Here is a 57408-nt window from a genome sequence, read left to right on the forward strand (position 1 = left end):
ACGGCCGGCAACGGCCCCGGACCTGGGCCGCTCAAGGTGGCGAGCGATCAGCTTCCGAGGATGCTTGGCGTGACCAGCATCAAGATCGTGCGCCACCCGCTGAAGGCGACACTTACCGACGCGACACTCGTTTGAATTGCCGCACCGTGCTATAAACCAGGAGCCATGTCATGCCAGCCACTACCCTTCGCCGCGCCATTGTGGTCTCCGCCGGAGTCGCGATGTTCATGGCCGCATCGGCTGACTTCTCCGCTGTGCAGGCGCAGGAGTCCAATGTCGTCGTGATAAAGAACTTCATGTTTTCGCCGATGTCGCTCACGGTCAATGCTGGGTCGACCGTGACCTGGAAAAATCTCGATGGCGAACCGCATACGGTTGTCAACGATGCCGGCCTGTTCCGCTCCGGCGCGCTCGATCAGAACGACACCTTTCAGTTCAAGTTCGATAAACCGGGTGTCTACAAGGTGTTCTGCGCCATACACCCATATATGAAGCAGACGATTACCATCAAGTAGGTGCGCTCTCGCTTGTTTGGCTGTGACAGCGTAGCCGAGCGCATGTTGCCTGCGCTCGGCGTGTCAGGCAAGCTCAATGCCGACTGGGACTACCTCTGCTTTCTTCACGAGAAGGGCAGGGCGGAGGCGGGCGCCTGGCTCGCAACAAACTACAACACGATTGAGCAACGCTCAGGCATCGAGATTCACTACGGGGCTCTCTAGCGGGTCGCCTGTTGTTGCCATATTCGTGCGGCCAGACGTAGTTACCATCCTCTCAGGACATCGGTATCCTAAGCATCAAGAGTCGTTAATGCGCTTCCGTTTGGCGCCCGCTCGCTGTCGACACTACCCCTTTTTCGCGGCGTGTGCTGAGTGCCACACAATATCGCGAAGTGCTGTCAGGTCTGAGGCATCTGGGATGCCTTCGACAGCACACGGACAGGAACCGGGTCATGGCGGCCTTTCAGGTGTGCATCAAGCTGCGGCAGGTCTGCCGCCGAAACGCCGGCATGCTGGAATACCTGTTCGGACACGATAGCATCGCAAGCGATTTCTTTTGTCAGTTCCTCAAGTCTCGAGGCCACGTTCAGTGGGTCACCAATTGCCGTGAATGTCACATGGTCGCGAAAGCCAATCTCACCCATTACAGCCCGGCCGCAATGCAATCCAATACCAAACCGGATGGGCGTTTGCAGCTGCTGCTCGAGCGCAGCGTTGAGTTGATCGATGTTGGCTGCCACCAACGGCACCGCGCAGAGCGCCTGATGGCAGGCAATGGCCGGCTCGCTGCGTAAGCCAAAGATCGCGAGCACAGCGTCGCCCATGAACTGGTTTGGTATCCCCCCCGCCTGGACCACCGCGGCACAGACAGCGCTAAGGAAGCGACTGACTACGAATATGCTGTCGAACGGTAGTTGCGCCGCCGCAAGCTGTGTGGAACCCCGCATGTCCACGAACATGAACGCCGCGAATCGCTCTTGCGGCATCACGTCCCGCTGACGCGGTTGCAGGAAGGCCATGGATGCGGCCGGCGGCACCAGTGGCCACACGGAGAGATCATGGATTGGCCGCAACTGGCACGCAAGACGCACTGTCTGCGAGTCAACTCCCAGTCGCTCCAGGACACGCCGCTCCGCCTCGGCTGGCGTGGGCAGCGGCACATCGCTGAGCACGCGCACCCGGCACAATGTGCATCGGGCACGGCCACCGCACGTGCTGGCGTGGGGGACGCCGGCCATCCGGCTGGCTTCCAGCACCGAAAATCCAAGCGGCGCGAATACCTTGTGCCCGTCTGGATACAAGATGCAGAGCCGTCCGTGCCGACGCTCCCGGATGGTGCGCAGCAGCCGCGCTCCAAGTACCAACAGCAGCGCACCACCATCGAAGAGCAAAAAGTCGTTGCGCAGATCGGCGAGCCAGAGATTTTGCAATTCTGTCCCGAGGACCGCTGGCCGAGTCGCCGTGGCGCGCCAGACGGGATCCTGCGCAAGCGCGATCACTTCCCGCCCGCCTTGCAGGAAGCCTAGCAGCGCGAGCACCGGGAGCAGCACGGCGACGCTCAGCAGCACGCTCCGCCACACCCCAAACCATGGCTTTAACCGCAACCAGAACCAGACGCCACAACACCCATGCGACCATGCGACCACCAACAGGATTAGCTGCGCCCAGCCGAAGAACGGCGAAGCGATCCAGAACGAGTACAACAACTGCGCGTAACCCTTGTTCAGGCCAAACGCGGCAAATGCGACCCGCGTATTGGCGAGATGGTTGGCTAGCAGCGGCGGAATGCACAAGCCGAGGACGAGTTGCGTCGCCTCACCCCAATTCCAATGCACCGAGCGTCGCTCGTACAGAGCCCACAGACCGAGGAAGAAATGCGTCAGTAGCGCGCTGTACAGCACGCCTGTTCCAAGCCATCCCTGCCAGATGAACTTCTGTACAAGCAGACCACGCTCCAGCCACGCGAGCGAGATATTCCCCAGCGAATGATTGAGGAGATGTGTCGCTACATAGGTGAACAGCACCAGTCCGGTGGTCAGCCGAACCGATCGCACTCCCGCCGGCCGCCATCTTTGAAAACTGGGAAAGTGCGACATGATCTGCGCTCCACCCTCTCGATCAGAGGCATCTCGTTGGGACACCGACCGGCGGGGCCCGGTTCGAGGTTGTTGCAATGCGTGTTTGGTCATGCATCCATCGTCTTGCCGGCAAGGTCGTGGAGCCTTTTGAGAAACGCCAGCCCGGACCTCAGTTGCTTGCGACGCCAAGCCCGGCGACCACGTGCCTTGACACATCACTGTGGAGCTGGATCTTTCGAAGCGTGCCTGCAGGAATATTACTATTGTCGATCAAGCGACTGACGAAATCGAGCGCACGCGACTCACGCATCAGCGATGAGTTGAACAGCTTCTAGTTTATGGGGTTCAGGATTTCCGCCGAGGATCGCGTCGGTCCGCGGCGCTCGATGGGATTGAGGTGCGCGATCAGCAGTATTTCTTGCGCCGAACAGCATACTCCGTCGCGCGTCTAGCCAGTTTTCTCTTCTTCGCCGGCGATTGCGGTGTCCCTGCGTTTTCCGTACACGAAGTGACGGCAGCAGATCGGTGCACTGGTGTGGGATCCCGACCGAAAGCGCGTGAATAGCATGTGATTTCTGTCTACCCGCTGGACCTCCGGAAACCGCATGTCTACTTGCCTTCCTCGCAGGGGACAAGCTTGCAACGAGCGCGCAACGGCGCGGGTTCCCGGAAGCTTCGTCAGCACGGACGCCCCGACTTGCCAAGCTTTCATGTTGCGGCGTTTCGAAGGCTTCGTACCCTTGCTCTTCTGCAAGTTTTTCTCGTTGTGCCATGCCAGGCAAGTTAACACGGCACACGAGAAGTTAACACGGGGCGTTTATGAAATCACTTCTAGCGAAGCACGATGGCGTGTGGCTCAAGAGCCGAAATAAAGATTGCAGAAGCTGACAGGTCCGACGCAGGTCGACGGATTTGAGGGAGGCGTATCTTGCTTTTTGTGGCCGGAGTCGCTCGTGCCTTTCATTTCGGCGCCCATGCCACTGTCGCTTTTCTGCTGCTGGGGCGTGGCGGCTTGCTGCCCAGCGTCCTGGGCGGCTACTTTCGCCTCCGCAGCCTGGATATCGGCAGGATAGGTCACGTCGTTGACAGCCGACGGATTGTATCCGGCCTGTTCGAGCCTGATGAGATCGGCGCGGACCTGTGCTCGGGTGAGCGGGACGGACGCGGACTGTGCAAAAGTCACTGTGGAGCTGACGACCGCACTGAGCGTCAACGCCAGCAGGGCAAGCTTTTTCATGATCTTGACTCCTTCAAACAAGGGACCCGGTTTGCCGGGGGACTAGTGAAGCACGTCGACGTGTGGCTCAAGAGCCGGAATAAATCGTGCAGAAGCTGACAGGTCCAACGCAGGCTGACGGATCTGAAGGAGGCGTCTCCCGTTTGATGTGGCCGGCATCGCTTGTGCCTGTCGTTGCAACACCCATCCCACTGTCGCTGTTTTGCTGCTTGAGCCGCGCGACCTGCTGTTCAAAGATTGGCGCAACGTCGGGGTACGACGTGTCACTCACGAAATTCAGACCGTTGCGTTCGGCCTCAATCAGCTCCTGCCGCACCTGCGCCCGGGTCTTTTCTTGAGCCTGCGCGTTGATCGCAATGCCCGCTCCGGCGACGAGAATCAGGGCGAGAATCATGGTTGGTCTATTCACTTTGGACTCCAGTTTAAATGACAGGAAGTTGCTGATTCTGCATCATGAAGCGCCCGAAAGACTCAACCGGGTTCGATCGGATCACATGCGTCGTAGAAGCTTTGCCTGTCGAAAAGAGGCTCGACGCAAAGCCACCATTCGCTGCTATAGGATTCGTTGATCGATGGCGCAAACACATACTCGTCGTATGCATCGCAACCGACCAGAATCCAGTGGGCGAGAAGGTTGGACGCCGCGGTCTCCTTTTCTCTGCTCGTTTCAATGTGAGAGGATCGAAACGCTGCAGTCTTCATCAGGCGCGCTCACACTACGGAATACCGGGAATGGGCGCTGCTTATTCCCAAAGCTATCAAGGTTGCAGGCAAAACATGATGCATTGGCGATCGCGTCACCCACTCCGATCAGTGAACCCGAATCAAATCGCAAGTACGGGCGATTTATTCCCGGTTGGTCGCCAACACGCCAGTTCTTCGGGAATAACCTCACTCGGGTTGCGGTATGGACAAGACACCTTCCCGATGCTTCGGGACTGGTGAACCACCGTTCGGGAGAAGGACATGAGACGTATCTATTTTCTATTGCCGAATGTGCATAGTGCACAGATGATCATCAACGAACTTCTGTTATTGCGGGTCGAGTGGCGACATATCCACGTGATCGCCAATCACAATCTGCCGCTCAAGGATTTACCGGAAGCAACCCTGGCGCAACGAAGCGATCTGTTGCCCGCCCTCGCGAGAGGGGCGGCGATGGGCGGCCTCACGGGGACGCTGGTCGGACTGGTCGCACTGGCGTTCCCGCCGGCGGGCCTGACGATCGCAGGCGGCGCGGTCGTGGCAATCACGCTCTGTGGCGCCGGCTTTGGTGCATGGACGGCGACGATGATTGGCGTCGATGTACCGAATACGCGGCTCAAGCGCTTTAAACAGGCTATAGAAAAAGGCGAACTGCTGATGATGGTCGACGTCGCGAAAGATCGCGTCGAAGAAATCGAGGAGGTGATCAAGCTGCATCACGCCGAGGCCGACATCCAGGGAACGGACCCGACGATTCCGGCGTTTCCGTGACGCCGCGCAATGCCATCTGGTTCCATCGCAATGACGCGCTCCGCCACTCCGGTCGGCGATTCGAACGTGCAGGCGGCTTGCGACCGGTTACGTCAATGCCGAGAGCTACCCCGCGAGGCGCGCCGACTTGATCCGCGACTTCTACGTTCAGTTAAGTGACGAGTATAGCGAGGCGAAACCTCCTGACAGAAACTGACAGTGAGCGATGCTACATTGTCGATGGACGGCGTAATGAGGCCAGTAGAAACGGGAGTAAAACGCGGATTCGAACGGTTTCGAGATTGCGGTTTTTGCCGGTTTTGGCAACCGGATTTTCGGGCGGTTCGGGCATCGGTTTCGGGTCTCGCCGACTAGTGCCTTCGAACACCAGGCGGTAGGCGCCGTGGCGTAGCGGGTCGAGCGTCGCGACGCCGAGCACCCGGTTATCGGAGAAGGCGGCGCCCCATTCCTCGAGGTCGAGGTTTGACGTCAGGATGGTCAAGGAGCGCGGAGCGGGCCGCGATAAGAACGTGCAAGTCCTCGTCGAGGGGCACACGCAGTGGCTGAGGGCGAAGTCGATGACGATCAGCAGCGGCACCCAGGCCAACTGCTGGAATTTTCTGTCGTAGCAGCCCGTGGCGCGCGCGGCGTTCAGTCGCTTGAACAGTTCGGTCTGCGAGATGAACAGGACGTTGTGCCCCTGGCGGGCAGCACAATGACCGAAGGCCTGCGCCATGTGGCTCTTGCCGGTGCCGGTCTGCCCGGCCAGCGTGGCCTCGTTACGCCGCCTACGGATTGCCTCCATGACGCCGCCTTTTGAAACGATATACGCTGCGCACGCCCAAAGCGGACCTGGGCATCAACGAAGAGAGGAGGTGCACACCATGTCTAATTATCTTGTTTACATCTGCCAGGCGGTGAGAAACCGGGCGGGACTTGAGCGCTACTGGCGGGACGCGCCGGCGGTCTACCCCAGGAATAATGTCGATGTGCTCGCAGGGTATGGCCCCTGCGAGGTGCTCGACGCGGATCAGGATGAGCGCGTCGAGGGAGTTGTCATAGCTGAGTTCCCTCCCTTTGAGCAGACGGTCGAGTGGTTCAACGGTGACGCATACGTAGAGGCCCGCAAAGACCGAACGAATGGCAACGACTATCTCGGCATGGTCGTGGAGAGTGGGGTCGCTCCTGTCAGTCAACGCAGCGCCGACAAGCCTGTCTACGTCGTCGCCATTTGCCGTGAAATTGTCGACCAGGGGGCGCTCAATACGTATTGGCAGCGCGTGAATGAAACGCTGACGGGTTACAAGGCCCGGGTTCTAATGGATCATGGCCGGTTCCTGATCCTGGAAGGACAGGGTCCCGTGCAGGGAGTAACGGTCTATGAGTTCCCCTCAAGGGATGCCGCAAAAAGTTGGCATGAAAGCGCGGCTTATCGGGAGGCCCGGCAACATCGGAAAACAAGCGCAAAGTATCTGGTCGTCCTGACAGAAAGCGGAGTGCCGCCCGTCGAGCAACGGATGCCGCACACCAGACTGGCTGGCTCAACAACGCCCCGGTAAATTCTAAATCTGGCTGCATAGATGCGCGTCACCCACGGCGGCGGCACCACCAACGCGGCCAAAAAGGGCGGCGACAATCTGGGCTTCGGCGGCCACCAGCGCGTCAAGGGCTGCAAGGTCGTCGCCTTCTGGGACTGTAACTGCCGCGTACGATGGGAGTGCAAGTCGAGGAAGTTACCTCTACGTCAACGGCCAGACTGCAAGAAATCCAACTTGCCTGCGCCTCGTCAACTCGTCGACCACACTCGCCTGGGAGTTGACGGATGGGAAGACGACGCATTCGATTCAGCCTGCGGGGCCGCTGGTCGGCGATTATCCAGAAGTGGTTCGGCGCTCGGCTTGCAGCGGACCAGGCATTGCGCTGTTGCCGGGATTTGCTGTGCTGGATGAGTTGCGCAGAGGCGACCTCGTGCATGTCTTGCCTCAGTGGCGCTCGCCTGATGTCGGTGTTTATGTACTGATGCCCTCGAGGAAGTTTCTCGAAGCGAAGACGCGGGCGTGGATCGAGCTTTTGAAGGCAGAGCTGCCGCTCGCGCTGGAACGCGACGCGATTTCTATCAAAACGCTCGTCAAGCCGGATGGGAAGCCGAATAGGCGCCGTTCGGGTGCGGGAGTTCGTCGCTGACCCTGTGCCACAGGAGGGAGATCAGCGCCGCGATAGCAGCCAGACGACTCGACAATCGGGAAACCGAACCGCTCGGGCAACGGCCTTGCAAAACTCCAGCGTTCTGCAAGTGCACGCCCCTGGTGTGATTTCATCGCTCGAAAGCCTTTGATGCCGTGGTGGTCTACGCTCGGCGCGAATGTCTACGTGACGGTTTTCCGCGTTGCGCATCCGCGGCGGCGAGGAGATGCTCGCGACCCTCGTCAAGAATTTCATCCGCGAGAGCCGGGTCAACGTCTGCAACAGCACGCGAAAGCAGCAACGTACCGACCATCTGGCTGAACAAAGCGATCGCCTTCCGGCGGCTGCCTTCGTTGATCCCCTCAGTCTCTTCGATGACCTTGGCGAATTGTTTGAGGTTCGCCGCGAGACCTTCCACGTAAGAGCCGCGCGCCACGTCGCCGAGCCGTCGGGCGTCGCCCACAAAACCCGACAAGGGGCACCCCGCATCGATATTCGCGCGATGCTCGGGCGAGAGGTACCACTCGATCCGTTGCCTGACCGGATCGGCGTCAGCCGACCTGGCGTTTTCGAGTATGGAGGCAAAAGTCTCTCCACCATCTTCCATCGCCTTTTCCATGACTGCGGCGACCAACGCGTCTTTTGATTCGAAGTGGTTGTAGAAACCGCCCTGCGTAAAGCCCGCCGCCTTCATCAGCTCGGCGAGCCCGACCGCATCGACGCCGCGCTCGCGAAACAGCTTCTCGGCGGCTGCCACGATCGCGCGCCGGTTTTCAATCGCCTGCTGCCTGGAAACACCCACTTCCCCTCCCTTCGGCCGATAGCGACCCAATAAGATCCATCGAAAAATACAATGTCGATCACCATTGACATTGACAGCGCGGCCGCTCACACTCCACCTCAATGACAATGTCATTCACCATTGTCTTAAGTATAACCCTCTTTACCTGAATGTTCAGGCAGCAGGGGGCACAACGGTTATCTGACGCCTGAGCGCGTCGTCATCTGAACCTTCAAAGAGGACTGTGACATGACGAAGACAACCCCTGAACAGAACAAGGCGCTTGTGCTGGAAGCGTTCGACACCCTGTTCAACAAGCGCGACTACATGGCAGCTGAGCGCTTCTGGTCCGACCGCTACATTCAGCATAGCGCCCATATTGCGCCGGGACGCGACGGCCTGTTCGACCTGGTTCGCACGCTGCCTGACACCGCGCGCTACGAGAACCATCTGATAGTGGCCGACGGTGATTATGTCATCGCGCATGGCCGCTTCAGTGGGATCGGCAGGCCCGCAGCGTGGATTGCAGCCGACATCGTTCGCTTCGAAGACGGCAAGCTCGCCGAACACTGGGACGTCCTTCAGGACGAAGCGAGCCGGGGCGAATCCGTGAGCGGCTTGCCGATGTTCGGCGACCAGTTCCCCGCCTGACCGCGCAACCCCCATCTACAGCAACTTCAACAGGAAACGATCATGAAACTCACCGGAAACACGATCTTCATCACGGGCGGCGGTTCGGGCATTGGCCGCGGGCTGGCCGAGGCGCTCCACAAGCGCGGCAACAAGGTCATCATCAGCGGGCGCCGGCGCAGCCATCTCGACGAGGTGGTGGCGGCGAATCCCGGTATGGCTGCAATCGAGCTCGACATTGCCGACCCGGCCAGCATCGGCAAGGTGGCGGCACAACTGATCGCGGACTATCCCGATCTCAACGTGCTGATCAACAACGCGGGGATCATGCAGCCTGACGAGGCGGGTGGCCACATCGACGACGCGCTGATGGTGTCCACCATCACGACCAACCTCATGGGGCCGATCCGCATGACGTCCGCGCTGATCGATCACCTCAAGACCAGGAACGACGCTGTCGTCGCCTATACCAGCTCGGTCCTGGCTTTCGTTCCGCTGGCCGTGACGGCGGTGTACTCGTCGACCAAGGCGGCGCTGCATTCGTACATCCTCTCGCAACGCTTCATGCTGCAGAACACGAAGGTTCGCGTACTCGAGATCGCACCGCCCTGGGTGCGCACGGACCTCATGAACAGCCGCGAGGCCGAACAGGCGATGCCGCTTGACACCTTCATCGACGAAACGATCGCTGTCCTCGGAACGGATGTGGATGAGGTTCTGGTTGAAGGTGCGAAGCAGTTCCGCGAGAACCCGGGACCCGGCGAGCATGCTTTCGTCAATGGCTTGAATGCGCAAATGCTGGAAGTGCTGGGCGGCTGAACGGACGCCTGCCGGACACGTGCTACCGGCGATCTCTGCGCAGAAGACGGCGTTCGTGCTGGAGGCGTTCGATACCCGTATCCCACGAGAGGGGACCTACGGTGCGGGCGAGCGGCTCTCGTCGTCTGGTGACGGCGGGCTGACACGAGTCGCTCCACCATCCCGGCGCGCATCACCGCAGTTCAGGAACCTGCATCGGACAGGCGATAGGCCACCGGAGCAGACCCGCCCTACAGGAAACGACATGACAAATGATCTTTTGAAGCTGGCTATTGAGGCCCATGGAGGCCTTGCGCGTTGGAATGCGTTCAGAACGCTCGAAGCCGAAATGTCAATCACAGGGGCCATCTGGCATATCAAACAGAAGCCAGATATGTTCAGGCACATTGTCGCCGCAATAGATATGCACGCCCAGCGTGTCGAAATCCGCTCTTTCACAGCGCCCGATCGACACTCCTCCTTTACCCCGGGCCGCATCGCCGTCGAATCGACCGATGGGCGCGTACTCGAGAGTCGCGACAATCCGCGTTCATCCTTCGCCGGTCATAGCCAGCAGACGCCCTGGGACGATCTTCATGCGGCATATTTCTGCAGTTATGCGCTGTGGACCTATTTCAGCACGCCGTTTCTCTATACGTATCCCGGTGTCGCGACCGAGGAGTTGTCGCCGTGGCATGAAGACGGTGAGCAATGGCGGCGCTTGAAAGTGACGTTCCCAGGTTCCATCGAAACGCATTCACGCGAGCAGATTTCGTACTTCGGTCCGGATGGTCTGCTGCGGCGCCATGATTACACCGTGGACGTCATGGGTGGCGCTACCGGCGCAAACTATGCGTCGAACTATCAGGACTTTGACGGCATCCTGGTGCCGACGGCCCGGCGCGTGTTCGCTCGTGACGCTGATGGCCAGAAGATTGACGAGCCGCTGCTGGTTGCCATCGACATTGCCTCGATCTCCTTTCGCTAAGGCCAGTTGAACGTATATGTCGATGCATCGGCCAACTTTGCCGTGTCGCCGTGCCGGAAAGTTCGCGGCCGCTCATGTCGTAACCGGGCCCCGGTTTCCCGCTGGGGAGATGGACGCCGAGCCTCGTCCGCTGCCACCGCGCAAGACTGGTCCAAAGCGGCCGGCGATGAACAACAAGCTCCATTGAGTGTCTATCAACGTGCCAGGTCGGCGACAGGTCGGCCCGCAAGGTGATGGCGCTGCCGATGTGGGGAGGGATTGATGTGCCCAGTTCGTGCCCACATCTATACAATACAGGGCGAAAAGGGCCGAAAAGCCTATAAACAGGCAACGCCTCAAAGCTGACTGGCGCGAGACTTTCCTGTTCAAAATCAATTGCTTGCTGTCTTAACCCCAAACCGTTCCTTGTCGTGTCCCTCCTGAAGAAATGTCTCATCGCCGGCGTAATCCTGGTCACGCTGGTGGCAGCCGCCGTTGCCGGCGTGTATCACTGGGCCACGAGTCCAATTGACCTGACCCCTGCACAGCTCGACGTGACGATCAAGCCGCACAGCAGCCTGCGCAGTGTGACCGCGCAATTGAACCGTGGCGGCGTGCCGGTCGAACCTGAACTCTTTGTGCTGATGACCCGTTTGCTTGGCCTGCAAAGTCAGCTGAAATCCGGCAACTATGAATTCAAGGCCGGCATCACGCCTTATGAGGTGCTGCAAAAGCTGGCGCGCGGCGACGTCAACGAATACGTTGCGACCATCATCGAGGGCTGGACTTTCCGTCATATGCGCGCCGAACTGGACGCCAACCCCGCGCTGAAGCACGACACGGCCGGCATGAGCGACGCCGACCTGCTGGCGGCGATCGGCGCGCCGGAAGCCCCGATCGGTAACGGCGAGGGTCTCTTTTTCCCCGATACCTACCTGTTCGACAAGGACACGAGCGACCTCGACATTTACCGGCGCGCCTACCGGTTGATGAAGCTGCGCCTTGACGAAGCCTGGGCCGCGCGCGCCCCCGGCCTGCCGTACAAGACGCCGTACGACGCGCTGACGATGGCGTCGATCATCGAAAAGGAGACCGGCAAGGCCTCCGACCGGCCGATGGTGTCGGCGGTTTTCGCGAACCGGCTGCGGGTCGGCATGCCCCTGCAGACCGATCCGACCGTGATCTACGGCCTCGGCGACAGTTACGAGGGGCGCCTGAAGAAGCGCGACCTGCAGACGGACACTCCCTACAATACCTACACCCGCATGGGCCTGCCGCCGACACCGATCGCGCTGCCCGGCGTCGCGTCGCTGCAGGCCGCGCTGAACCCGGCGCAGACCACGGCGCTGTACTTCGTGTCGCGCGGCGACGGCAGCAGTATCTTTTCTGACACACTCGACGATCACAACAAGGCCGTCGACAAATACATCCGAGGACAATGATGGCGCGGGGCAAATTCATCACGTTCGAAGGCATCGATGGCGCCGGCAAGACGACCCATCTGGGCTGGTTCCGCGACCGTCTGGCCGAAAAGGTCGCGGCGACCGGACATGCCGTCGTCATGACGCGCGAGCCGGGGGGCACGAAACTTGGCGAAGCGCTGCGTGAGATCCTGCTGCATCAGCCGATGGACCTCGAGACGGAGGCGCTGCTGATGTTCGCGGCGCGCCGCCAGCATCTGGCCGAGGTGATCGAGCCGGCTCTGGCGCGGGGCGATTGGGTGCTGTCCGACCGTTTTACCGACGCGACCTTTGCGTACCAGGGCGGTGGGCGTGGCCTGCCGCGCGACAAGCTCGAGGCGCTGGAGCGGTGGGTGCAGGGCGGTTTTCAGCCGGACCTGACGATACTGTTCGACCTGTCGCCGGAGACGGCCAGCGAACGGCGGGGTGCCGTGCGCGAGCCGGACCGTTTCGAGAGCGAATCCGACGCGTTCTTTACAAGGACACGCGACGAATATCTGCGGCGCGTCGAAGAGGCGCCGTACCGGTTTGCCGTCATCGATTCGACGCACACCATTGCCCAGATCCAGAAACAGCTTCATGAAATCATCGCAAGTATTTGATTTTGTAAAAATATAAGCAGATTTTATGGGCGCGTCTTTATTTCGCCCAACAAATGAAAAACCACGTCTAACCGATTGAATCAAAAGATAAACGATGATCTATCCGTGGCAAACCGATGACTGGGACCGCCTGCAACAGTTGCGAGCGCACTGGCCGCACGCGCTGCTGCTCCATGGACAGGGCGGCATCGGCAAGCTGCGCTTTGCGCAACACCTGGCGCAAGGGTTGCTGTGCGAAGCGCCGCTCGCGAACGGCGAACCGTGCGAAAAATGCGTCGCCTGCAACTGGTTCACGCAGGGCAATCACCCGGACTACCGGATCGTGCTGCCCGAAGCGCTCGCGGCCGAATCCGGCTTTGCTGCCGCGGAAGACGCCAAGGCCGAAAAGGCCGACGCCGACGACGGCAACGGCAAGAAAGCCCGCGCGCCCAGCAAGGAAATCAGGATCGAGCAGGTGCGGGCGCTGCTGGACTTCGTCGGCGTCGGTTCGCATCGCGGCGGCGCGCGCGTGGTCGTTCTTTATCCCGCCGAGGCGCTGAACGTCGCGGCGGCGAACGCGCTCCTGAAAACGCTCGAAGAACCGCCGGCCGGCGTGGTGTTCCTGATGGTATCGGCACGCATCGACCGGTTGCTGCCGACGATCATCAGCCGTTGCCGCCAGTGGCCGATGCCGACGCCCGCACCGGAGGCCGCTACCGCGTGGCTGGCGGCGCAAGGCATCGACGCTGCACCCGCGCTGCTCGCCGAAGCCGGCGGCGCGCCGCTCACAGCGCTCGCGCTCGCCAGCGACGAAAGCCGCGCGCTGCGCGACTGGACGCTCAGGCAACTGGCTGCCGGCCCGAACTGCGATGCGTTCGCCTGTGGCGAGACGCTGCAGAAACTGCCCGTACCGCTTGTCCTCGGCTGGCTGCAGCGCTGGCTCTACGACCTGCTGGCGCAGCGCGCGGCAGGCGCGCCACGCTATTTTCCGGACGCCTCCGCGGCATTGGCGCGCTGCGCCGCTCAGGTGGACGCGAGCGCCTTTGCCCGCTTCATGAGGACCGTGACACGCCAGCGGGCCGTCGAGAACCATCCGCTGAACGCGCGCCTCGTGTTCGAAGAACTGTTTATCGGTTACCGCGATCTGTTTGCGTAGTCAAATTCACCCGGTCAATCGGACTGCTTTATCGTCGTCTTTTTCACATCGAAACCATGAGTCTTAAATACCGCGACGCCACGCTCGACGACCTGCCCGCCATCGTTGCCATCTATAACTCGACTGTGCCGTCGCGCCAGGTCACGGCGGATCTGGAGCCGGTGAGCGTCGAAAGCCGCGAGGCGTGGTTTCACGCGCATGGGCCGAAGACGCGTCCGCTGTGGGTGGTCGAAGAAGGCGGCCGGGTGATCGCGTGGCTCAGCTTTTCGGATTTCTACGGCCGCCCGGCCTATTCGCGGACTGCCGAAGTGAGCATCTATCTTGACGAAGCCGCCCGTGGCAAGGGGCTCGGCAAAATGTTGCTGGCCGCCGCGCTGGAGGCGGCGCCCGGTCTCGAGATCGATAGCGTGCTCGGTTTCGTCTTCGGCCACAATGAGCCCAGCCTGCGCCTCTTCCACAGCTTTGGCTTTACCGATTGGGGCACGCTGCCGCGTGTGGCGGTGCTGGATGGCGTCGAGCGCGATCTCGTGATCCTCGGGCTGCGGCTCGACAGCGCTGCCTGAAGAGCCGCCCGAAGCGCCACCCGCAGCGCCACCACAGGCTCACCGCAGACCCGCCACACTTGCAGGACACCACCATGTTTGTCGACTCACACTGCCATATCAATTTCGAAGGACTCGCGGACCGCCTGCCGCAGGTGCTGGAAAACATGCGCTCGCACTCGGTCACGCACGCGCTGTGCGTCTCGGTCGATCTCGAAACGCTGCCATCGGTGCTGGAAATCGCCCGCTCCTACGACAACGTGTACGCGTCGGTCGGCGTGCATCCGGACCATGAGGACGTGCAGGAGCCGTCGGTGGCGGAGCTGGTCGAGCTTGCGGCACACCCGAAGGTGGTCGCAATCGGCGAAACGGGCCTTGACTACTACCGCCTTGAAGGCCGTACGATCGCCGACATGGAATGGCAGCGGGAGCGCTTTCGCACGCATATCCGCGCCGCGCACGCGACGAACAAGCCGCTCATCGTCCATACGCGTTCGTCGTGGGAAGACACGCTGCGCCTGATGGAAGAAGAGCGCGCGGGCGTGCCGGGCGGCGTGATGCACTGTTTCACCGAGCCCTGGCATGTCGCGGAAAAGGCGCTTGCACAGAATTTTTACATCTCGCTGTCGGGCATCGTCACATTCAAGAGCGCGACCGACGTACAGGACGTTGCTCGCCGGGTGCCGCTCGAGCGTCTCCTGATCGAAACCGATTCGCCGTACCTCGCGCCGGTCCCGTATCGCGGCAAGCCTAATGAACCTGCGTACGTAAGTTATGTCGGACGCTTCATCGCGCAGCAGCGTGAGATGGCCGAAGCCGATCTCGCCAGCGCGACGACACAGAATTTTTTCCGCCTGTTCAGGATTCCGGAGCCTGTCTCCGCCTGACGAAAAAATTCATAACGATCAAATGGATAGGGAAGTTTCCTAAAGTAATCTATGAAAAATATTGCGACTCAGACACGTGGAAATGGAAACGCCTCGACCGGTTATCGCGGCCCACGCGAATCCGGCGCGCATTCGGCGGCGCGGCGCGGGCTGACCCGTCTCGCCCGTCTGGCGATCACGGGCGGCATGGCGTTCGCGGTGCTCGGCGCGCTGCCCGCTCAGGCCACCCCGGCCGACACGATGATCAAGGCGGTGAAGTTCGACGACGTCAAGGAAGTCAACAAGCAGCTTGCGCAGGGCATGGACCCGAACCTGACCGACAACCAGGGCATGCCGCTTCTCGTGATCGCCGCGCGTGAAAAGTCGGACAAGGTCGTCGCCGCACTGATCGCGAACTCGAAGACCGACATCGAAATCACCGACAAGGTGGGCGAGAACGCCATGATGATGGCCGCGCTGAACGACGACGTCACCATCGTGAAGATCCTGATCGAGAAGGGTGCCGAGGTGAACAAGAAAGGCTGGGCGCCGCTGCACTACGCGGCCGCGAACGGCAACGACGAGATCGTGAAGCTTCTGCTCGACCATTCGGCCTATGTCGACGCCGGTTCGCCGAACGGCACGACACCGCTGATGATGGCGGCCCGCGGCGGGCACGTCTCGACGGTCAAGCTGCTGCTCGACAACGGTGCAGACATGAACGTGAAAAACCAGATCGGCATGACGGCGCTCGATTTCGCGAAACAGTACAAGGAGCCGGACGTCATCGAAGGACTGACGGCGCGCATGCAGCAGACCCAGAAGCAGATGCCTGCGAGCACCCCAGCCGCGCAGTAAAAGTGCAAAATAGCAGCCTTGGCGCGGCGACCGGTGCCGCGCCGATCAGATGCGGCGTCAGACCGCTCGACACTGCTCCTCATACCGCTCACATAAAAGGGAAACTATGCTGCGGGTTTTGATTTGCGCCAGCGCGCTCGCCGTACCGCTTTCGGCAGCCGCGTTCACGGGAGGCGACCTCAACAAGCTGTGTACAAAAACCGACGTGGCGTCGCGTAGCGCGTGCGGCGCGTATATCGAGGGAGTGGCGGACGGCGTCTTCAACACAATCGACGCGATCGGCGGCACGACGGGCCCGCGTGTCGGGCAGTATTTCTGCCTGCCGCCCGATGCGCACTCGCAGCAGTTGACCGACGCGGTCCGCAAATACATCGCGGAGAATCCGATGGTGGCGGGCTACAACGCGAGCACGGCAATTTCGCTCGGGCTCGGCAAGGCATTTCCTTGCAAGACGGGCAGCTGAACGGGCGGCCGGGTCGCGTCTGACCGGGTTCGAGTTTTAGCGGGCCGCGCGCAGACAGCGCCGCCCGCCCGCCTGCGTCTTCGGCGTTTCCTGTCGCCGCGGTGTGGTGTGCCTGTCGCGCGCTGTCGTCATCAGGCGACCCGGTCTGCGCCGCAGGCAGGCGGATCCGTTTCCCCGCAACCCAACGAGGAAGACGCCCCTCATGCTCAAGATCGAAGACCTGCCCAACCTCGGTGATGCGCCGTTGCACGGCTGGTTCGGCACCTCCATCGTGACGGCGCTCGCGGTGCTGTTTGCGATCGGTGTGCACCGGATCGGCGGGCGCGTGCTCAAGCGGATTGCGGGACCGTATCCGGTCATCAGCGTGATCCTGCGCTATATCGACAAGCCCGCGCTGTTCGTCCTTGCGATCCTTCTGGTCGAACTCGTCTGGGCGGAAGCCCCCGACACCCTGCGCTTCATCCTGCCACTGCGCGATGGCGCGGCTTTCGCGCTGATCGGCGCGCTCACGTGGCTCTCCGTGCGTTCGGCGGCGGCCATTGGTGAAGCGATCATTCAGGCTCATCCGCTCGATTCCGCCGATAACCTTCAGGCGCGCCGCATTCATACGCAGGCCCGCGTGCTGGCGCGCTCGGTGATGTTTGTGATCGTGATCGTCGGCATCGGCGGGGCGTTGATGACCTTTCCGGACGTGCGGCAGATCGGCGCGAGCCTGCTGGCTTCGGCGGGGGTGGCCGGTCTCGTCGCCGGTATCGCGGCGCGGCCAGTGCTCGGCAACCTGATTGCCGGCCTGCAGATTGCGCTGTCACAACCGCTGCGGCTCGACGACGTCGTTGTCATCCAGGGCGAGTGGGGGCGCATCGAGGAAATCACCAGCACCTATGTGTCGGTGCGGCTGTGGGATCAGCGCCGGCTGATCGTGCCGTTGCAATGGTTCATCGAAAACCCGTTCGCCAACTGGACAAAGAGCAGCTCGCAGATCATCGGCACCGTGTTTCTGCATGTCGACTACCGGATGCCGCTTGCGCCGTTGCGCGAGGAGCTTGGCCGCATCGTCGAGCAGGCGCCCGAGTGGGACAGGCGCGTGCAGGTGCTGCAGGTCACCGACGCGACCGACCGCGCGATGCAGTTGCGTGTGCTCGTCAGCTCGAACGATTCGGGCCTGAACTGGGATCTGCGTTGCCGGGTGCGCGAGGGTCTGCTCGTTTTCGTGCAGACGCACTATCCGCAGTACCTGCCGCGCGCGCGTGCCGAGGTGTCCGCGGAACTTGAGACGGTCGACGGCGGGACGCTCGACTGGATGCCGAAAAGCGCGCAGGCGCCGGCATCGAGCACGGCCGCCCATACCGAGGCCGATCCGGTGGCGAGTCGCGGCGAACGCGTGGCGAGCGACCCGCGTACGGCGACTGCCAGCAAGGCGGGCGTGGCGGATGCGCCGGCGGCCGCAACCGGTCAGGTTTCGAATCAGTCGAAGAACTGAACCGGACACACGCGGCGCGTCACGGGACACAGCACGCATACAGGGAGGGCAGTCAATATGGGCCGGCTGATCGTCGTGTCGAATCGCGTGGCGGCGCCCACTGAGACGAAGGGCTCGGCGGGCGGCCTGGCAGTCGGGATATTCGGCGCGCTGAAGAGCGCTGGCGGCGTGTGGTTCGGCTGGAGCGGCGACGTGGTAAGCGAAACCGTCGCGAACGCCGGGCCGACGCTCGTACGTGACGGCGCCGTCACGTTCGCGACAGCGGGCCTCACGCGCAAGGACTACGACCAGTACTACCGCGGTTTCTCGAATACGACGCTGTGGCCCGTGTTCCACTATCGCACCGATCTGGCGCGTTACGAGCGCGAGGAATACGCCGGCTACCGGCGCGTCAATTCGTGGCTCGCACACAAGCTCATCAAGCTGCTCGAACCCGACGACATCATCTGGGTCCACGACTATCACCTGATCCCCTTCGCTGAAGCGTTGCGCTCGGAAGGCGTGACGAACCGTATGGGCTTCTTCCTGCACATTCCGTTTCCCGCTCCGCAGATCCTGCTGAATATTCCGCCGCATGAGGAACTGGTGAAGTCGCTGTGTTGTTACGACCTGATCGGCTTCCAGACCGACACCGACCAGATCGCGTTCCATGACTACATCGTGCGTCACGCGCGCGGCAGCGTGACCGGGGACAACCGTGTCGAAGCATTCGGCCGCACGCTGCGCACGGGCGTGTACCGGATCGGCGTGTTCCCGGACGAAATCGCCGAGCAGGCCGAACGCTACGAAAGCCGTCAGCACGTGCTCGATCTGAAGCAAAGCCTCGAAGGACGCAAGCTGATCATGAGCGTCGACCGGCTCGATTATTCGAAGGGGCTCGTCGAACGGTTCAGGTCGTTCGAACAGTTGCTGGAGCGCTCGCCGGAATGGCGCGGCAATGTCACGCTCGTGCAGATCGCGCCGCCGACGCGCTCGGACGTCGCGACCTACCAGCAGATCCGTCAGGATCTGGAGTACGAGGCAGGGCGCATCAACGGCCGCTACTCGGGGCTCGACTACACGCCGATTCGTTACCTCAACCAGCAATACGACCGCTGGAAACTGATGTCGCTGTTTCGCGAGTCGCAGGTGGGCTTCGTCACGCCGTTGCACGATGGCATGAACCTCGTCGCGAAAGAATATGTGGCCGCGCAGAATCCCGACGATCCGGGCGTGCTCGTGCTGTCGATGTTCGCGGGAGCGGCTGCCGAACTGACAGGCGCGCTGATCGTGAATCCGCACGATTCCGTCGGCATGTGCGAAGCGCTGCAACGTGCGCTTGCCATGCCGGGCGAAGAGCGCAAGCGGCGCTATGAGATCAACATGATCGCGCTGCGCAAGAACGACCTGGGCGTGTGGCGCGATTCGTTTCTGGGCGACCTGCGCAGCGTGCCGGTCGGGCCGCCATGCTGACGACGCTCGCCATCGCCGGTTACCGGTCGTTGCGCGAACTGATCGTGCCGCTTGCCAGACTGAACGTCGTGACCGGGCCGAACGGCAGCGGCAAGTCGAGCGTCTATCGTGCGCTGCGCCTGCTCGCAGTGACCGCGCGCGGTGGAGTGATTCCGTCGCTGGCTCGCGAGGGCGGTCTGCAGTCGACGCTGTGGGCCGGTCCTGAGCGTTTTTCGCGAGCAATGCTGGCGGGCGAGCAGGCCGTCGAAGGCACGCGCCGCAAGGACCCGATCAGTCTGCGGCTGGGCTTCGCCGGCGACGAATTCGGCTACGCCATTGACCTCGGCCTGCCGATCCCCGGACCCACGCAGTTCTCACTCGATCCGGTGATCAAACGCGAATGCATCTGGGGCGGCCCGCTGCTGCGGCCGTCGGCGCTGCTGGTGGACCGTCACGGCGCGTCGCTTCGCACGCGCGACGACGAAGGCGAATGGCAGACCCTTCCGCATACCGTCGCGAGCTTCGACAGCATGATGACGGAGTTCGCCGACCCGCGTACCGCACCCGAGATGATCGCGGTGCGCGAGCAGATCCGCTCGTGGCGCTTCTACGACTACTTTCGCACCGACGCCGATTCTCCCGTGCGTCTGCCGCAGATCGGCACGCACACGCCGGTGCTCAGTGACGACGGCGCTGACCTGGCCGCGGCCTTGCAGACGATTCGCGAGATCGGCGACCCCGCCGCGCTCGATCAGGCGATCGACGACGCTTTCCCGGGCTCGCGCATCGCGATCACGAATCACGATGGCCGCTTCGAAGTGACGATGCAGCAGCATGGCCTGTTGCGCCCGCTGAAGGGTGCGGAACTGTCCGACGGCACGCTGCGTTATCTGCTGCTTGTCGCCGCCTTGCTGACGCCACGGCCGCCGGCGCTTCTCGTGCTGAACGAGCCGGAGACGAGCCTCCATCCGGATCTGCTGCCGGCGCTCGGACGTCTGATCGCGCGGGCGTCGCAGCACTCGCAGGTGCTGGTCGTTTCACACGCGGCGCGGCTCATCGCGTCGCTGGAGCGCGAGGACGGCAGTCAGTCCATCGTGCTCGAAAAGCAGTTCGGCGCAACCCGTATCGCCGACGACGCGTCACTGGAATTGCCCGCGTGGAAATGGCCGGTGCGCTGAATCTGGCCGCGTCAGAGCCGCCTGGCGAGTGTTTCGCGACTGTAACAGCGAGCAGCAATTGAAATACCAGGGGTTTTTTCGCGCAGGTTGAATAATAATCGTGTTATTACGCCCGTCTTTCACGCGTCGATCACAACGCGAAAGATGAGCGGCGTCGATAGATCACAGGTGCCGGCGTTTGCGTGGCCGGGCGCCGCAGAGGCCCGCGGCCGTTAGCCAGGGCCCAGTTTCACGGAGACACACAATGAGAATTGCGCAGATCGCTCCCTTGACCGAATCGGTGCCGCCGAAGCTGTACGGCGGCACGGAGCGCGTCGTGTCGTACATCACCGAGGCGCTTGTCGACCTCGGCCACGACGTCACGCTGTTCGCGAGCGGCGACTCCGTCACGCGCGCGAAGCTCGAACCCGTGTGGCCGCGCGCCTTGCGGCTCGATCCGGGCATCCGCGACCGCGTCGCACCGCACATGCTGCTGATGGAACTGGTCCGCCGTCAGGCCGACGAGTTCGACGTGCTCCATTTCCACATGGACTACTACTCGTTTTCGGTGTTCAAGCGCCAGGACACGCCGTTCGTGACGACGATGCACGGCCGCCTCGATCTGCCTGAGCAGCAACCGGTGTTCGATACGTTCAACACCGCACCGGTGATCTCGATTTCCGACTCGCAGCGCGCACCGCTGCCCCAGGCGAAGTGGCTGACCACGGTCTATCACGGCTTGCCGGAAGCGCTCTATACGCCGCAGCCGGTCGCGCAGAAGTACCTCGCTTTCCTCGGGCGCATTTCGCCGGAAAAGCGTGTCGATACCGCGATCCGGATTGCGGCGAAATGCGGCCTGCCGATCCGGGTCGCGGCCAAGGTCGATGCAGCGGATCGCGAATATTTCGAGCGCGACATCAAACCGTTGCTGGCGCAACCGCATGTCGAATTCATCGGTGAAATTGCCGATCACCAGAAGGCGGAGTTCCTGTCGGGCGCCCATGCGCTGCTGTTCCCGATCGACTGGCCGGAGCCCTTTGGTCTGGTGATGATCGAGGCGATGGCCTGCGGCACGCCGGTCATCGCATTCAATCGCGGCTCGGTGCCTGAGGTGCTCGATGACGGCGTGTCCGGCTTCATCGTCGAGGACGAAATTGGCGCGGTCGCCGCGGTGAACCGTCTGCACAAGCTGTCGCGCGAGCGCGTGCGGCAGCGCTTCGAAGAGCGCTTCACATCGCACCGGATGGCGCAGCAGTATGTCAACGCCTATCAGTCCGTGATTCGTGCGCAGAAGCGTTCGCGCTTCAAGGTGATCGATACGTCGTCGAGCTAAAGAGGGGGTATCACGAAGTGCGCGGCGCATGACGGAAGTCGTTGCGACCGCGATGCGCGTGTCTCTATGACACCACTGACAGCGACGACATACCCCGGCGAGCGCCCGCCGGGGTGTGTGACAGAACGGGTACGCCTAGATCTTCAGGCGCGTCACCTTAGTGCCGGCGAGCGACAGATCGCCCATCAGCCCCGCGTTGGTCAGCACGAATGCCTGGACCGGCGCGGTAGCCGTGGTCGTGTCGATGACGCCGTTCGCCCCGACCTTCACCAGCGCGACGGAAGCGTCGCCGCCCGCCGACCAGCCGTCCGAGTTGCGGAATTTGTCGAGCGAATCCTGCGTCATGAAGAGGAAGATGATCGCTTTCGATTGCCCGCCTGCTGTCAGCCCGACCGATCCGGAAACGGTGCTGTAGTAGCCCACCGTGCTGCCGCCGACGCGCAGCGCGCCTTCCCCATACTGGCCGCCGACGATGAAACCCGCCTGGATCACGGACGGGAATACGAGCACGCCACGGGCCTTCGACATCAGCTCGCGAGAGCCCGGCACCGTGGTATAGAGGCGCGAAATCGTGCCGTCGACGCTGGCGTCGATCGCCTGCCGTTTCGACATGTTGGTGGCAGCCGAACTGGACTGTTCACCTGTCGTGGTACAGCCCGTGAGTGAAAGGCTTCCGAAAGCGAGCGCAGCGGTAGTCTTCAAAATGAAGTTTCGTCTTTGCATCGTTTTTCTCCATCGTGGTTCCTGGGCGCAACCTGGCCTTTAAATCGGGTCGCCTGTTTAGGTTATATCACATGGAGTTTGAAGGAGAATGTCGCGATATCGCGGAGCGCCTTGTGTGGTGGGCGTTTGCAGCATAGTAACAAGGCCGGTAAAGTAACTGTTACCGATTATCAGGCCTGTCGAATCCCACATTAAAGCGGCCTGCAGATTGATCTCCACGGCGAGGCGTTTGCCATTTTCGGGGCTGGCCGCGATGAATGGGCGCTCATCGCGCACGGCCATTTTTACCGGTTTTCAGCCCCCTATCCGCTTTGAAACAAAACTGAAAGTATTGTCGCAAAACCGCATTTCGATCCGCAATCGGGCTTTTCGCTTCACCTCAGGGCGTATCGAGAAAGCCCTCACAACACCCCTGAGATGTCGCGTGAGGATCGCTGGCGATCCCCCTCAGCAGCTTCGAGAGTCAGTGATTGGCGGAGCCCTTGGCCGGCTGCTGGGGCCGCCGCAGCGCGCGCCGGATGCCACCGATGACGGCGCCGATCAGAAAAAGAACGACGGCAGGCACGACCCAGTAACCCACGAACGCATGCCACAGATACGCAGCGAGCGTGCTCTTGCGCACCTCGTATTCGTTGAGTGCTTCCTGCTGGCGCGGGGCATTGGCCGCCAGCACATCGGCTGGGCAGCCGGCCGCGCGTGCGTCGTCGGGTACGCCGCGACAGTGTGCGGGGGCGCCAGCAGCGCGTTGCGCGTCAGTGAACTGCCAGGTGGTGAGGGCGTTGTTGAGGTCGACCGCGTTGTACGCCATCTCCTCGCGGATCTCGTTCACGGCGACGATCGCCACCGGTACCGCCCAGAAGATGATGACGACGAGCCACCGCCTCAGCCAGCGGTTCTTGTGTCTCCCAACCATTCCTGCCTCCGTTCAATGCTCTTCGGCATCAACGACAAGACGGCGGCCCTTTGGCCTGCTGGCCTTGAGCGCCTCAATGATTCAGCGCCTTCGATTGTGGGTATTGGGCCGTCTCCGCAGCCATCATAGAAGAAAACGGCCGGCTCTGGCGCACAGGCCTGCGAAGCGGCACAAATAAGGGGAGGAGGAATGTTGCACGCGTCGAGCGCGCTGGATGAAGCGAACCGTGACGGGCAATGCGGTGATGCGAATTGCATGCCGCGATGGACAAGTCACGCGCGGCGCGGCATGCAGAAAAGGGTGCGGGCCGAAGGACCCGCTAAAAGCTTCGTCGGGATCAGCCCTTGTTGCTGAGGCAGTCCTTCATGAACGCCTTGCGGTCGTCGCCTTTCTTGCCGGCTGCCTGCGCGTTGCAGGCTGTCATCTTCTGCTGCTGGGTCATGGGTGCGGACGCCGCCACCGGCGCCGAAGCGGACAGGCAGCTCTTCATGAAGGCTTTGCGTTCATCGCCTTTTTTGTCGCCTGCCTGCTTGTTGCAGGCTGTCATCTTCGACTGCTGGCTGTTGTCAGCGAAAGCGACGGGCGAGGCGAGCAGGCCGCCAAGGACGAGAGCAGCGAGAGCGGTTTGGATCTTCATGTGAGACTCCATCGTTGGTCAACGTTATTGGCAGTCATGCGAGCGGGCGTCGCAGGCAAGAGCCCATCGCCATCACCATTATGGCAAAGCTGTCCGTCAAAACGGACGGCACGAGGGTTCGGTTGACAGCCGGCTCATGAGGTTCTTCCCTGATAGCGCACAAGCGATGCTCACGGCCATCAGCGCGATGTCGTAGCATCATCGACATACTCACAGCGGGACAGGAACACGCCATGCACTATCTGTTGATCTACGACGTATCGCCGGACTACCTCGAACGGCGCGGCGACTACCGCGCTGAACATCTGAAGCTCGCGTGGGCAGCGGTCGATCGCGGTGAACTGCTGCTCGCAGGCGCGCTTGCCGATCCGGTGGACGGCGCGATGCTGCTCTTCGAAGCGGACTCGGCCGCAGTGGCGGAAGCGTTCGCGAAGGCCGATCCGTATGTACGCGCGGGGCTCGTTACCCGCTGGCGTGTGCGGGCCTGGACAACGGTGGTGGGCGAGGGCGCTACGACCCCCGTGCGGTGAGCGACGAAGCGTGCAGCAACGCGTTCAATGAAACCGGACACTGCTGCGCGTCGACCAGGCCGATAGCACGGATGCCCTCGCCACGCGTAACGATCGGCCGTCGAACCCAATGCTGTTACGAGTTGCTCATATCGATCGCCTCGTCGCTCTTTCTGCAGAACGGCGTGGCTGGCACATGAACAGCAAATGAAGCGGCATGCACGCCACTAAAGCGCCGCTATAGCGCCATGCGTGCTGACGTATCACCAGATACGACGCTTTCCCGGCGAGTTTCTTCGTGACAACGACGAGTGTAACAACGCCGCGAAAAGGACAAGATTGTTTCTATGCGTAACACTTGTCTCAATGATATTCATGGAAACCCTGGCGATGGTATGCTTCGTGCACAAATTCTCCCATGCACGAGTGAGACCACGTTTTGTGCGTCGCTAACGGGAATATCCGCACTAAGGCTGTGCGATTTCCCCGAAACGCCCCAAAACGTACAAGCATATTGTGCAACCGAGGGCAGCACACAAATCACGAAAAAAGAAATTTGTGGGTGTCCAAAGCCGCAGCAGGCCGTGCTGCGTGGAGAAATATATGTTTTTCGATGAGCTAAGCAATGACGAATGGGCGCTACTGTCTGCGCTCGTTTCCGATGAGCCGGCTGTTCGTCTTAACCGGCGCGGTCGGCCCCGCGCAGAACCGCGTGTCGTCGCCAACGCGGTCTTGTGGATCCTGACCACTGGCGAGCCCTGGTCCAGACTGCCTGGACGCTATCCCTCCGGCCCAACCTGCCGGCGCCGTTTCGAAGAGTGGCAACTGAACGGCACACTGGCCGAAATGGTCCAGCTCCTGTCGCAAACCGGTCGACGGTTCGCCTACGTCCCGGAGCCAACGACCGCAGTCGCCCCGCAAGGCACGACGGAAACGGCGAGCACCCCTGCGCGCGATCATCACGATCTGCGTGACGACGGCTTGCGTGGCGTGTTCTGGAAGAGCCCCGAGTCGTGGCAGGCGCCGCACACGAATGGCGATGCGGGTGACTCGCGTGCCGTCGATCCGTTCGCGGAGATCACGCGACAACTCTCGGGCTCGCCCGACGAGGTGGCGAGGGAGGCGTCGACGCGCATCGACCCCCGTGCGCTGATGGGCGCAAGCGATCCGGCTGCCGGAGCGCCCGGCTCGCATCATGAGCGGGACACGGCCGACGAGGCCGCACGCAGTCCGTTGTGGATGGGCATGTCGTCGCCCGGCGAGCAGCTTGCCGACCGGCGTGGCTATGTGATCTACGTGATGGCGCAATCGGTGCCGCACGAGATGTATCGCGCGTGGGCGGAGATCATGAAGGACGGCAGACGCGTCGAGCGTTCCGGCCTCGTCGGTCCGCGCTTCGAGACACCTGAGGCAGCGGAGCGGCACGCGTTCGAGTGGGCCCAGCAATGGATCGACCGTCACTGCCGCATGCTGGCTGCAGCGGCACTTCAGGATGACGCCGTTCGAGCCGGGCCGCCGCCGTCCGGTCCCGTTTCCCGACCGATGCCGGCGCCCCGTCCTGCGATTACTGCGGCACCCGCATCTGCACCCGCGCCTGCTGCCGGCGTAGTGGACGCTCCCGCCGTGAATCCGGCGAAGGTGCATATGTCGGCGCATGTGAACGTCAACCACGCGCGCCGGGTACCGCTGCGCCGTTATCCGGGCGAGAGCGCGGCAGACGGTTCCGCCGATCGCTGCCCGTCGGCGTCGGATCTCCTCTCGCACCACGGCTGAATCCAGGCTAACCCGGGCTTAACCCAGGCTAACCCGAAGTCTGCGCGCGGCTGATGCGCCAAGGGTTGAACATCAGAGACGCCCGCGGACGGCAACTTCACCGACGCACGGGCCTCATCAGACCAGGCTGTCACTCACGGCGACGTCACTGGCGTCCGTAGGTATCGTCGAAGCGCACGATGTCGTCTTCGCCGAGATAGGAGCCGGACTGCACTTCGATGATTTCAAGCGGCATCTTGCCCGGATTCTCGAGGCGGTGAGTGACACCCAGCGGGATATAGGCTGACTCGTTCTCCGAGACGATGAAACGCTCTTCGCCTCGCGTGACGAGCGCCGTGCCGCGCACGACGATCCAGTGTTCCGCGCGGTGGTGATGCATCTGCAACGACAGCCGTGCGCCTGGCTTCACGACGATGCGCTTGACCTGGAAACGCTCGCCGGTATCGACCGAATCATAGTGGCCCCACGGGCGATGAACCTTGCGATGGTTCGCAGCTTCAGGGCCCTGTTCGCTGCGGATGCGGCCCACCACCTTCTTCACGTCCTGCACGCGCGAACGGTCCGCGACCAGAATGGCATCGGCTGTCTCGACGACCACCAGATCCTGCGTGCCCACGCACGCAATCAGCCGGCCTTCGGAATGCGCGAAGGTCGATGCCGCGCCTTCGAACATCACGCGGCCGCGTCCGACGTTGTCGTCGGCGTCCTTCGGCAGGATCTGCCAGATCGCGTCCCACGAACCGACATCGGACCAGCCGGCATCCAGCGGCACGACCACGCCCGCACACACCGACGCATCGTTGCCGAGCTTCTCCATCACCGCGTAGTCGATCGAATTCGACGGCGACGCGGCGAATGCATCGCGCGCGAGGCGGAAGAAATCGCCGTCCGCCTTGCCGCCTGCGAACGCCTCTGTGCAGGCCGCATGGATCGCGGGCTGGAAATGCCTGATCGCCTTCAGCCACGTCGACGCGCGCATGATGAAGATGCCGCTGTTCCACCAGTACTCGCCCGAACTCACATAGCGCTGCGCAAGTTCGAGATGCGGCTTTTCGACGAAACGGTCGAGGCGGCGGGCGCCGGCCGCGCCTGCGTCGGCCGGCGCGCCCACGCGGATATAGCCGTAGCCGGTTTCCGCGCGCGTCGGCACGATGCCCATCGTCACGATGTGGCCTGCCGCCGCCTGCTGGACTCCGGCCGATACCGCCGCATGAAAGCGCGCCGTGTCGGCGACGGCGTGGTCTGCCGGCATCACCACCATCACGCCATCCTGATCCTGCGCGACGATCGACAGCGCAGCGACGGTCAATGCAGGCGCCGTATCGCGGCCGACCGGCTCGAGCATCAGATGGCTTGCCTTGCCGCTCGTGCGCAACTGCTCGGCGGTGGTGAAGCGATGCTCCTCGTTCCCGACGACGACCAGTTGATCTGCGAGAGGGTAGCCGGCGTCGAGCGCGTCGAGGCGGCGCGTGGTGGATTGCAGCAATGAGTCGTCTCCCAGCAGACCGATGAGCTGCTTCGGATACTGCTCGCGCGACATTGGCCACAACCGCGTGCCGGAGCCACCGGCCAGAATGACGGGATGTACTTTGAGTTTCACGTTGGCGGTTATGGAAGACCGGGTACCCACAGCAGGCGCTGCAACAATCGCAGTCATCGAAAGACTCCTCAAGGCATGATCGATGCGATGAGTTGTATCACAACGTAATTTGTCAATAAAAAGAAAGCCAATTATGTTCTAAAGTAAAAATAAACGGATTAATCGGGCGATTCTTTTATGCGGGTGATTTCAATGTGGCGCGAAAAAAATAAAAAATAATCTCGTTGAACAGGCGGGAAATTATTCACGCCGAAAAGTTGCCGACGAGCGTTCCATGCAGCCGGTGCAATAAGGCGTATCAAAACGGTCACGCGGCGCGTTACCGGCATTTTTTTTAATCAAAAAAAATGCCAAAGCGGCAACAATTACCGGAAGAAATGAAGAAAAAATCTGGAAATTGTTACCGATACAATTTGAGATATTTTGGGGCCTTGTCACGGGAATTTTAATGCCGCGTTATTCATACCTGTACAAGGGTATTCACTCATTCGGATCAGAATTTCTCCTCGCGCATTGCAATGGAAGAGCCAGTGGCCGCAATTCGTCATGGCGACGGACGGTGGTACGGAACTCGGTCCTGGAGAGCCTTCCATGCAGCGCGAGATGTATTCAATTCACGGACAGAATTTGACTGACGAACTGAGGTGCGGCTCATGCTGAGCGTTCTATCCCGGATTATCGACATCGCGATGGTGGGCCTCGGCGCACTCATCGCGGCTGCCGTACACAACGGAGCGTTCGTGTGGCTGAACGACATGGAGAGCGTCTCGCTCCTGTTCAACTGCCTGCTCGTGGTGGTGTTCTTTCCGGCGCTGGGTATCTATCAGTCGTGGCGCGGCAAGCCCGTCTACGACCTGTTGTGGCGCGTCGCTGGCGCATGGCTGATCGTCGAGGGCACGGGCATCCTGATGAGTTTCAGCCTGCACCGCTCGGATCAGCTGTCGCGTCTGTGGCTCGGTTACTGGGCCGTCGCGACGGTCGTGCTGCTGATCCTCACGAAGGCTGTCGTGCACGGCGTGCTGAAGGGCCTGCGCCGCGAGGGCTACAACCAGAAGGCCGTGGCGATCGTCGGCGGCTCCCTGTATGGACGCTTCCTGATCGAGCAGATGAGGAGCCGCCCGGAAGCGGGCTTTAGCCCTGCCATCGTGTTCGATGAGCCAGGCGGGCGGCGCGAGAGCGACCAGATCGAGCTCGCCAGTCATGCCGTGAGTACGGAAAGCCTGCCCACGGAGCTCGAAGGCGTGCCCGTCGAGCGCGACTTCGACAGGATGGTGCGGCTGGTGCGCACGCGTGGCATCGGCGAACTGTGGCTGGCGCTGCCGATTTCCCACGAGCGCACGATTCACCGCTTCGTGATGGAGTTTCGCAACGAGTTCGTCAACATCCGCTTCATCCCGGACGTGCGCAGCCTGAGCCTCTTCACCCAGCCTGTCGTCGATCTGCTGGGCGTGCCGGCGATCAACCTCGCCGCGTCGCCGATTACGGATGTGCGCGTGCTGCCGAAGTTCGTGTTCGACCGCCTGTTCGCGCTCGCTGCGCTGACCGCGCTCGCGCCGCTGATGCTGGTGATTGCGGCGATGGTCAAGCTGTCCTCGCCGGGACCGGTGTTTTTCAGGCAGAAGCGCAAGGGCATCGACGGACATCAGTTCGAGATCTACAAGTTCCGTTCGATGAAGATGCACGCCGAGACTGCCGGCAAGGTGACCCAGGCGACCCGCGGCGATCCGCGCATCACGGCGGTAGGCGCATTCCTGCGGCGCACGAGTCTCGACGAACTGCCGCAGTTCATCAACGTGCTGAAGGGCGAGATGTCGGTGGTCGGGCCGCGTCCGCATGCACTGGAGCACGACGACATCTACAAGGATCTGGTGAAGGGGTACATGCATCGCTATCGCATCAAGCCGGGCATCACCGGCTGGGCGCAGATCAACGGCTATCGGGGCGAGACGGATCGCATCGAAAAAATGATGGGACGTGTGAAGCTCGACCTGTACTACATGCAGCACTGGACCTTCTGGCTCGACATCAAGATCGTCGTCCTGACGCTCTGGAAGGGTTTCGTCGGCCACAACGCTTATTGAGCGCAACGGCGTCGCGCGGCGCATCGCAGACGAGGGCTGCGCGGCGTGTGTTTTCCGTTTCTGGAATGTTCAAATCTTCGAGGTGTTAACAGATGAACCTGACGATCATTGGTACCGGCTACGTAGGCCTTGTGACGGGCGCCTGTCTTGCCGACATCGGCAACGACGTGCTCTGTCTCGACGTCGATCAACGCAAGATCGACGTGCTCAACAATGGCGGCGTGCCGATCCATGAGCCGGGCCTGCAGGAGGTCATCGCGCGCAACCGCAAGGCCGGTCGCCTGAAGTTTTCGACCGACATCGAGGCGGCGGTCGCGCACGGCGACGTGCAGTTCATCGCCGTCGGCACGCCGTCCGACGAAGACGGTTCCGCCGACCTGCAATACGTGCTTGCGGCCGCGCGCAACATCGGCCGTTACATGAACGGCTTCAAGGTGATCGTCGACAAATCGACGGTGCCCGTCGGCACCGCGTTGCGCGTGCGCGAAGCGATCGCCGGACAACTCGCGGCGCGTGGCGCGAAACACATGTTCTCGGTGGTGTCGAATCCCGAGTTCCTGAAGGAAGGGGCCGCGGTGGAAGACTTCACGCGCCCGGACCGCATCGTGCTCGGCTGCGACGAGGACGTGCCCGGCGAAAAGGCCCGCGATCTGATGAAGCGCCTCTACGCGCCGTTCAACCGCAACCGCGAGCGCACGCTGTACATGGACGTGCGCTCGGCCGAATTCACCAAGTACGCGGCCAACGCGATGCTTGCAACGCGCATTTCGTTCATGAACGAACTCGCGAACCTCGCCGATCGCGTGGGTGCCGACATCGAGGCCGTGCGCCGCGGCATCGGCTCCGATCCGCGCATTGGCTACGACTTCCTGTATGCGGGCTGCGGCTACGGCGGCTCGTGCTTCCCGAAGGACGTGCAGGCGCTGATCCGCACCGCCGACGAGCATAGCCAGGACCTGCGCATCCTGAATGCGGTCGAGGCCGTCAACGACGAGCAGAAGAAGATCCTCGCTCACAAGATCGTCACGCGCCTTGGCGGCGATCTGACGGGCCGCACGTTCGGCGTCTGGGGGCTCGCGTTCAAGCCGAATACCGACGACATGCGCGAAGCGCCGAGCCGCCGCCTGATCGCGGCACTGCTCGCGCGCGGCGCCCGCGTGAAGGCCTGCGATCCGGTTGCACTCGACGAAGCGAAGCGCGTGTTCGCGCTGGATCTGCAGGACGCGCCGCAGCAGCTGGCGCGTCTGGAATTCACCAGCGACGAGATGGAGGTGACCGAAGGCGCGGATGCGCTCGTGATCCTCACCGAATGGAAAGTCTTCAAGAGCCCGGACTTCGACAGCCTCAAGCGGAACCTGAAGACGCCGCTCATCTTCGACGGCCGCAACCTGTACGAACCCGAATCGATGCGCGAACTGGGCATCGAATATCACGCGATCGGCCGGCAGTACGCACTGCCGGACGCCGCGCCGCAACCGCAGACCGGCGCCGCGCCGGTGCGCACGGCGAGTGTCGACGAAGTCGCCGCGCGCTGATTAGCGATCCAGGAGCCTGTCCATGTTCGCCAACGTTCTGATCGTCTGCCACGCCAACGTGTGCCGCTCGCCGGCTGCCGAAATGCTGTTCAAGGCGCACGCCGGCAGCGCGGCAAGCGCTGCGAGCCACCGCGGCAGCGTGCCGATCGCGTTCCAGTCGGCCGGCATTCGCGCGTTCGAAGGCGACAGCATGGACCCGGTCATGCGGCGCCTGCTCGGCGAGCAGGGTGTCGAGACGGGCAGTCATCGGGCACGGCGGCTGAACCGCCGCATCGTGCGCGACGCCGATCTGATTCTGGTCACCGAGCGCGCCCAGGTGAAGGAGGTCGAATCGCTCGATCCGACTTCGCGCGGCAAGGTGTATCCGCTCGGCAAATGGGAGGACTCCGACGTCGTCGATCCGCATGGCGGACACGAAGCCGGCTATCGGGAAAGTCTCGTGCTCATCGAACATCTGGTCATGGGATGGCTGAACAAAATATGCTGATACGAAATTTCATACTCTCTCTTCTGCTGGCCGCATTCCTGTCGGCCTGTTCGACCGCGCCGGGGAACTACCTCGACACGTCGCGGCTGAAGGACAACCAGACGGCGCCCACCGAAACCTATCCGGTGACGCTGATCAACGCGCAGGTCGTGATGGACCAGGCGAAGGCCGCGGCCGCCGCCCCGCAGGTCCTGCCGCAGTCGCATGTTGCCGATCCGGCGCAGTACGTGTACCGGATCGCGCCCCAGGACATTCTCGGCGTGACCGTCTGGGATCACCCTGAACTCACGACGCCGAACGGCAGCACGCTGTCGTCCGGCGGCAACACGACGCAATCGGTCGGCGGCGCGTTGCAGCAGCCCTATACGACGGCCTTGCCAGGCCAGGCCGATCCGTACGGCCAGACCGTCGCCGCCGACGGCACGATCTACTTCCCGTTCGTCGGTCGCATCCGCGCGGCGGGCAAGACCGTCGGCGAGCTGCGCGACCAGCTCACGGCTGGCCTCGTGCGCTACATCCGCAATCCGCAGGTCGACGTGCGCGTGCTGTCTTATCGTGGCCAGAAGGTGCAGGTGACCGGTCAGGTGAAGACCCCGGGTCCGCTTTCGATCAGTGACGTGCCGATCTCGCTCGTCGACGCCATCACGCGCTCGGGCGGCACGACCGCCGATGCCGATCTGCAGCGCGTGCGCCTCACGCGTCACAACCAGCTGTACGTGCTAGACGCCAACCGCATGCTCGACAGCGGTGACATGAAGCAGAACGTGATGCTGCAGGCGGGTGACATCGTCAACGTGCCGGACCGCATCGATAGCCGCGTGTTCGTGATGGGTGAAGTGAAGAACCCGATCCAGCTGACGATGATCAAGGGACGTCTGTCGATCGCCGATGCGCTCACGCAGTCGGGCGGCATTCTCGACACCGATGCGAACCCGCGTCAGATCTTCGTGATGCGCGGCATGCAGAACAATCCGACGACGCCGGAAGTGTACCGCCTCGACATGACGCAGCCCGATTCGATCATGTTGTCGACGCAGTTCCAGTTGCAACCGATGGATGTGGTGTACGTGGGTACGGCGGCCTCGACGACATTCAATCGTGTGCTGCAGCAGGTGCTGCCAACCATTCAGACGCTGTTCTATCTGAGGCAGCTGACGCGCTAGTCGCTTGACCTGCCCCAGGGTCCATGCGGCCCGCACAGCCCGCTGTGCACCGCATGGATCCCGGGGCGAACCAACCAGGATCGAACTGTGAGCACTCACGCAAACACTCAACTGGCCGGCCCGGCCAGGACCGAAGAAGAGGACGTCGTCCTCGGTCAACTGGTGCAGGTGATCCTCGACGACATCTGGTGGCTGATCGCCATTGCGGTGTCGATCGTCGCGATCGCTGCGCTCTACTGCTATATCGCGAAGCCGGTGTACTCGGCGGATGCGCACGTGCGCGTCGAGCAGTCCGACAACACGTCGCAGGCGCTCACGCAGACGCAGACCGGCGCGGCGATCACGACGAGCGGGCAGGGCGCATTGCCCACCGACGCCGAGATCGAGATGATCAAGAGCCGCGGCGTGCTGGCGCCGGTGGTTCAGGACCTGAAGCTGAACTTCTCGGTGACCCCGAGGACGATTCCCGTGCTGGGCAGCCTCGCCGCGCGCCTCGCAACGCCGGGCGAACCGGCGCGTCCGTGGCTGGGCCTTGGCACCTACGCATGGGGCGGCGAAGTGGCGACCGTGGATTCCGTCGAAGTGCCGCCCGCGCTCGAAGGCCAGAAGATGGTGCTGACGGTGCTGCCCGGCGAGCGTTTCGAACTGCGCGCTCCGAATGGCTCGCCGCTCCTGAGCGGCCAGGCAGGCGTGCCGGCGCAGGGCAATGGCGTGTCGATTCTCGTCGACAAGCTCGTTGCCCGTCCCGGCACGGAGTTCTACGTGATGCGCGCCAACGATCTCGACGCGATCGCTGGGTTCCAGTCGGCCATCCAGGTGACCGAGCAGGGCAAGCAGACCGGCGTGATCCAGATCTCGCTCGATGACCAGGATCCCGAGCACGCGGCCAAAGTGGCCAATGCGGTTGCCCAGTCGTATCTGCGTCAGCACGTCGCGAGCAAGCAGGTGGATGCGAGCAAGATGCTCGACTTCCTGAAGAGCGAAGAGCCGCGCCTGAAGAGCGATCTGGAACGCGCGGAAGCGGCCCTGACGGCCTATCAGAGCAAGTCCGGCTCGATCAATGCAAGCGATGAAGCCAAGGTCTATCTGGAAGGCAGCGTGCAGTACGAATCGCAGATCTCGGCCCTGCGGATCCAGATCGCGTCGCTGCAGCAACGTTTCGGCGACGATCACCCGATGCTGGTTGCGGCCCGTCAGCAGCTTGGCGAACTCGAAGCGCAGCGCGCCAAGTACGCCGACCGCTTCCGCGATCTGCCGGCGACCGAGGTCAAGGCAGTCCAGCTGCAACGCGACGCGAAGGTGGCGGAAGACATCTACGTGCTGCTGCTGAACCGTGTGCAGGAACTGTCGGTGCAGAAGGCCGGCACGGGCGGCAACGTTCACATCATCGACGCCGCGTTGCGTCCGGGTGCGCCCGTCAAGCCGAAGAAGGTGCTGATCCTGTCGGCGGCGGTGATTCTCGGGCTGATCGTCGGCACGGGTATCGTGTTTCTGCGCCGCAACATGTTCAAGGGTATCGATGATCCGGAGCATATCGAACGCGCCTTCCACCTGCCGGTGTATGGCCTCGTTCCGTTGAGCGTGGAACAGGCGGTGCTGGAAAACAGCTTCGAGCGCGGCGGCAGCCGTCTGCGCAAGGTGCTCTCGGCAGCACGCCCGAAAGACGCCACGGTCGAAAGCCTGCGCAGCCTGCGTACGTCGATGCAGTTCACGATGATGGATGCGAAGAACCGTATCGTCGTGCTGACCGGGCCCATGCCCGGCGTCGGCAAGAGTTTCCTCGCGGTCAACCTCGCGGTGCTGCTCGCGCATTCGGGCAAGCGTGTGCTGCTGATCGACGGCGACATGCGTCGCGGCGCATTGGAGCGCTACCTCGGCGGCGCGCAGGACAACGGCCTTTCCGAGCTGCTGAGCGGCCAGATCTCGCTGGAAGAGGCGATCCGTCACACCGAGACCGAAAACCTCAGCTTCATTTCGTGCGGGCATCGTCCGCCGAATCCTTCCGAACTGCTGATGTCGCCGCGCCTGCAGCAATACCTCGAGGGTCTTGCGAAGCGCTACGACGTGATCCTCATCGACACGCCGCCGATCCTCGCGGTGACCGACGCATCGATCACTTCGGTTCACGCGGGCTCGACGTTCCTCGTGCTGCGCTCGGGCATGCACAGCGAACCCGAAATTATCGATGCGATGAAGCATCTGCACAACGCGGGCGTCAGCGTGCGCGGCGCGATCTTCAATGCGATGCCGCCGCGTGCGCGCGGCACGTATGCCCGCGGCTACGCGGTGGTGCAGGAATACCTGAGCGCCTGACGGCAGAGGCAGAGAGGACATCATGAAAGTTTCGGTACTGGTTCCCACGTTTCGCCGGCCCGCCGATCTCGCACGCTGCATGTCGGCGTTGCAGCGGCAGCAGCGCGCGCCCGACGAAGTGGTCGTCGTGGTGCGTCCCGACGACGAGGCGACGCTCGCCTGCCTGCATGATCCGGCCGTGAAGGGCGCGCTGCTGTTGCGCATTGCGCTTGTCGAAGTGCCGGGGCAGGTGGCGGCGCTCAATCGCGGTCTGGACGTCGCGACCGGCGACGTCATCGCGATCACCGACGACGACGCCGCCCCGCGCCCCGACTGGGCGCAGCGCATCGCGTCGGCGTTCCAGGCCGATCCGCGGCTCGGCGCGCTCGGCGGGCGCGACTGGGTGCACCAGAGGGGCCGCGTCCTCGATGGCGCGCGCCCGCTCGTCGGCAAGGTGCGGCCGTCGGGCAGGATCATCGGCAACCATCACCTGGGTGTCGGCGGGGCACGCGAAGTGGACCTGCTGAAGGGCGCCAACATGAGCTACCGGCGCGAAGCGGTCCGCACGATCCGCTTCGACAACCGTTTGCGCGGCGCGGGCGCCCAGGTTCACAACGACATGGCCTTCAGCATGAGCGTGAAGAACGCCGGCTGGAAGCTGGTGTACGACCCGCAGGTCGCCGTCGACCATTTTCCCGCCGAGCGTTTCGACGACGACCGCCGCGACGCGCAGACGATGCAGGCGGTGCGCAACGCCGCGTACAACCTGCACCTGATCCTGCGCGACGCGTTGCCGCCGGTGCGCCGGGAAGCGGCCTGGTGGTGGTACACGCTCGTCGGCACACGGGTGTATCCGGGCATGGCTCACGCGCTGCTGGCGCTGGCGTCAAGACACAGCAGCGCGACGCTGTCGCGCTGGCGCGCGGTGCGCACGGGCGCGCACGAAGCACGGCGCGCCGCGCGGTGACGGTGACGGTGACACGGGCTGGCGCGGCCCGCGAGACGCGCGACGCTGCGTCAGGAAGCCCACGCAGCGCGCAGCGATAAGTCCAGGCCGCATCAGCGTGCATCGGAGCGTCTTTGCCGATGCTTTCCTCAAACGGTTGTCGGGAGTTCCTGCATGAGTGTGACCAGAGTCCACGTCCATCTGTTTTACGGCGCCGATCCGCGTTTCTATCGCAGGGGCGACGACATCGGCTGCCTGTATGGCTATCACCACGCCGAATCGGATGCCTTTGCGCTGACCTATTCGCAGGATGCTCGCGAGCGTGCGCCGATGCGGCTGTTGCGGCGCGGGCTGAAGGCCGTGCTCGGCTTCGATTTCATTCATACGCTGCGCAATCGCGATGAGATCCTGCGCTCCGATGTGATCTGGACGCATACCGAGCATGAGTATCTGTCGGTGGCGCTCCTGCTGCTGCTGAAAGGCCGGAAGGCGTCGCCTGCGCTGCTGGCGCAAAGCGTGTGGCTGCTCGACAGGTGGCCGGAGTACGGCATGCTGCGGCGCTGGGCGTATCGCAAGCTGATCGCGCGCGCCGATGTACTGACCACGCTCGCCTCGGAGAATGCCGCGCTGTGCCGCAAGTACCTCGACCGCGACGCAGTGCACGTCTACTACGGCCTGAACACGCGCGACTTCCCGGTGCAGGCGCCCACGCAATGGGTGCCGCACACGCCGTTGCGCATCGCCGCTATCGGCAACGATCGCGACCGCGACTGGGAAACCCTCATCAATGCATTCGGCAACGATGCGCGTTACACCGTGCGGCTGGCGACACGGCGGCGCATTCCTGCTTCGCTGCGGGCATCGAACGTCGACATCGCGCCCGCGGCGGGCCTCAGGAAACAGCGCGAACTGTACGACTGGGCCGACGTCATCGTCGTGCCGCTGCGCCCGAACACACACGCATCGGGCATCACGGTCATGCTCGAAGCGGCCGCTGTCGGCAAGCCGATGATCGTCACGGACGTCGGCGCCTTGCAGGACTATTTCACGGCCAGCCAGGCGGCCTATGTGCCGCCGTTCGATCCGGCGGCGTTGCGAGAGGCTGCCGAGAGCCTCGTGGCCGCGCCGGAAGACGCCCAACGCCTGGCACAGGCGGCCGCGCGCCAGCTTGTGTCGCGCGATCTGACGACGCAGGAATTCGCGCGGCAGCACGTGCGCATCACGCAGGACCTGCTGCAGCGCCGCGCGTCGCCGCGCGGCCGTTCGGTCGACGAAGCGCGCCGGCGCGCCGGCGGCAGCAGCGGCGCTGGCAAAGGCAGCGGCCAGGCCGCGCAGCCGCAGCGTCAGGCCGGCAGGGGGCTTTGATCCATGGCAGTTGCGCGTATCGAGGCGGGCGGGTCAACGCGTTTCTTCGGGAGCGACCGGCAGGTATGGCTGCCGCAGGCATTGCTGTGGCTTGTCACGGCCGCGCTGATCGGCGCGCACCAGGGCACGGTGCTGACACTCGCGTTCCCGCTGCTCGCGATACTGACCGGCCTGTGGCTCTACTTCAAGAGCCCCGCACGCTACGTCGGCTTCATGTGGTGGCTGTGGTTTCTGAGCCCGGAAGTGCGGCGTCTCGCCGACTGGTCGAAGGGCGCTTACACGCCGACGAGCCTCATTCAGGTCGCACCGCTCGCCGTGACGATGATCAGCGGACTTTCGCTGCTGCGCTACTACCCGGTGCTCGCGCAGCGGCGTGGCTTGCCGGTGCTGCTGATACTCGCCGGACTCGCGTATGGCCTCTTGATCGGCGTGGTTTCGGCCGGCCCGCTTGCCGCGGTGTACGACCTCGCGAACTGGGTCTATCCGATCCTGATCGGCTTTCACATCATGGCGAACACACGGCAATACCCCGAGTACCGCGACGTGATCGTCAGTACCTTCATCTGGGGCATGCTCGTCATGGGAGCCTATGGACTCGTGCAGTTCTTCATCATGCCAGCGTGGGACTCGATGTGGATGATCAGCTCGCAGATGGCCTCGCAGGGCGACCCTGTGCCGTATGGCGTGCGCGTGTTCAGCACGATGAATTCGTCCGGTCCGTTCGCCTTTGCGATGATGGGCGCAATGGTCTTCGTGATGGCCGCCCAGCACCGCGTGCGCTGGATAGCCGGCGCGCTCGGCTTTCTCGCCTTTGCACTGAGCCTCGTGCGCTCGACCTGGGGCGGCTGGGTGATCGCGCTCGCGATCCAGCTGGTCAAGTCGAGCAACCGCGTCCGGGTGCGGATCCTCGCGACCGCGGTGCTGCTGGGCGGGCTGTGCGTGCCGCTGCTCGCAGTCGGGCCGGTGGCCGACCGCATGCAGCAGCGCCTGCAGACCCTCGTGAACCTCAATGACGACCAGAGTTATGCCGCGCGTAACGAGTTTTACGCGACGTTCGCCAAAACCGCCTTTACCGATGTGCAGGGCGAAGGGCTCGGCGCCACCGGCACGTCGACCAAGCTTTCGAGCGAGGGCGGCGATCTGGGCAAATACGGCAACTTCGACAGCGGCGTGATGAACATTCCGTTCGTGCTCGGCTGGCCCGGCACGCTGCTCTACATGTCCGGCATCCTGTGGCTCCTGATGCGCGCCGTGCTGGCTTCGTTCGCGTTGCGGGATGACAAATATGCCGGCGCGTGCCTGAGCCTCAGTCTCGCGGTCTTCGCGATGCTGGTCTTCACCAATTCGCTTGTGGGCACCGGCGGCCTGCTGCTGTTCATGAGCATCTTCTCGATCCTGTCTGCGGCGCACTGGCAAAAGCTGAACCGCAGACGCCATCTCATTCTTCAAGGAGGCACCTGATTGAGAGTCGCCATCGTCACGCACGTCGTGCGCCATAACGACGGCCAGGGGCGCGTCAACCACGAGATTGCCCGCGCGGCCCTTGACGCACACATTGCGGTGACGCTCGTCGCGTCGCACGTTGCGCCTGAACTCCTCGAACAGCCGGGCGTGCGCTGGATACCCGTGAAGATCGGCAGATGGTGGCCATCGAACCTGCTGCGCCAACAGGTGTTCGCGCTGAAAAGCGCGTGGTGGCTGCGCCGGCACCGCGACGAATACGACGTGCTGCATGTGAACGGCTTCATTTCCTGGGTGCCGGCCGACGTGAATACCGCGCACTTCGTGCATAGCGGCTGGTTCGGCAGCAAGTACTACCCGTTCGGTCTCGGCAAGGGTGTGTGGTCCGCGTATCAGTACATCTACACGGGCCTGAACGCGAGGCTCGAGCGCTGGGCGTACCGGCGCTCGCGCGTGATCACGGCGGTGTCGCAGAAGGTCGCTGACGAGATCCGCGCGATCGGCCTCACGCCTCGCAACCGGGTCGACGTGATCTATAACGGCGTCGACACGCGAGGCTTCGCCGCCGCGCACGGCGATCGCGCGAAGTTCAACCTGCCGGCCGACGCGTTCCTGCTGCTCTTCGTCGGCGATCTGCGTACCCCGCGCAAGAACCTCGGCACCGTGCTCGAAGCGCTGCGGCATCTGCCGGAGCACGTGCATATCGCTGTCGCTGGTTATCTGCCGGGGAGCCCCTATCCGGAACAGGCACGCTCGCTTGGCATCGCCGATCGCGTGCATTTTCTCGGGCTGGTGAAGGAGATGCCGGTACTGATGCACTCGGTCGACGCCTTTGTGTTTCCGTCGCGCTACGAGGCGATGAGCCTGTCGCTGCTCGAAGCGATGGCGGCCGGTCTGCCGGTCGTGACCGCCCGCACCGCCGGCGGCGCGGAGATCATCACGCCCGAATGCGGCATTGTGCTGGACGATCCCGACGATCCAGAGGCGCTGGCCGATGCCGTGGCCCGGCTCGCCGGCTCCGACGACGCGCGCCGCGCGATGGGTGTCGCCGCGAACGAACTCGCGACGGGCTTCGGCTGGGCGCGAATGGCCGGTCAGTACATCGCGCTGTACCGCCAGCTGGCGGGCCGTCGTGAGGACCATCGTCGCGCCGGGAGCGCAGCAGAGGCGAAGTCGCTCGCCGCTACTAATGCGCTCACGGGCCACAAGGCGGCCGAATGAATTCCTTTGACCTGTTTGACGCCGCGTCAGGCGAACACTAGAGGCATAGCCATGAAAACTCCTTCAATCAAATCGCTGCAGATCGGGATGCACTGGTTCCCCGAGCGCGCGGGCGGCCTCGACCGGATGTACTACTCGCTCGTGGGTGCGCTGCCGGGTGCGGGCGTGTCGGTGCGAGGTGTCGTGGCGGGCTCGCCGCGCGTGGCGCAAGACACGGATGGCGCGATCCATGGCTTCGGTTCTGCCGCGCAATCGCTGCCATTGCGGCTGATGGCCGCGCGCCGCGCACTGCGCCGCGCGATCGATGCAGAGCGCCCGGACGTGATCTCCTCGCATTTCGCGCTGTACACGTTTCCGGGTCTGGACGTCACGCGCGGCATTCCGCAGGTCTCGCACTTCCAGGGTCCATGGGCTGACGAGAGTCACGTCGAAGGCGCCGACTCGCTCGGCCAGCGCGCGAAGCGTTACCTGGAGCAGGCGGTGTATGCGCGCTCGTCGCGGCTGATCGTGCTGTCGGATGCCTTCGGGCAGATTCTCACGTCGCGCTACGGCATTCCGCCCGAGCGCATCCGCGTCGTGCCGGGTTGCGTGAACGTCGAGCAGTTCAACCTGCCGATCTCGCAGACCGAAGCGCGGCTCAAGCTCCAGTTGCCGCTCGGTCGGCCGATCGTGCTGGCGGTGCGGCGGCTCGTGAGGCGCATGGGTCTGGAGGACCTCGTCGATGCGGTGAAGCTGCTCAAGCGCCATCAGCCGGATGTGTTGCTGCTGATCGCGGGCAAAGGCCGGCTCGAAAGCGAATTGCAGGCGCGCATCGCGCAAGCGGGCCTCGAGGACAACGTGAAGCTGCTCGGCTTCGTGCCGGACCAGCATCTCGCGGCGCTTTACCGCGCAGCGACGATCAGCGTTGTGCCGACGGTGGCGCTGGAAGGATTCGGCCTCATCACCGTGGAATCGCTGGCGTCGGGCACGCCGGTGCTGGTGACGCCGGTGGGTGGTTTGCCGGAGGCGGTGGCGGGGTTGTCGCAGGATCTGGTGTTGCCGGCGACGGGCGCCGCTGCGATTGCCGATGGCCTCGCCGCGGCGCTCGACGGCTCGCTGAAGCTGCCGGACGCTGACGCGTGCCGGGCATATGCGCGGGAGAATTTCGACAATGCGGTGATCGCGAAGCGCGTCGCGTCGGTGTACGACGAAGCGATTGCGGCAGGCGGGGTGCACTGAAACCGCTGAAGCGTTCTGGTCGGGCTCGTTCATGCCCGCCCAGGCTCGACAAGGACGAAGATGGCGCCTGCATGAGGCGCCATCTTCACCTTCAGGCTCAGAACGTTTCGTGATGCTGGTTACGCGACAGGTCGGCTGCGACCATCATCTGGCAGAGCTGTTCGAGCGTCGTTTCCGGTTGCCAGCCGAGCTTTTCCTTCGCCTTGTCCGCGCAACCGATCAGCAGATCGACTTCGGCCGGGCGATAGAACTTCGGATTCACGCGCACCAGGGTCTTGCCGGTTGCCACGTCGATGCCGGCTTCCGTTTCAGCCTTGCCGGACCATTCGAGCTGGTAGCCGGCCGCAGCGAACGCCATCCGCACGAATTCGCGCACCGTCTCGGTGCGGTTGGTGGCGAGCACGAAAGTGTCGGGTTCGTCGGCCTGCAGCATGCGCCACATGCCCTCGACGTATTCGAGCGCGAAGCCCCAGTCGCGCTTCGCGTCCAGGTTGCCGAGTTCGAGCACGTCACGCTTGCCGAGACGGATCTTCGCGACGGTGTCGGTGATCTTGCGCGTGACGAATTCGCGGCCCCGTAGCGGCGATTCGTGATTGAACAGGATGCCGCTGCTCGCGAACATGCCGTACGACTCGCGATAGTTGATCGTCGACCAGTGAGCGAACAGCTTGGCGACGCCATAGGGGCTGCGCGGATAGAACGGCGTGTCTTCGCGCTGCGGCACGGCCTGCACCTTGCCGAACATTTCGGAGGTGGACGCCTGGTAGAAGCGCATGCGTGGATTCACGATGCGAATGCCCTCGAGCAGGTTCAGCGCGCCGACACCGGTCACTTCGGCGGTGGTGATGGGCTGATCGAAGGACACGCCGACAAAGCTTTGCGCAGCAAGGTTGTAGACTTCGTCGGCCTGTGCCGACTGCAGCAGACGGAGGGTCGAGCCGAGGTCGGTCAGATCGTGTTCGACGAGCTTCAGGTTCGGATGATCGGCAACGCCGAGTTCTTCCATGCGCCAGAAATTGACCGAACTCGTGCGCCGGTAAGTACCGACGACGTGGTAGCCCTTGCCGAGCAGCAGTTTGGTGAGATAGGCGCCGTCCTGACCGGAGATGCCCGTAATGATGGCCTTGCGTGGAGTGCTCATGGTTGCCCTTTTGATAGGTGATCCGGTTCTGTGCTGGCGTGTGTCTTCGACGGGTCATCGAGCATGCGCCGCACGAGCGGGTCGATGACGTCGAAGTCCTGGTTTGCTTTCAGGCGATAGAGCTCCGGCTTCGGATGCGCGCCGTCGGACATCATCGTCTTCCAGTCCGGCAGGGCCGAGATGTAGGAGAACTGGTCGACGAGCGGCACGTGCTGTTCCGCCGCGACGCGGCGGGTCATGGCCGCCATCATCGCGAGCTTCGCGTTGAGCCGGCCGTCGGGCATCGGGTTCGATGTCTCCAGAACCGGCAGCTTGCCGAGTGCGCGTGCGGTCGTGACGAGTTCGGTTTCCACCGCGTAGAACTGCTCAGGCGTGTGGTTGTGCATCACTTCGTTGATGCCGTAGTTGATCGTCACGATCTGCGCGCGCGATGCCGCGAGACGCGCCTTCCACGGCTCGCCGCGACCGCGTTCGGTGCCGTCGCGCAACTGGTACGCCATCGTGCCGCCGACGCCGAAGTTGGTGACCGTCACGCTTGCGCCGTGCGTGGCCTGCAGCGCGTCCTGCAGGTCGCTGACGGCGTTCTGCGCGAGCGGCCCGCAATGACCGCCGCTGCATGAGATGCCGAGGGTCGTCGAATCTCCGTAGGCTTCGATCAGCACGGCCGGCCTGGCCGCGTGCGGGCCGTCTTCAGGCGGGGATGCGCCGTTCGCCGCCGCGCCGGTCACGGCAAGCATCGCGACGAAGAGGGCGCCCGCAGTGGTCTGTGCAGTTGAGCTGAGGTTCATGCGCGGCCTTGTGTGCTGCCCCGTGTCCTGCCGGGCTGGTTCGCGTCGGGCGCCGCCTGCGTATGGGCGCGCTGCCTTGCGGGGCCATGGATCAGCCGGCGCTCGAAGGAGAACCATGTGATGCTCGCATAGGCGAGCGTAATGACAAGCGCCAGCGCGGCGCTCAGGTAGCGGTTCAGGCCCAGCGGCCAGATCGCGTACAGCACGCTCAGGTGAATCAGATAGATCGCGTAGCTGATCGTTCCCACGTAGACGAGCACCGGGTTGCTCAGCACGCGTTTGACGATGCCCTTCGACTGCAGGGCGATGATGAGCGCGGATGTGCACAGCACGAGCGACACGCTGTACAGCCCGGCATTCGACAGCGGCGTGTTGGCCGCCCGGAAACGGGGAAAGTGCAGATGCAGCCATACGAGCACGGCCAGCGCGGCGAAAAATGCCAGTACGGCCGCGACCTCATACCCCTTGAACGCGTCGCGGTCGCGCTTCACGATGATCGCGAGCAACGCGCCTGCGGACAGCAGATCCATGCGGAACGGCGTCAGGTAATAGATTGGCCAGAACGTGTCGAACCACGGCGTCGCGACGGCACGCAGCACCGGCACGATGACGATCAGGGAAGCGGCCACAATCGCGAGCGCGCGTCCTGGCAGCAGCAGGACGACGAACGGCCAGAAAATATAGAACTGCTCTTCGACGGCAAGCGACCAGAGCACATTCAGACTGTCGTGCCCGCTCTGTCCGAGCGCATCGCCGATATTGGTCGCGAAGAATACGTACCACGGCCAGTGCCTCGCCCAGGCCAATCCGAACACCAGCGATGACAGGATCATCAGCAAGATGTACGGAGGCAGGATGCGCCGCGCGCGACGCGAGTAAAAATAACCGAAATACGACTGGCCGCGCGCCTTGCGCTCGAGCAGGATGCCGGTAATCAGAAAGCCGCTGAGCACGAAGAAAAGATCCACGCCCATCCAGAAAGGCGCCCTGAGCGCGTGTTGGGCGAATACGGCGAGCACGGCGATGGCGCGAAGACCATCGAGTTGCACAATGCGATGGGCGTGTGAGGGTGGCGCGGGCAGGGCGCTTGCAGTCATAGGCCGTCCATGGTTGGCGCCGTATGCGCCGGGACAGGGACTCATCTGCAATTGCTGCCGCTAAAGTCCGCAGTCAAACCGGCGACCGACAGAAGTGAAGTTCATTCTAGGGAAAATAAACTGATGAAAAAACTCGAATGCCGCCGATAAATCGAAACAATGGATTCGAGTTGTAATCAAATGAATCCGATGTGGCGCCTCGATATCGAATCGGGCAAGCGCCGCGGAAGCATCCGCTTCGAACGAAGCCGTCAAACATGTGGGATTCAGCTTTCTCTCGTGTCACGTCGTGCACTGTGACTTCGCAATCGGCCCGCGGCATTCTCTAACCTTAATTTCTGAATATTTTTGAATTATTTTCGAATTTCGTTGCACAATATTTTCCGCGTACTGTGGGGCGTTGCGTTGTAATGGATTGATCGGTTTCGCTTCGTCCATGCCGGACGGCTGTGATGCGCCGTGATGTATCCGTCGCGCCGCCGCTCTGCAGGCTCGATGTTTTCTCTGTGCTCCCTGTTTGTGTAGCGGCTGGGCCGCGCTTCTGGTCCCGCTTTTTGCCGCGCTTTTTCGCCATTCTGGCAATCAATCCATTGAGACACTCGCCGGGACTCCGGGACGCTTGCCGTATGCAGCAGGCCGCGAAATGGCACTGATTGGAGGAACCTCATTTGTCGCGTCCGTTGTTAGCCAGATTTTTCGCCACGTGCGTCTACGCGCTGCTATGCGTGGCATCGCAGGTGGTGTCGGCAGAAACCGCGCTCGATGCGAAGACGTCATGGATCGGCAATACGTTCGGCTACGGCGACGGGACATGGACGCAGATCAACATCACCGCGATCGCGGTCGCGCCTGACGGCAAGGTGTACACGAACGCACCATGGGACGAAAGCGGCGCGGAAGCGAGTGTGTATCAGAACGGCAGGATGCTCGAATTCGCGGGCGGCACACACGGATGGGGCAACGGCGGCGGCAATGCGGTTGCCGTCAACCGCAAATACGTGTTTCTCGCCGTGCCCGTGGGTAACGAGCGAGGTCATCTGGTTTCTCCCGGCATCTGGCCGGAAAAGGGTAAGCAGTGGTACGGCATTTCGCGCCGCGAGATTGCCGATCCCAAACGCAGCGTGCCGTTTCAGCCTTCGGCCAATGCGACGGATCAGCGTGCGTGGCTCGCGGCCGGCTTCCTGAAGGTGAATGAGGTGCCGACGGGCACGACGGCGGATATCACCGGGCTCGCAGCCAGCGATTCGACACTGTATGCGTCGAACGCCACGCGCGACCGCGTCGAAGTGTACGACGCCGAATCGATGATCCAGAAGACGACGTGGGCGGTGCACGAACCCGGCCGCATCGCTCTCGCGCCTGATGGCACGTTGTGGGTGCTGACCGATACGCTCGGCGAGCGCGCGCCCGGCATCGCGCACTACACGGCGAGCGGACAGCGTCTCAATGATGAATTGCCGCTCCCCGCGGATACGGTGCCGGTCGATCTCGCAATGGACGGGCAAGGGCGCGTGCTGGTGGCGGACAACGGACCGCGTCAGCAGGTGCTGTTCTTCAGCAGGAGCAACGGTCGATATGTGGCGAGCGGCACGCTGGGCGAGCGAGGCGGCATTTTCTCGGGTGTGCCGGGGCGGCCGGGCCCGCAGCGTTTCAACGGACTGACGGGGGTGGGCGTGGATGCACGCGGCAACGTCTATGTATCGACTAACGGCATCGGGCCGCGCTTCGCCCCGATTGGCGCAGGCCTCGGCGCGACGCTCGAGAGTTATGCGCCCGATGGCCACCAGACGTGGCAGGTGCAGGGCTTGCTGTTCGTCGATGGCGCATGGATGGATCCGTCACGGCCCGATAGTGTTTATACCGGCAACAAGCGCTTCGAACTCGATCTGTCGAAACCGCCGGGGCAGGAGTGGAAATACGCGGGCTTCCTGTCGAATCGTTTCAGGTATCCCGAGGACCCGGTATTCACTGTCGATCAATGGCCGGGCTTACCGATTGCCCGCAAGCTGAAAGGCCGCACGTTCCTGTTTCTGACCGATATGTACGCAGACCATCTGAAGATCTATCGCTTCGATGCGGCGCGTGACGGCGAAGTGGCGATTCCTTCGGGCTTTATCGCGGGCCGCGACAGGGGCGTGACGCGCGTGCCGAACGCGCCGCCCGGCGGTGACTGGATCTGGCGCGACGCAAACGGCAATGGCAGGTTCGACGCCAACGAATTCACCCCGAACACGAGCGGCGCAAAACTGATCGGTGGCTGGGGCTGGTGGGTGGATAGCGAGGGCGACATCTGGCGCGCGCGCGACTCGAAGGGTATCTATCGCTTCCGCTTTGGCGGACTCGATGCGATCGGCAACCCGGTCTACTCGTATTCGAACCTGACGACTTACCCGGTGCCCGCGCCTTTCACCGAGTTGCGTCGTACGATTTACGATCCGGCTAGCGACTCGCTTTACGCGACCGGCTACACAGCCGATCTGCCGGTGGACCGCTCGTTCTGGAAGGAAGCCGGACGGCTGCTGGTGCGCTATGACGGGTGGTCGACGGGCAAGCCCGTGCAGCGTTACGCGATTCCGTTGCCGTGGGACACGAAGGCAAAGCCGATCGTGACGGTGATCGGACTCACGGTCGAAGGGCAATACGTGTTCGCCGTCGAGCCGGTCGGCGCGGTCCACGTCTACGACAGGGATTCAGGCAGGGAGGTGGGTGTGATCCGCCCAGGGCCGGAAGTGGGACGCGCATCCGGCTGGGTGGATGTGCCCAACGGTATCAGCGCACACCGGCGCAGCGATGGCGAATATCTGATCTTCGTCGAAGAGGATGCGCGCGGAAAAGTGATGATGTATCGCTGGAAACCGGCGTGAACGCCTCACGCGGTCTGAATTATTTTCTTGCAGCGCGATAAGGGCGGTGCCGATTTTTAACGTGTTCTACTCGATGCTGGCCTTGCCGCGACGTGTGCAGCGCAACAAACGCGGCCAGTGCGGCAACCCTATCAACGACTCAAAGGCATCTGATGGACAAAGGCATCCTCAAGAACGTGGCGATCAATTTTTGCGGGCTGGTGCTGCCGACTTTTGTTTCGCTCGTCACGGTGCCGGCGTACATCAGGACGCTCGGCGTCGAGCGATATGGCGTGATCGCCCTCGTGTGGACGCTGATCGGCTACTTCGGGATTCTCGATCTCGGCATGAGCATGGCCGCGCAGAATCACATTTCGAAGGCGCGCGCATCGGGCGACGATGAAGAAACCGCGAAGGTCTTCTGGAGCGCGTTCTGGCTCAATCTGTGCACGGGCATCATCGGCGGCCTCGTGATCTACTTCGGCGCGTTCGCGTACACCGCGTACTTCTCGAAGGTGTCGCCGGCGTTGCGGCACGAGGTGTACATGGCGTTGCCCTGGCTTGCGATTGCGATTCCGATCGGCAATGTCACGTGGGTTTTCGCCGGCGCGATCAACGGGGCCGAGCGTTTCGGCGTCTTTAACACCAACCAGACCATCGGTACGTTTCTGTTCCAGCTGCTGCCGCTTGGCGCGGCATGGCTGATCGCGCCGAATCTGCAGAACGTGCTGGCGGCCGCGGTGGTGGCGCGGCTCATTGCCGGGCTCATGCTCGGCCGCTCGACGCTCAAGGTGCTCAATATTCGCCGGATTCGCGCGCCGCAATTGGGGGTCGCGAAGGAGCTGTTCAGCTTCGGCGGCTGGATGCTGATCGCGAGCGCGACGAACGGGATCGCGGAGTCGCTCGACCGTGTGATGCTCGGCACAGGGCTCGGCGCGCGCTTCGTCACGTACTACACCGTGCCGCAAAATCTGGTGATGCGCCTGAACATGCTGTCGACCGCCTTCGTCCGCACGCTGTTCCCGCGGATGTCCGCGGTTCGTCGCGACCATGCGGACACGATCGCGCAGCAGTCGCTCGAATTTCTCAACAGCGCGTTCACGCCGATTGCGATCGTGACGATGTTCGCCCTCGAACCGTTCCTGCGGCTGTGGGTCGGCAACGATCTCGCGGTGCAGGCCGCGCCGGTGGGACGCATCCTCGTCATATCGGTGTGGCTCATCGGGCAGGCGAACGTCACGCGCATCCTGATCCAGTCACAGGCCAACCCCGCTGCAGCGGCACGTGTCGCGCTCTTCGAGTTGCCGCTCCTCGCCGCCGGGTTGTGGTTCGGCATCAGGCATTTCGGCGTGGCCGGTGCGGCGGTGACGGTAGCAGCCCGGTCGCTGTTCGACTACGCCGTGCTGTTGTGGCTGTCTGCCATCCGGGCACGCCCAATCCTGTTCGACATGCTGCCGCATCTGGCCTTCCTGCTGGGCAGCCTGTATCTGGCCAGCTTCCTTTCCAGTCTCGCGATTGCGATTGCAGCGGGCGCCGTGATCGTCCTCGCGAACGTCGGCTGGTCGCTCACGATGACGCCCGCTGTACGCGAGCTTGCCCGTTCTCTGCTGCTGCGGCTGAACCCGAGGAGAAGCGCATGAATCACGACGTCCTTGAAGAAACCGTCCTGCGCCCGTCGACGCCAGCCGCACGCAGCGCCAGCGCGGAAGTCGCCGTCCCGCCGCAGATCGCGAAAACGCCGCAGCGGCCGGGCCTTCGCCCCGACAAGCCCGTGCGCGTTGCAATCGTGCACGACTGGCTCGTCACCTACGCCGGTGCGGAGCGCGTGCTGGAGCAGATCATCGCGTGTTTCCCGGATGCCGATCTGTTCAGCCTCGTCGATTTTCTCGACGATCGCACGTTCGTGCGTGGCAAACCGGTGACCACGTCGTTCATCCAGAAGCTGCCGTTTGCGCGCACGAAATATCGCGCATGGCTGCCGTTGATGCCGCTCGCAATCGAACAGCTCGACGTGTCGGACTACGACGTCGTGATCTCCAGCAGCCATGCCGTGGCGAAGGGGGTGCTGACCGGACCCGACCAGGTTCATATCAGCTACGTGCATTCGCCGATCCGCTACGCGTGGGACCTGCAGCATCAGTACCTGAAACAGTCGAATCTGATCAACGGCCCGCGTTCGGCGCTCGCGCGGATGATTCTTCACTACATCCGCAATTGGGACATCCGGACATCGAATTCGGTCGACGCATTTGTCGCGAATTCGGCGTTCATCGCGCGGCGCATCAAGAAGGTGTATCAGCGCGACGCGCAGGTGATCTTTCCGCCGGTGGATGTCGACGCGTTTTCGCTCAACGAGCAGAAGGAAGACTTCTATCTGACCGCCTCGCGGATGGTGCCGTACAAAAAGATCGATCTGATCGTCGAGGCGTTTGCGAAAATGCCGCAGCGGCGGCTCGTCGTGATCGGTGACGGGCCGGACATGCAGAAGATTCGCGCGAAGGCGACGCCTAACGTCGAGATCATGGGCTACCAGCCATTCGCGGTGCTCCACGACAGGATGCGGCGCGCGAAGGCCTTTGTGTTCGCTGCGGAAGAAGACTTCGGGATTTCGGTGGTCGAAGCGCAGGCCTGCGGCACCCCCGTGATTGCATATGGCAAGGGCGGCGCGCTCGAAACGGTGCGCGATCTCTATGAGCCGCGTCCGACCGGCATGTTCTTCGACGAGCAGAGCACGGACTCCATCATCGCGACCGTCGATGATTTCGACACGAACATTACGCGTTTTTCGGCCGCGGATTGCCGGGCGAACGCGGAGCAGTTTTCGGCCAGACACTTTCGCGAGCGCTTTTTCGAGCACGTCCAGCAAAACGTTCCAGCGCTGCGCAGCGCTACGTTGCCCGCTTTCGACGCAGCGGCACCGGTCAAGCTGGATGGCTCGCCGCAATCAGCACAATCCTCACAATCCGCCCAGGCGGCGGCGAGCATGCGTGTGCTGGCGATCGATCAAAGCGGCGTGCTGGGCGGCGCCGAGCTCTCGCTGCTCGAGATCGTCAAGACACTGCGCGCGCGCATACAGGTGGTTCTGTTCGACGATGGTCCGTTCCGTGTGGCGCTCGGCCATGCTGGCGTGAATGCCGACGTGCTGGATTCCGGCGCATTGCGTCACGTGCGCAAGCAGGGTGGCAAGCTGCCGAAGGGACAGGCCTTGAAGGGGCTCGCGTCGCTCGTGCGCGCGACCGCCGCACGCGCGCGCAACGCCGACGTGATCTATGCGAACACGCAGCGGGCGATGGTGATCGGTGCGGTGGCGGGGCGTCTCACGCGCAAGCCGGTAGTCTGGCATCTGCGCGATATCGTCAGCGCCGAACATTTCGGCCGCAAGCAGCTGGCGATCATCAAGTGGTGCGCGAAATTCGGCCTGGCGCACGTCATCGCGAACTCGGCGGCGTCCGTGCGCGCGTTCGCCGATCTGACGAATTTCGACAGCAAGCGGATCGACGTCGTGTTCAACGGCATTTCCGACGCGCCGTTCGAGGCGTTGCGCGACGTTTCGCAAAGTGTCCTGCGCGCGCGTCTGGGTTTGCCCGACCATGCGTTTCTGGTCGGCTCGTTCAGCCGCCTCGCGCGCTGGAAAGGGCAACATGTGCTGCTCGAAGCGATGTTGCTCAACCCGAAGATGCACGCGGTACTGGTGGGCGCACCGCTGTTCGGCGAAGACGAATACGAGGCTGAACTGCAGGCGTTCGTCGCGACGCACGACATCGGCGACCGCGTGCATTTTCTCGGCTTCCAGCACGATATCGCCGCCTGCATGTGCGCGGTCGATGTGGTGGCGCATACGTCGATCACGCCCGAGCCGTTTGGCCGCGTGATCGTCGAAGGCATGCTGGCGCAGCGTCCGGTGGTCGCAGCGCGTGCAGGCGGGGTGATCGAGATCATCGAGGATGGGGTGGACGGCCTGCTGTGCGAGCCGGGCGACGCATTCGCGCTGGCCAATACGCTCACGCGGCTGCAATCGCATGCGTCGTTGCGCGACCGCCTCGTCACAGCCGGATATCGGACCGCGCTGCAACGCTTCGGGACGGACAACTACGTGTCCGGCGTCGAGCGCATTCTGAAGAAGGTTGCGGGGAAGGCTTGAGGATCAGGGCGGCCGCTGCGCGGCAGCGACGCCCTGTGAATGCGGATGAAAGATCAGTTACAGGATACGTAGTAGGGGTGGCAATACAGGCGGCGTTCGCGTTATGCGCGCGCCGCTTTCGCTTTGGGCTTGAGGCTCGCAGACCACTTCATTGCGGGCAGTTCGACCAGCCGGTAAAACACGTAAGCGACGGGAATGGCGACCAGCATGAAGGCGAACGACGGCCAGATCTCGACCTGGAAGGCCGACCGGAACAGCAGCGACGACAGCAGGACGAAGATCGGCAGGTGAATCAGGTAAAGCGAAAAACTGAAGTCGCCGAGGCGTGAAAGCAGGCGAACGGCCGACGCGGGCTCACGCGTGGAACTGCGGCCGCGTTGGTCCAGCGCCTTGTAGAGGTAGCAGGCGAAACCAGCGGCCCATAGCTGGAATGCGGCGTACTGGCCGAAGTGGAAGGCAATGCAGCCGAGCGCCATGAAGACGAGCGCGATCAGATACAGCCACGGCGACGCGGCGCGCGAATCGGGCGTCGTGCGAACCCTGGCTTCGGCGATCCAGGCGCCGATCGTCCACGAGAGCCAGTACGACGTGAAGAACTGGATCTCGTGCCGTTCGAGCGCGAATGCGGACACGACGTTGATGAGCGCAATCATGGCGAGCACCGGCGTCATGCCGAACCGGCGGCGCAGCGCGAACAGCAGCGGATAGATCGCGTAGAACTGCACCTCGATCGACAGCGTCCAGAGTGCGCCATTCGATCCATAGGTTTTGCCTGCCACGCCTTGCAGGGAAAACAGGTTGACGAGGAAGGCGCGCGGGCCGATGTCGAGCAGCTTGTGATTGACGGGCGGCAGCTGATAGCTGGCCCAGTCGAGTGCGAAGGTCAGCAATAGAGCCGCGAGCAGGACCGGGTAGATGCGCGCGAAGCGCCGTGCCCAGAAATTGACTGCGTCGAGGCGGTAACCGGGATTCGCGGCGAGACGCTGTGCCGCGCTGCGGTGAATGCAGTAGCCGCTGATGACAAAGAAAACCGGCACGCCTGCCGAACCCCAGGCGACAGGAAACATCAGATACGAGACGATCGTATTCAGATCCAGCGCGCGGCCCGCCGTCTGATGAAAGTTCTGCATGCCGACCCATGTTACCTGGCGGCAGTGAAAGTAGGCGACAAGCAGGGCGGCGAGACCCCGCATCGCATCGATGATGTGTTCCTTGGGAACGCTCTGCGCGCGCGAGACGCCGCGCGGCGCGGCAGTAAAGGGCAGGGAGGAGGCGGAAGCATCCAGTGCGGGGTCGCTCATGCTGAGTCCTTGTCCATGCGGATGAATAAGCTTATAGGCGCGTTCGCCCAGGCGAGCCTGGGTTCGCGTGGCTATCGTAAAGCATGGCACCGCTCAAAAAATGATAAAAATATATCTGGAAGGTAATAAAAAAGACCGCTTGATGAATCGCTGAATATTAAAAAAATATGCCCTGAACGGGATCGCGGGAATGGATTATTTACCGATTTTTTTATGCTAGTTTAACGCTCATATCATCAGAACCAAAAGGTACAGCCATGAATATGCACCTGCTCGCCGGTATCGCCGTGCTGCTGATTCTCGTCGGGATTTCCGCCTATCGCGAAGCGTTGCGCAACGAGCCGATCAGCCGTTTCAGGATGAATGGGGGCAACAAGCTGCCGCCGATGGATGACACGGAATAGCGGCTCATCGACGATTGCCCGGTGCAATATCGGGCATTTCGGGCATTGCATCCGGCAATTCCTGCCGGATGACGAATGGCCTGGCGTAAATGTTTCCACTCATATTTCATATCGCGACAAATCTGACTGCCAGAATTGCGTATTGACGATTTAATTGCAGTTTCTGCGTGCAGGTGAATAATTTTAAGCTAGTCTTTTAAACGACGCAGAGCCGCCGCGTGTCGCACGTCGTGCCGGCGGTCGCACAGTCATCAACAGAGGTGGGAATCCATACCATGCTGAAAGTCACCAAAGCCGTGTTTCCCGTGGCAGGCCTCGGCACGCGTTTTTTGCCGGCCACCAAGGCCAGCCCGAAGGAAATGCTGCCTATCGTCGACAAGCCGCTCATTCAGTATGCGGTCGAAGAAGCCATCGAGGCTGGCATCACGGAGATGATCTTCGTCACCGGGCGCAGCAAGCGCGCGATCGAAGATCACTTTGATAAGTCCTACGAAATCGAAGCCGAACTCGAAGCGCGCGGCAAGGAGCAGTTGCTCGATCTCGTACGCAACATCAAGCCGAGTCATGTCGACTGCTTCTACGTTCGCCAGGCGACCGCATTGGGGTTGGGCCATGCGGTGCTGTGCGCGGAAAAACTGGTTGGCGAAAGTCCGTTTGCCGTGATTCTTGCCGATGACCTGCTGCACAGCACGCAGCCGGTCATGAAGCAACTCGTGAACGTGTTCAATCACTATCACAGCTCGGTGGTGGGCGTCGAAACCATCGCGCGCGAAGATAGCCGCTCGTACGGCGTCGTCGACGGCCGCGAGTGGGAAGAGGACGTGATCAAACTGTCGGGCATCGTCGAGAAACCCGCGCCCGAGAAGGCGCCGTCGAATCTCGGCGTGGTCGGCCGCTATGTGCTGATGCCGACGGTCTTCAAGCACATTCGCGCACTCAAGCCGGGTGCCGGTGGCGAGCTGCAGTTGACGGACGCATTACAGTCGCTGCTGACGGAAGAGCAGGTGCTCGCGTACCGCTATTTCGGCACGCGTTTCGATTGCGGCAGCAAGCTCGGCTATCTGAAGGCAACGGTCGAATTCGCGCTGCGCCATCCGGAAGTCCGGGCCGACTTCGAGGAATATCTGCAGAACTATCTGCCGGTGGCGCTCACCGCACAGGCCGCCTGAAAAGTCGCTCAACCGTGGGACGAAAGCAACCGCGCACGGCTCTTGCGCCGGACGCGTCGCGCGTGCTTCAGTCTGCATCCCGACGCCCGCGGGCGAGCAGGTTACACACGTCGTCGTGGGTGGTTTCGCTGAAATCCGCGTAGAACTGGCCCACGCTGAAGAACATGCGTGGCGTCAGCGCGCAGACGAAGTCATCGACGGCATCGCCCAGCCGCGCATCCGCGCCGGCAGGCGCGACCGGCAATGCCGCGATGATCTTTGCCGGCGCACGGGCGCGCAATGCCCGCGCGGCGGCCAGCAGCGTCGCCCCGGTCGCCATGCCGTCATCGACGACGATCACGATACGTCCGGTCAGATCCACAGGCGGCCGGGCCTGGCGATACAGCTGCTCCCGCTCGGCCAGTTCGAGCCTGGCCTCTCCCAGCACCCGCTCGAACTCGATCTGCGTGACGCCCGCGTCGTCTATCAGCATGCGGTCGACGTACTGCGCGCCGCCTGAGGCGATCGCACCCATGGCGAGTTCGGGTTGAATCGGCAAACCCAGCTTGCGCACCACCAGCACGTCGAGCTGCGCGCCGAGCGCGTCCGCGACCTCGAAGGCGACCGGCACGCCGCCGCGCGGCAAACCGAGCACGACGACGTCGCTGCGATTCGCCCAGGCGCCCAACTGACGCGCGAGAACGCGGCCGGCTTCCGCGCGATCGATAAAAGCACGCTCCATGATCGGCCCCATCACGGTTGATCCGGCTAGTCTGCCACGATCTGCGGGGACGGGCGTTGTCAGCCGGATATCATCCTGGGGCCTACCTGGCCATTTGGCATAGAGGTACGGCGGCGCTACTTCATGTATTGTTGTCAGGACTGCCGTTTCACGTGCCGTCCTCCTTCCTGTTGGCGTAAACCCCAGTGTGCCAGAGGGCTGGTCTTGCCGTTGTCGGGATAGGGAGCGCAGATATGATCCGTCAAGAGACCGCAGGTTTCATCATGGACACCGAACCGGAAAGCACCCGCTATCGCTCGGGTCTGGCCGCCGAAGTGCTGGCCTCCGAGCAGAGCGTCTTGCGGCTCATCACGCGCAATACGCCGTTACCGGAACTGCTGGTGGAGGTCTGCAACCGCGCCGAGGCGCTGCTGGGCGATGGCTCGTCCTGCACGATCCTGCTGCTCGATGCCGACGGCCTGCACGTCAGGGTGGGCGCGGCGCCGTCGTTGCCCGCGCAGTACAGCGCGGCAATCGACGGGGCCGCAATCGGGCCGAGGGTCGGGTCGTGCGGCACCGCAATGTACGAGCGGCGGATGGTGGTCGTCGAGGACATCGAGACGGATCCGCTATGGGCCGATTTCAAGGATCTCGCGCTGCCGGTGGGGCTGCGGGCGTGCTGGTCGATTCCGTTTCAGGACGACGCGGGCGCAGTGCTGGGCGCATTTGCGGTTTACTATCGCGCGCCGCGCCGGCCAGGCGAGGAAGAAGAAGCCATCCTGCGCGACATTGGCCGCAGCGTCGGGCTCGCGGTGCATCAGGACAGGATCGCCCGGCGTCTTGCGCAAAGCGAAGAGCATCACCGGCTCGTGGTCGATCACCTGAACGAAGGGATCGTCGTGCAATCGCGCTCGGACGTCGTGCTGGCGTGCAACCCGAGTGCGCACCGGATGCTGCGTGCCAAAACCGGCCTCGTCGGCCGCGACATCCACTCGGTGATGGTCCGCGCGTTGCGGGAGGACGGCACCACGATCCCGGACGGCGAACGCCCGACCCGCCGCGTGCTGGCGAGCGGCAAGCCACTGCTTGGCCTCACGCTGGGTCTGGAACTCGTCGATGGAGACGTCATCTGGATTACCGGGAACGTTGTGCCGATCATCAAGCCAGGCGAGACGGAAGCCAGTTCGGTGCTGATCTCGTTCAGCGATATCGGACCGGTGCGCGAGGCACAGCAGCAACTCAGATACATGGCGACGCGCGATTCTCTTACTGGCCTCTATAACCGGACGTATCTCGGCGACCGGATGCGTGAGCTGTTCGATCCGCCGGACGGCTCCGCGCCGCCGCGGCGCGTCGCCGTTCTGTTTGTCGATCTCGACGGTTTCAAGAAGGTCAACGACACAGCCGGTCACGATGCGGGCGATGCGCTGCTGCGCAGCGTCGCCTACCGGCTTGCGCGCTGCGTCGACGAAGAGGACACGCTGGCGCGCGTCGGCGGCGACGAATTCGTGATCGTCGTCAACGAATACGAGGATGCGGGCTGCCTCGCGGCACTCGCGCGGCAGGTGCTCGATGCCATCGCCGAGCCGTTCGAAGTGGCGAACAACGAGTATTACCTGGGGGTGTCGATCGGGATCAGCGTGTCGCCTGAAGATGGGCGGGACGCCACCACGCTGATGCGCAACGCCGATTCGGCGATGTATCACGCCAAGCAGCGCGGTCGCAATAACTTCCAGTTCTTCACCGCGCAACTCAATCAGCGCCTGCACCGCCGCTTCGCGATCGAACAGTCGCTGCGGCGTGCGCTGGCTTCGGACGAACTCAGTCTCGCCTACCAGCCGGTCGTCGAAAGCCGGTGCGGTAAAACGATCGGCGCCGAGGCGCTTCTGCGCTGGACCAACAGCGAACTCGGCCAGGTGTCGCCGGCGGAATTCATTCCGGTCGCG

The 57408-nt window shown here is 62.9% G+C and carries 51 protein-coding genes and 1 pseudogene (1 of these 52 only partly in view); 38 read left to right on the plus strand and 14 right to left on the minus strand.

What is annotated here, in order from left to right; all coding sequences use genetic code 11:
- The 3 genes and pseudogenes from P3T23_RS21730 to P3T23_RS21740 all read left to right on the plus strand — a co-directional run.
- Window positions 1-135, plus strand: a pseudogene (locus tag P3T23_RS21730) (metallophosphoesterase); the annotation flags it as partial.
- Between the two features lie 86 nt (window positions 136-221).
- Window positions 222-515, plus strand: coding sequence for a cupredoxin domain-containing protein (locus P3T23_RS21735; protein WP_429318408.1), 294 nt, complete (start codon window positions 222-224; stop codon window positions 513-515).
- 42 nt (window positions 516-557) lie between these two features.
- Complete coding sequence (locus P3T23_RS21740) at window positions 558-719, plus strand: hypothetical protein (protein WP_429318184.1); 162 nt, start codon at window positions 558-560, stop codon at window positions 717-719.
- A 176-nt stretch (window positions 720-895) separates the two neighbouring features.
- Here P3T23_RS21740 and P3T23_RS21745 read toward each other — a convergent pair whose 3' ends face one another.
- The 3 genes from P3T23_RS21745 to P3T23_RS21755 all read right to left on the minus strand — a co-directional run bounded on the left by P3T23_RS21745 (window position 896) and on the right by P3T23_RS21755 (window position 4206).
- Entirely contained in the window at window positions 896-2593 is a 1698-nt protein-coding gene (locus P3T23_RS21745) for an adenylate/guanylate cyclase domain-containing protein (protein WP_429318185.1), read from the minus strand.
- 838 nt (window positions 2594-3431) lie between these two features.
- A complete protein-coding gene (locus P3T23_RS21750) occupies window positions 3432-3812 on the minus strand; it encodes a DUF4148 domain-containing protein (protein ID WP_429318186.1) in 381 nt (126 codons plus the stop codon).
- Window positions 3813-3879: 67 nt separating this feature from the next.
- Window positions 3880-4206 carry a DUF4148 domain-containing protein gene (locus P3T23_RS21755; RefSeq protein WP_429318187.1) on the minus strand — a complete coding sequence of 109 codons (327 nt, stop codon included), beginning with the start codon at window positions 4204-4206 and terminating at the stop codon, window positions 3880-3882.
- Window positions 4207-4778: 572 nt separating this feature from the next.
- On the opposite strand from P3T23_RS21755, the gene P3T23_RS21760 reads away from it, so the two are divergent.
- Window positions 4779-5288, plus strand: a complete 510-nt coding sequence (locus P3T23_RS21760) for a DUF1269 domain-containing protein (RefSeq protein ID WP_429318188.1) — start codon at window positions 4779-4781, stop codon at window positions 5286-5288.
- A gap of 208 nt (window positions 5289-5496) precedes the next feature.
- On the opposite strand, the gene P3T23_RS21765 is transcribed toward P3T23_RS21760, so the two are convergent.
- Window positions 5497-6072, minus strand: a complete 576-nt coding sequence (locus P3T23_RS21765) for an ATP-binding protein (protein ID WP_429318189.1) — start codon at window positions 6070-6072, stop codon at window positions 5497-5499.
- A gap of 79 nt (window positions 6073-6151) precedes the next feature.
- On the opposite strand from P3T23_RS21765, the gene P3T23_RS21770 reads away from it, so the two are divergent.
- Together P3T23_RS21770 and P3T23_RS21775 are read left to right on the plus strand one after the other, a co-directional pair.
- Complete coding sequence (locus tag P3T23_RS21770) at window positions 6152-6826, plus strand: DUF1330 domain-containing protein (protein WP_429318190.1); 675 nt, start codon at window positions 6152-6154, stop codon at window positions 6824-6826.
- A 217-nt stretch (window positions 6827-7043) separates the two neighbouring features.
- Window positions 7044-7451, plus strand: coding sequence for a LysR substrate-binding domain-containing protein (locus P3T23_RS21775; protein ID WP_429318409.1), 408 nt, complete (start codon window positions 7044-7046; stop codon window positions 7449-7451).
- A gap of 163 nt (window positions 7452-7614) precedes the next feature.
- On the opposite strand, the gene P3T23_RS21780 is transcribed toward P3T23_RS21775, so the two are convergent.
- A complete protein-coding gene (locus P3T23_RS21780; RefSeq protein ID WP_429318410.1) occupies window positions 7615-8253 on the minus strand; it encodes a TetR/AcrR family transcriptional regulator in 639 nt (212 codons plus the stop codon).
- Between the two features lie 228 nt (window positions 8254-8481).
- Between P3T23_RS21780 and P3T23_RS21785 the strand changes: the two genes are divergently transcribed.
- From P3T23_RS21785 to P3T23_RS21850, 14 genes are all read left to right on the plus strand, one after another.
- The gene (locus P3T23_RS21785) at window positions 8482-8883 is read left to right on the plus strand and encodes a nuclear transport factor 2 family protein (protein ID WP_429318191.1); all 402 of its coding nucleotides are present in this window, start codon (window positions 8482-8484) and stop codon (window positions 8881-8883) included.
- A 42-nt stretch (window positions 8884-8925) separates the two neighbouring features.
- Entirely contained in the window at window positions 8926-9681 is a 756-nt protein-coding gene (locus tag P3T23_RS21790) for an SDR family oxidoreductase (protein ID WP_429318192.1), read from the plus strand.
- Window positions 9682-9925: 244 nt separating this feature from the next.
- Window positions 9926-10648, plus strand: a complete 723-nt coding sequence (locus P3T23_RS21795; RefSeq protein WP_429318193.1) for a hypothetical protein — start codon at window positions 9926-9928, stop codon at window positions 10646-10648.
- A gap of 410 nt (window positions 10649-11058) precedes the next feature.
- On the plus strand, window positions 11059-12069 hold the full coding sequence (gene mltG, locus P3T23_RS21800) for an endolytic transglycosylase MltG (RefSeq protein ID WP_429318194.1): 1011 nt from the start codon (window positions 11059-11061) through the stop codon (window positions 12067-12069).
- Window positions 12069-12689: a dTMP kinase gene (tmk, locus tag P3T23_RS21805; protein ID WP_429318195.1), complete on the plus strand. Its 621-nt coding sequence runs from the start codon at window positions 12069-12071 to the stop codon at window positions 12687-12689. The genes mltG and tmk overlap by 1 nt, the downstream gene beginning before the upstream one ends.
- A 94-nt stretch (window positions 12690-12783) precedes the next feature.
- Window positions 12784-13824, plus strand: a complete 1041-nt coding sequence (locus P3T23_RS21810) for a DNA polymerase III subunit delta' (RefSeq protein ID WP_429318196.1) — start codon at window positions 12784-12786, stop codon at window positions 13822-13824.
- A gap of 56 nt (window positions 13825-13880) precedes the next feature.
- Window positions 13881-14387: an N-acetyltransferase family protein gene (locus tag P3T23_RS21815; RefSeq protein ID WP_429318197.1), complete on the plus strand. Its 507-nt coding sequence runs from the start codon at window positions 13881-13883 to the stop codon at window positions 14385-14387.
- Between the two features lie 74 nt (window positions 14388-14461).
- Window positions 14462-15253, plus strand: coding sequence for a TatD family hydrolase (locus tag P3T23_RS21820; protein ID WP_429318198.1), 792 nt, complete (start codon window positions 14462-14464; stop codon window positions 15251-15253).
- A gap of 51 nt (window positions 15254-15304) precedes the next feature.
- Window positions 15305-16090: an ankyrin repeat domain-containing protein gene (locus P3T23_RS21825; RefSeq protein ID WP_429318199.1), complete on the plus strand. Its 786-nt coding sequence runs from the start codon at window positions 15305-15307 to the stop codon at window positions 16088-16090.
- A gap of 106 nt (window positions 16091-16196) precedes the next feature.
- A complete protein-coding gene (locus P3T23_RS21830; protein WP_133663209.1) occupies window positions 16197-16553 on the plus strand; it encodes a Rap1a/Tai family immunity protein in 357 nt (118 codons plus the stop codon).
- Window positions 16554-16755: 202 nt separating this feature from the next.
- Window positions 16756-18033 carry a mechanosensitive ion channel family protein gene (locus tag P3T23_RS21835; protein ID WP_429318200.1) on the plus strand — a complete coding sequence of 426 codons (1278 nt, stop codon included), beginning with the start codon at window positions 16756-16758 and terminating at the stop codon, window positions 18031-18033.
- A 57-nt stretch (window positions 18034-18090) separates the two neighbouring features.
- The gene (gene otsA / locus P3T23_RS21840) at window positions 18091-19485 is read left to right on the plus strand and encodes an alpha,alpha-trehalose-phosphate synthase (UDP-forming) (RefSeq protein ID WP_429318201.1); all 1395 of its coding nucleotides are present in this window, start codon (window positions 18091-18093) and stop codon (window positions 19483-19485) included.
- Window positions 19479-20642, plus strand: a complete 1164-nt coding sequence (locus tag P3T23_RS21845; RefSeq protein WP_429318202.1) for an AAA family ATPase — start codon at window positions 19479-19481, stop codon at window positions 20640-20642. Before otsA ends, P3T23_RS21845 begins: the two co-directional genes overlap by 7 nt.
- A 244-nt stretch (window positions 20643-20886) precedes the next feature.
- Entirely contained in the window at window positions 20887-21954 is a 1068-nt protein-coding gene (locus P3T23_RS21850; RefSeq protein WP_429318203.1) for a glycosyltransferase family 4 protein, read from the plus strand.
- Window positions 21955-22089: 135 nt separating this feature from the next.
- Here the strand turns inward: P3T23_RS21850 and P3T23_RS21855 are convergent, their stop codons facing one another.
- From P3T23_RS21855 to P3T23_RS21865, 3 genes are all read right to left on the minus strand, one after another.
- Entirely contained in the window at window positions 22090-22677 is a 588-nt protein-coding gene (locus P3T23_RS21855) for a BPSL1445 family SYLF domain-containing lipoprotein (protein ID WP_429318204.1), read from the minus strand.
- 463 nt (window positions 22678-23140) lie between these two features.
- Window positions 23141-23590, minus strand: coding sequence for a hypothetical protein (locus P3T23_RS21860; RefSeq protein WP_429318205.1), 450 nt, complete (start codon window positions 23588-23590; stop codon window positions 23141-23143).
- Between the two features lie 337 nt (window positions 23591-23927).
- A complete protein-coding gene (locus tag P3T23_RS21865) occupies window positions 23928-24227 on the minus strand; it encodes a PsiF family protein (protein WP_429318206.1) in 300 nt (99 codons plus the stop codon).
- 233 nt (window positions 24228-24460) lie between these two features.
- On the opposite strand from P3T23_RS21865, the gene P3T23_RS21870 reads away from it, so the two are divergent.
- Together P3T23_RS21870 and P3T23_RS21875 are read left to right on the plus strand one after the other, a co-directional pair.
- Window positions 24461-24757, plus strand: coding sequence for a YciI-like protein (locus P3T23_RS21870; RefSeq protein WP_429318207.1), 297 nt, complete (start codon window positions 24461-24463; stop codon window positions 24755-24757).
- Window positions 24758-25339: 582 nt separating this feature from the next.
- Window positions 25340-26509, plus strand: a complete 1170-nt coding sequence (locus P3T23_RS21875; protein ID WP_429318208.1) for a transposase — start codon at window positions 25340-25342, stop codon at window positions 26507-26509.
- 145 nt (window positions 26510-26654) lie between these two features.
- On the opposite strand, the gene P3T23_RS21880 is transcribed toward P3T23_RS21875, so the two are convergent.
- Entirely contained in the window at window positions 26655-28166 is a 1512-nt protein-coding gene (locus P3T23_RS21880) for a mannose-1-phosphate guanylyltransferase/mannose-6-phosphate isomerase (protein ID WP_429318209.1), read from the minus strand.
- 596 nt (window positions 28167-28762) lie between these two features.
- Here P3T23_RS21880 and P3T23_RS21885 point away from each other — a divergent pair.
- From P3T23_RS21885 to P3T23_RS21930, 10 genes are all read left to right on the plus strand, one after another.
- On the plus strand, window positions 28763-30190 hold the full coding sequence (locus P3T23_RS21885) for an undecaprenyl-phosphate glucose phosphotransferase (protein ID WP_429318210.1): 1428 nt from the start codon (window positions 28763-28765) through the stop codon (window positions 30188-30190).
- Between the two features lie 92 nt (window positions 30191-30282).
- Entirely contained in the window at window positions 30283-31725 is a 1443-nt protein-coding gene (locus tag P3T23_RS21890; RefSeq protein WP_429318211.1) for a UDP-glucose dehydrogenase family protein, read from the plus strand.
- Between the two features lie 22 nt (window positions 31726-31747).
- Window positions 31748-32212, plus strand: a complete 465-nt coding sequence (locus P3T23_RS21895; protein ID WP_429318212.1) for a low molecular weight phosphotyrosine protein phosphatase — start codon at window positions 31748-31750, stop codon at window positions 32210-32212.
- Window positions 32191-33375: a polysaccharide biosynthesis/export family protein gene (locus P3T23_RS21900; protein ID WP_429318213.1), complete on the plus strand. Its 1185-nt coding sequence runs from the start codon at window positions 32191-32193 to the stop codon at window positions 33373-33375. Before P3T23_RS21895 ends, P3T23_RS21900 begins: the two co-directional genes overlap by 22 nt.
- Before the next feature lie 111 nt (window positions 33376-33486).
- Entirely contained in the window at window positions 33487-35688 is a 2202-nt protein-coding gene (locus P3T23_RS21905; protein WP_429318411.1) for a polysaccharide biosynthesis tyrosine autokinase, read from the plus strand.
- A 22-nt stretch (window positions 35689-35710) separates the two neighbouring features.
- Complete coding sequence (locus P3T23_RS21910) at window positions 35711-36634, plus strand: glycosyltransferase (protein ID WP_429318214.1); 924 nt, start codon at window positions 35711-35713, stop codon at window positions 36632-36634.
- Between the two features lie 153 nt (window positions 36635-36787).
- A complete protein-coding gene (locus tag P3T23_RS21915) occupies window positions 36788-37978 on the plus strand; it encodes a glycosyltransferase (RefSeq protein WP_429318215.1) in 1191 nt (396 codons plus the stop codon).
- A gap of 3 nt (window positions 37979-37981) precedes the next feature.
- The gene (locus P3T23_RS21920) at window positions 37982-39439 is read left to right on the plus strand and encodes a glucose-6-phosphate isomerase (protein WP_429318216.1); all 1458 of its coding nucleotides are present in this window, start codon (window positions 37982-37984) and stop codon (window positions 39437-39439) included.
- A complete protein-coding gene (locus P3T23_RS21925; RefSeq protein WP_429318217.1) occupies window positions 39440-40660 on the plus strand; it encodes a glycosyltransferase family 4 protein in 1221 nt (406 codons plus the stop codon). It abuts the gene before it with no gap.
- A gap of 51 nt (window positions 40661-40711) precedes the next feature.
- The gene (locus tag P3T23_RS21930) at window positions 40712-41878 is read left to right on the plus strand and encodes a glycosyltransferase family 4 protein (RefSeq protein WP_429318218.1); all 1167 of its coding nucleotides are present in this window, start codon (window positions 40712-40714) and stop codon (window positions 41876-41878) included.
- Between the two features lie 97 nt (window positions 41879-41975).
- On the opposite strand, the gene gmd is transcribed toward P3T23_RS21930, so the two are convergent.
- From gmd to P3T23_RS21945, 3 genes are read right to left on the minus strand one after another with little or no spacing between them, the layout of a single operon-like run.
- On the minus strand, window positions 41976-43019 hold the full coding sequence (gene gmd, locus P3T23_RS21935) for a GDP-mannose 4,6-dehydratase (protein WP_429318219.1): 1044 nt from the start codon (window positions 43017-43019) through the stop codon (window positions 41976-41978).
- A complete protein-coding gene (locus tag P3T23_RS21940) occupies window positions 43016-43807 on the minus strand; it encodes an SGNH/GDSL hydrolase family protein (RefSeq protein ID WP_429318220.1) in 792 nt (263 codons plus the stop codon). Before P3T23_RS21940 ends, gmd begins: the two co-directional genes overlap by 4 nt.
- Window positions 43804-44904 carry an acyltransferase family protein gene (locus P3T23_RS21945; protein WP_429318221.1) on the minus strand — a complete coding sequence of 367 codons (1101 nt, stop codon included), beginning with the start codon at window positions 44902-44904 and terminating at the stop codon, window positions 43804-43806. The genes P3T23_RS21940 and P3T23_RS21945 overlap by 4 nt, the downstream gene beginning before the upstream one ends.
- A 716-nt stretch (window positions 44905-45620) precedes the next feature.
- Between P3T23_RS21945 and P3T23_RS21950 the strand changes: the two genes are divergently transcribed.
- The 3 genes from P3T23_RS21950 to P3T23_RS21960 all read left to right on the plus strand — a co-directional run bounded on the left by P3T23_RS21950 (window position 45621) and on the right by P3T23_RS21960 (window position 51888).
- A complete protein-coding gene (locus P3T23_RS21950; RefSeq protein ID WP_429318412.1) occupies window positions 45621-47768 on the plus strand; it encodes a hypothetical protein in 2148 nt (715 codons plus the stop codon).
- 152 nt (window positions 47769-47920) lie between these two features.
- A complete protein-coding gene (locus P3T23_RS21955; RefSeq protein ID WP_429318222.1) occupies window positions 47921-49387 on the plus strand; it encodes a flippase in 1467 nt (488 codons plus the stop codon).
- The gene (locus P3T23_RS21960; RefSeq protein WP_429318223.1) at window positions 49384-51888 is read left to right on the plus strand and encodes a glycosyltransferase family 4 protein; all 2505 of its coding nucleotides are present in this window, start codon (window positions 49384-49386) and stop codon (window positions 51886-51888) included. The genes P3T23_RS21955 and P3T23_RS21960 overlap by 4 nt, the downstream gene beginning before the upstream one ends.
- Window positions 51889-51989: 101 nt before the next feature.
- Here the strand turns inward: P3T23_RS21960 and P3T23_RS21965 are convergent, their stop codons facing one another.
- A complete protein-coding gene (locus P3T23_RS21965) occupies window positions 51990-53189 on the minus strand; it encodes an acyltransferase family protein (RefSeq protein ID WP_429318224.1) in 1200 nt (399 codons plus the stop codon).
- 257 nt (window positions 53190-53446) lie between these two features.
- Between P3T23_RS21965 and P3T23_RS21970 the strand changes: the two genes are divergently transcribed.
- Window positions 53447-53593 (plus strand): hypothetical protein, encoded by a 147-nt coding sequence (locus P3T23_RS21970; protein ID WP_429318225.1) that lies wholly within the window; start codon window positions 53447-53449, stop codon window positions 53591-53593.
- A 275-nt stretch (window positions 53594-53868) separates the two neighbouring features.
- The gene (galU, locus tag P3T23_RS21975) at window positions 53869-54762 is read left to right on the plus strand and encodes a UTP--glucose-1-phosphate uridylyltransferase GalU (protein ID WP_429318226.1); all 894 of its coding nucleotides are present in this window, start codon (window positions 53869-53871) and stop codon (window positions 54760-54762) included.
- Between the two features lie 67 nt (window positions 54763-54829).
- Here the strand turns inward: galU and P3T23_RS21980 are convergent, their stop codons facing one another.
- Window positions 54830-55483 carry a phosphoribosyltransferase gene (locus P3T23_RS21980; RefSeq protein ID WP_429318227.1) on the minus strand — a complete coding sequence of 218 codons (654 nt, stop codon included), beginning with the start codon at window positions 55481-55483 and terminating at the stop codon, window positions 54830-54832.
- Between the two features lie 263 nt (window positions 55484-55746).
- Between P3T23_RS21980 and P3T23_RS21985 the strand changes: the two genes are divergently transcribed.
- Window positions 55747-57408: the 5' portion of a putative bifunctional diguanylate cyclase/phosphodiesterase gene (locus P3T23_RS21985; RefSeq protein WP_429318413.1), read on the plus strand. Its footprint extends 612 nt past the window's final position; 1662 of the gene's 2274 nt are visible here — the first part of the coding sequence; its start codon is at window positions 55747-55749; its stop codon lies off the right edge, out of view.

Origin of the sequence: Paraburkholderia sp. GAS448 (assembly GCF_050435685.1) — a bacterium.
GTDB lineage: Bacteria > Pseudomonadota > Gammaproteobacteria > Burkholderiales > Burkholderiaceae > Paraburkholderia.

Coding starts and splice junctions, on each gene's coding strand:
- P3T23_RS21735 (WP_429318408.1), top strand. CDS start 222: ATGTTCATGGCCGCATCGGCTGACTTCTCCGCTGTGCAGGCGCAGGAG.
- P3T23_RS21740 (WP_429318184.1), top strand. CDS start 558: ATGTTGCCTGCGCTCGGCGTGTCAGGCAAGCTCAATGCCGACTGGGAC.
- P3T23_RS21745 (WP_429318185.1), bottom strand. CDS start 2,593: ATGTCGCACTTTCCCAGTTTTCAAAGATGGCGGCCGGCGGGAGTGCGA.
- P3T23_RS21750 (WP_429318186.1), bottom strand. CDS start 3,812: ATGAAAAAGCTTGCCCTGCTGGCGTTGACGCTCAGTGCGGTCGTCAGC.
- P3T23_RS21755 (WP_429318187.1), bottom strand. CDS start 4,206: ATGATTCTCGCCCTGATTCTCGTCGCCGGAGCGGGCATTGCGATCAAC.
- P3T23_RS21760 (WP_429318188.1), top strand. CDS start 4,779: ATGAGACGTATCTATTTTCTATTGCCGAATGTGCATAGTGCACAGATG.
- P3T23_RS21765 (WP_429318189.1), bottom strand. CDS start 6,072: ATGGAGGCAATCCGTAGGCGGCGTAACGAGGCCACGCTGGCCGGGCAG.
- P3T23_RS21770 (WP_429318190.1), top strand. CDS start 6,152: ATGTCTAATTATCTTGTTTACATCTGCCAGGCGGTGAGAAACCGGGCG.
- P3T23_RS21785 (WP_429318191.1), top strand. CDS start 8,482: ATGACGAAGACAACCCCTGAACAGAACAAGGCGCTTGTGCTGGAAGCG.
- P3T23_RS21790 (WP_429318192.1), top strand. CDS start 8,926: ATGAAACTCACCGGAAACACGATCTTCATCACGGGCGGCGGTTCGGGC.
- P3T23_RS21795 (WP_429318193.1), top strand. CDS start 9,926: ATGACAAATGATCTTTTGAAGCTGGCTATTGAGGCCCATGGAGGCCTT.
- tmk (WP_429318195.1), top strand. CDS start 12,069: ATGGCGCGGGGCAAATTCATCACGTTCGAAGGCATCGATGGCGCCGGC.
- P3T23_RS21810 (WP_429318196.1), top strand. CDS start 12,784: ATGATCTATCCGTGGCAAACCGATGACTGGGACCGCCTGCAACAGTTG.
- P3T23_RS21815 (WP_429318197.1), top strand. CDS start 13,881: ATGAGTCTTAAATACCGCGACGCCACGCTCGACGACCTGCCCGCCATC.
- P3T23_RS21820 (WP_429318198.1), top strand. CDS start 14,462: ATGTTTGTCGACTCACACTGCCATATCAATTTCGAAGGACTCGCGGAC.
- P3T23_RS21825 (WP_429318199.1), top strand. CDS start 15,305: ATGAAAAATATTGCGACTCAGACACGTGGAAATGGAAACGCCTCGACC.
- P3T23_RS21830 (WP_133663209.1), top strand. CDS start 16,197: ATGCTGCGGGTTTTGATTTGCGCCAGCGCGCTCGCCGTACCGCTTTCG.
- P3T23_RS21835 (WP_429318200.1), top strand. CDS start 16,756: ATGCTCAAGATCGAAGACCTGCCCAACCTCGGTGATGCGCCGTTGCAC.
- otsA (WP_429318201.1), top strand. CDS start 18,091: ATGGGCCGGCTGATCGTCGTGTCGAATCGCGTGGCGGCGCCCACTGAG.
- P3T23_RS21845 (WP_429318202.1), top strand. CDS start 19,479: ATGCTGACGACGCTCGCCATCGCCGGTTACCGGTCGTTGCGCGAACTG.
- P3T23_RS21850 (WP_429318203.1), top strand. CDS start 20,887: ATGAGAATTGCGCAGATCGCTCCCTTGACCGAATCGGTGCCGCCGAAG.
- P3T23_RS21855 (WP_429318204.1), bottom strand. CDS start 22,677: ATGCAAAGACGAAACTTCATTTTGAAGACTACCGCTGCGCTCGCTTTC.
- P3T23_RS21860 (WP_429318205.1), bottom strand. CDS start 23,590: ATGGTTGGGAGACACAAGAACCGCTGGCTGAGGCGGTGGCTCGTCGTC.
- P3T23_RS21865 (WP_429318206.1), bottom strand. CDS start 24,227: ATGAAGATCCAAACCGCTCTCGCTGCTCTCGTCCTTGGCGGCCTGCTC.
- P3T23_RS21870 (WP_429318207.1), top strand. CDS start 24,461: ATGCACTATCTGTTGATCTACGACGTATCGCCGGACTACCTCGAACGG.
- P3T23_RS21875 (WP_429318208.1), top strand. CDS start 25,340: ATGTTTTTCGATGAGCTAAGCAATGACGAATGGGCGCTACTGTCTGCG.
- P3T23_RS21880 (WP_429318209.1), bottom strand. CDS start 28,166: ATGACTGCGATTGTTGCAGCGCCTGCTGTGGGTACCCGGTCTTCCATA.
- P3T23_RS21885 (WP_429318210.1), top strand. CDS start 28,763: ATGCTGAGCGTTCTATCCCGGATTATCGACATCGCGATGGTGGGCCTC.
- P3T23_RS21890 (WP_429318211.1), top strand. CDS start 30,283: ATGAACCTGACGATCATTGGTACCGGCTACGTAGGCCTTGTGACGGGC.
- P3T23_RS21895 (WP_429318212.1), top strand. CDS start 31,748: ATGTTCGCCAACGTTCTGATCGTCTGCCACGCCAACGTGTGCCGCTCG.
- P3T23_RS21900 (WP_429318213.1), top strand. CDS start 32,191: ATGGCTGAACAAAATATGCTGATACGAAATTTCATACTCTCTCTTCTG.
- P3T23_RS21910 (WP_429318214.1), top strand. CDS start 35,711: ATGAAAGTTTCGGTACTGGTTCCCACGTTTCGCCGGCCCGCCGATCTC.
- P3T23_RS21915 (WP_429318215.1), top strand. CDS start 36,788: ATGAGTGTGACCAGAGTCCACGTCCATCTGTTTTACGGCGCCGATCCG.
- P3T23_RS21920 (WP_429318216.1), top strand. CDS start 37,982: ATGGCAGTTGCGCGTATCGAGGCGGGCGGGTCAACGCGTTTCTTCGGG.
- P3T23_RS21930 (WP_429318218.1), top strand. CDS start 40,712: ATGAAAACTCCTTCAATCAAATCGCTGCAGATCGGGATGCACTGGTTC.
- gmd (WP_429318219.1), bottom strand. CDS start 43,019: ATGAGCACTCCACGCAAGGCCATCATTACGGGCATCTCCGGTCAGGAC.
- P3T23_RS21940 (WP_429318220.1), bottom strand. CDS start 43,807: ATGAACCTCAGCTCAACTGCACAGACCACTGCGGGCGCCCTCTTCGTC.
- P3T23_RS21945 (WP_429318221.1), bottom strand. CDS start 44,904: ATGACTGCAAGCGCCCTGCCCGCGCCACCCTCACACGCCCATCGCATT.
- P3T23_RS21955 (WP_429318222.1), top strand. CDS start 47,921: ATGGACAAAGGCATCCTCAAGAACGTGGCGATCAATTTTTGCGGGCTG.
- P3T23_RS21960 (WP_429318223.1), top strand. CDS start 49,384: ATGAATCACGACGTCCTTGAAGAAACCGTCCTGCGCCCGTCGACGCCA.
- P3T23_RS21965 (WP_429318224.1), bottom strand. CDS start 53,189: ATGAGCGACCCCGCACTGGATGCTTCCGCCTCCTCCCTGCCCTTTACT.
- P3T23_RS21970 (WP_429318225.1), top strand. CDS start 53,447: ATGAATATGCACCTGCTCGCCGGTATCGCCGTGCTGCTGATTCTCGTC.
- galU (WP_429318226.1), top strand. CDS start 53,869: ATGCTGAAAGTCACCAAAGCCGTGTTTCCCGTGGCAGGCCTCGGCACG.
- P3T23_RS21980 (WP_429318227.1), bottom strand. CDS start 55,483: ATGGAGCGTGCTTTTATCGATCGCGCGGAAGCCGGCCGCGTTCTCGCG.